49 protein-coding genes, 3 pseudogenes and 2 riboswitches (2 of these 54 running past the window's edge) are annotated in these 57671 nt (G+C 29.2%); of the genes and pseudogenes, 7 read left to right on the top strand and 45 right to left on the bottom strand.

All coding sequences use genetic code 11. The features are described 5' to 3' along the window. Positions 1–351 carry the start of a CapA family protein gene (locus ACTG45_RS01425; protein WP_479917906.1) on the bottom strand. Its footprint begins 717 nt before the window's first position, so 351 of the gene's 1068 nt are visible here — the first part of the coding sequence; its start codon is at positions 349–351; its stop codon lies beyond the left edge, outside the window. Between the two features lie 284 nt (positions 352–635). Here ACTG45_RS01425 and ACTG45_RS01420 point away from each other — a divergent pair, with 284 nt between their 5' ends. Next, on the top strand, positions 636–806 hold the full coding sequence (locus tag ACTG45_RS01420; protein ID WP_009888017.1) for a DUF362 domain-containing protein: 171 nt from the start codon (positions 636–638) through the stop codon (positions 804–806). Between the two features lie 169 nt (positions 807–975). On the opposite strand, the gene ACTG45_RS01415 is transcribed toward ACTG45_RS01420, so the two are convergent. Next, the gene (locus ACTG45_RS01415) at positions 976–1515 is read right to left on the bottom strand and encodes an FmdE family protein (protein WP_479917905.1); all 540 of its coding nucleotides are present in this window, start codon (positions 1513–1515) and stop codon (positions 976–978) included. A gap of 143 nt (positions 1516–1658) precedes the next feature. Next, on the bottom strand, positions 1659–2291 hold the full coding sequence (locus ACTG45_RS01410; protein ID WP_021382595.1) for a redox-sensing transcriptional repressor Rex: 633 nt from the start codon (positions 2289–2291) through the stop codon (positions 1659–1661). Between the two features lie 135 nt (positions 2292–2426). Here ACTG45_RS01410 and ACTG45_RS01405 point away from each other — a divergent pair, with 135 nt between their 5' ends. Together ACTG45_RS01405 and ACTG45_RS01400 are read left to right on the top strand one after the other, a co-directional pair. Continuing rightward, positions 2427–4340 (top strand): ABC-F family ATP-binding cassette domain-containing protein, encoded by a 1914-nt coding sequence (locus ACTG45_RS01405; protein ID WP_479917904.1) that lies wholly within the window; start codon positions 2427–2429, stop codon positions 4338–4340. Between the two features lie 15 nt (positions 4341–4355). Next, the gene (locus tag ACTG45_RS01400; RefSeq protein WP_479917903.1) at positions 4356–5732 is read left to right on the top strand and encodes an MATE family efflux transporter; all 1377 of its coding nucleotides are present in this window, start codon (positions 4356–4358) and stop codon (positions 5730–5732) included. A 136-nt stretch (positions 5733–5868) separates the two neighbouring features. On the opposite strand, the gene ACTG45_RS01395 is transcribed toward ACTG45_RS01400, so the two are convergent. The 3 genes and pseudogenes from ACTG45_RS01395 to ACTG45_RS01385 all read right to left on the bottom strand — a co-directional run. Continuing rightward, a complete protein-coding gene (locus tag ACTG45_RS01395; RefSeq protein ID WP_479917902.1) occupies positions 5869–6558 on the bottom strand; it encodes a Crp/Fnr family transcriptional regulator in 690 nt (229 codons plus the stop codon). A gap of 85 nt (positions 6559–6643) precedes the next feature. Next, entirely contained in the window at positions 6644–7753 is a 1110-nt protein-coding gene (tnpB, locus tag ACTG45_RS01390) for an IS200/IS605 family element RNA-guided endonuclease TnpB (RefSeq protein ID WP_479917901.1), read from the bottom strand. A 22-nt stretch (positions 7754–7775) separates the two neighbouring features. Further along, positions 7776–7841 (bottom strand): annotated as a pseudogene (locus tag ACTG45_RS01385) (transposase); the annotation flags it as partial. A gap of 1039 nt (positions 7842–8880) precedes the next feature. On the opposite strand from ACTG45_RS01385, the gene ACTG45_RS01380 reads away from it, so the two are divergent. The 3 genes from ACTG45_RS01380 to ACTG45_RS01370 all read left to right on the top strand — a co-directional run bounded on the left by ACTG45_RS01380 (position 8881) and on the right by ACTG45_RS01370 (position 13867). Next, positions 8881–10893 carry a sigma-54 interaction domain-containing protein gene (locus ACTG45_RS01380; RefSeq protein WP_479917900.1) on the top strand — a complete coding sequence of 671 codons (2013 nt, stop codon included), beginning with the start codon at positions 8881–8883 and terminating at the stop codon, positions 10891–10893. Positions 10894–11260: 367 nt separating this feature from the next. Beyond that, positions 11261–12481, top strand: coding sequence for a M20 metallopeptidase family protein (locus ACTG45_RS01375; protein WP_479917899.1), 1221 nt, complete (start codon positions 11261–11263; stop codon positions 12479–12481). 36 nt (positions 12482–12517) lie between these two features. After that, a complete protein-coding gene (locus ACTG45_RS01370) occupies positions 12518–13867 on the top strand; it encodes an APC family permease (RefSeq protein ID WP_479917898.1) in 1350 nt (449 codons plus the stop codon). 84 nt (positions 13868–13951) lie between these two features. On the opposite strand, the gene ACTG45_RS01365 is transcribed toward ACTG45_RS01370, so the two are convergent. The 32 genes and pseudogenes from ACTG45_RS01365 to metK all read right to left on the bottom strand — a co-directional run bounded on the left by ACTG45_RS01365 (position 13952) and on the right by metK (position 51393). Further along, positions 13952–14419, bottom strand: coding sequence for a VOC family protein (locus ACTG45_RS01365; protein WP_479917897.1), 468 nt, complete (start codon positions 14417–14419; stop codon positions 13952–13954). Positions 14420–14902: 483 nt separating this feature from the next. Next, positions 14903–15865, bottom strand: a complete 963-nt coding sequence (locus tag ACTG45_RS01360; protein WP_021382583.1) for a CPBP family intramembrane glutamic endopeptidase — start codon at positions 15863–15865, stop codon at positions 14903–14905. A gap of 292 nt (positions 15866–16157) precedes the next feature. Next, positions 16158–17108 (bottom strand): 4-hydroxyphenylacetate decarboxylase activase, encoded by a 951-nt coding sequence (gene hpdA / locus ACTG45_RS01355; RefSeq protein WP_021382581.1) that lies wholly within the window; start codon positions 17106–17108, stop codon positions 16158–16160. Then, positions 17101–17358 (bottom strand): 4-hydroxyphenylacetate decarboxylase small subunit, encoded by a 258-nt coding sequence (gene hpdC, locus ACTG45_RS01350; protein WP_021382584.1) that lies wholly within the window; start codon positions 17356–17358, stop codon positions 17101–17103. Before hpdC ends, hpdA begins: the two co-directional genes overlap by 8 nt. A 3-nt stretch (positions 17359–17361) precedes the next feature. After that, positions 17362–20070, bottom strand: a complete 2709-nt coding sequence (gene hpdB / locus ACTG45_RS01345) for a 4-hydroxyphenylacetate decarboxylase large subunit (protein WP_021382585.1) — start codon at positions 20068–20070, stop codon at positions 17362–17364. 295 nt (positions 20071–20365) lie between these two features. After that, complete coding sequence (tsaD, locus tag ACTG45_RS01340; protein WP_479917896.1) at positions 20366–21382, bottom strand: tRNA (adenosine(37)-N6)-threonylcarbamoyltransferase complex transferase subunit TsaD; 1017 nt, start codon at positions 21380–21382, stop codon at positions 20366–20368. Positions 21383–21387: 5 nt separating this feature from the next. Continuing rightward, positions 21388–21651: pseudogene (gene rimI, locus ACTG45_RS01335) on the bottom strand (ribosomal protein S18-alanine N-acetyltransferase); the annotation flags it as partial. A gap of 120 nt (positions 21652–21771) precedes the next feature. After that, positions 21772–22881 (bottom strand): IS200/IS605 family element RNA-guided endonuclease TnpB, encoded by a 1110-nt coding sequence (gene tnpB, locus ACTG45_RS01330; protein WP_479917895.1) that lies wholly within the window; start codon positions 22879–22881, stop codon positions 21772–21774. 582 nt (positions 22882–23463) lie between these two features. After that, entirely contained in the window at positions 23464–23685 is a 222-nt protein-coding gene (locus ACTG45_RS01325; RefSeq protein WP_021382561.1) for a GNAT family N-acetyltransferase, read from the bottom strand. Beyond that, complete coding sequence (tsaB, locus tag ACTG45_RS01320) at positions 23675–24391, bottom strand: tRNA (adenosine(37)-N6)-threonylcarbamoyltransferase complex dimerization subunit type 1 TsaB (RefSeq protein ID WP_021382564.1); 717 nt, start codon at positions 24389–24391, stop codon at positions 23675–23677. The genes ACTG45_RS01325 and tsaB overlap by 11 nt, the downstream gene beginning before the upstream one ends. Continuing rightward, positions 24391–24843, bottom strand: coding sequence for a tRNA (adenosine(37)-N6)-threonylcarbamoyltransferase complex ATPase subunit type 1 TsaE (gene tsaE / locus ACTG45_RS01315; RefSeq protein ID WP_479917894.1), 453 nt, complete (start codon positions 24841–24843; stop codon positions 24391–24393). The genes tsaB and tsaE overlap by 1 nt, the downstream gene beginning before the upstream one ends. Before the next feature lie 128 nt (positions 24844–24971). After that, on the bottom strand, positions 24972–26012 hold the full coding sequence (locus tag ACTG45_RS01310) for a DUF4116 domain-containing protein (RefSeq protein ID WP_479917893.1): 1041 nt from the start codon (positions 26010–26012) through the stop codon (positions 24972–24974). Positions 26013–26348: 336 nt separating this feature from the next. Further along, positions 26349–26954 carry an ECF transporter S component gene (locus ACTG45_RS01305; RefSeq protein WP_169469729.1) on the bottom strand — a complete coding sequence of 202 codons (606 nt, stop codon included), beginning with the start codon at positions 26952–26954 and terminating at the stop codon, positions 26349–26351. Between the two features lie 123 nt (positions 26955–27077). After that, positions 27078–27195: riboswitch (FMN riboswitch) on the bottom strand. 59 nt (positions 27196–27254) lie between these two features. Next, the gene (locus ACTG45_RS01300) at positions 27255–28421 is read right to left on the bottom strand and encodes an amidohydrolase (protein WP_479917892.1); all 1167 of its coding nucleotides are present in this window, start codon (positions 28419–28421) and stop codon (positions 27255–27257) included. 143 nt (positions 28422–28564) lie between these two features. Next, on the bottom strand, positions 28565–30706 hold the full coding sequence (locus ACTG45_RS01295) for a Tex family protein (RefSeq protein ID WP_479917891.1): 2142 nt from the start codon (positions 30704–30706) through the stop codon (positions 28565–28567). A 143-nt stretch (positions 30707–30849) separates the two neighbouring features. Further along, positions 30850–31957, bottom strand: a protein-coding gene (prfB, locus tag ACTG45_RS01290) for a peptide chain release factor 2 (protein WP_479917890.1) whose coding sequence is annotated in 2 segments (ribosomal slippage) — positions 30850–31881 and positions 31883–31957 — 1107 coding nt in all. Because the reading frame shifts where the segments join, the coding sequence is not laid out codon by codon here. Positions 31958–31971: 14 nt separating this feature from the next. Next, the gene (secA, locus tag ACTG45_RS01285) at positions 31972–34647 is read right to left on the bottom strand and encodes a preprotein translocase subunit SecA (protein WP_021382567.1); all 2676 of its coding nucleotides are present in this window, start codon (positions 34645–34647) and stop codon (positions 31972–31974) included. Positions 34648–34778: 131 nt separating this feature from the next. Next, positions 34779–35330 (bottom strand): ribosome hibernation-promoting factor, HPF/YfiA family, encoded by a 552-nt coding sequence (hpf, locus tag ACTG45_RS01280; protein ID WP_021382565.1) that lies wholly within the window; start codon positions 35328–35330, stop codon positions 34779–34781. A gap of 550 nt (positions 35331–35880) precedes the next feature. After that, positions 35881–36555, bottom strand: coding sequence for a copper homeostasis protein CutC (locus ACTG45_RS01275; protein ID WP_479917889.1), 675 nt, complete (start codon positions 36553–36555; stop codon positions 35881–35883). Positions 36556–36557: 2 nt separating this feature from the next. Beyond that, positions 36558–36794, bottom strand: a pseudogene (locus tag ACTG45_RS01270) (M20/M25/M40 family metallo-hydrolase); the annotation flags it as partial. Positions 36795–36929: 135 nt separating this feature from the next. Continuing rightward, positions 36930–38039 carry an IS200/IS605 family element RNA-guided endonuclease TnpB gene (gene tnpB, locus ACTG45_RS01265; RefSeq protein WP_479917888.1) on the bottom strand — a complete coding sequence of 370 codons (1110 nt, stop codon included), beginning with the start codon at positions 38037–38039 and terminating at the stop codon, positions 36930–36932. Between the two features lie 621 nt (positions 38040–38660). After that, positions 38661–39470, bottom strand: coding sequence for a Sapep family Mn(2+)-dependent dipeptidase (locus tag ACTG45_RS01260; RefSeq protein ID WP_479917887.1), 810 nt, complete (start codon positions 39468–39470; stop codon positions 38661–38663). A gap of 46 nt (positions 39471–39516) precedes the next feature. Further along, positions 39517–40476 (bottom strand): glycosylasparaginase, encoded by a 960-nt coding sequence (locus ACTG45_RS01255; RefSeq protein WP_479917886.1) that lies wholly within the window; start codon positions 40474–40476, stop codon positions 39517–39519. Positions 40477–40568: 92 nt separating this feature from the next. After that, positions 40569–41087 carry a GrdB-related putative oxidoreductase gene (locus tag ACTG45_RS01250; protein ID WP_021382556.1) on the bottom strand — a complete coding sequence of 173 codons (519 nt, stop codon included), beginning with the start codon at positions 41085–41087 and terminating at the stop codon, positions 40569–40571. A gap of 10 nt (positions 41088–41097) precedes the next feature. Beyond that, positions 41098–42432, bottom strand: coding sequence for a PTS cellobiose transporter subunit IIC (gene celB, locus ACTG45_RS01245; RefSeq protein ID WP_021382538.1), 1335 nt, complete (start codon positions 42430–42432; stop codon positions 41098–41100). A 38-nt stretch (positions 42433–42470) separates the two neighbouring features. Then, positions 42471–42797, bottom strand: a complete 327-nt coding sequence (locus tag ACTG45_RS01240; protein WP_479917885.1) for a PTS sugar transporter subunit IIB — start codon at positions 42795–42797, stop codon at positions 42471–42473. Between the two features lie 25 nt (positions 42798–42822). Further along, positions 42823–43131, bottom strand: coding sequence for a PTS lactose/cellobiose transporter subunit IIA (locus ACTG45_RS01235; protein WP_021382549.1), 309 nt, complete (start codon positions 43129–43131; stop codon positions 42823–42825). Positions 43132–43271: 140 nt separating this feature from the next. Beyond that, positions 43272–45185: a BglG family transcription antiterminator gene (locus ACTG45_RS01230; RefSeq protein ID WP_479919659.1), complete on the bottom strand. Its 1914-nt coding sequence runs from the start codon at positions 45183–45185 to the stop codon at positions 43272–43274. Between the two features lie 333 nt (positions 45186–45518). Further along, positions 45519–46301 (bottom strand): ComF family protein, encoded by a 783-nt coding sequence (locus tag ACTG45_RS01225; protein ID WP_044212035.1) that lies wholly within the window; start codon positions 46299–46301, stop codon positions 45519–45521. Positions 46302–46303: 2 nt separating this feature from the next. After that, positions 46304–48523 carry an SF1B family DNA helicase RecD2 gene (gene recD2 / locus ACTG45_RS01220; protein ID WP_021382543.1) on the bottom strand — a complete coding sequence of 740 codons (2220 nt, stop codon included), beginning with the start codon at positions 48521–48523 and terminating at the stop codon, positions 46304–46306. A 260-nt stretch (positions 48524–48783) separates the two neighbouring features. Beyond that, entirely contained in the window at positions 48784–49881 is a 1098-nt protein-coding gene (locus ACTG45_RS01215; RefSeq protein WP_021382531.1) for a YkvI family membrane protein, read from the bottom strand. A 318-nt stretch (positions 49882–50199) separates the two neighbouring features. Next, on the bottom strand, positions 50200–51393 hold the full coding sequence (metK, locus tag ACTG45_RS01210; protein ID WP_021382544.1) for a methionine adenosyltransferase: 1194 nt from the start codon (positions 51391–51393) through the stop codon (positions 50200–50202). A gap of 136 nt (positions 51394–51529) precedes the next feature. After that, positions 51530–51633, bottom strand: a riboswitch (SAM riboswitch). A gap of 188 nt (positions 51634–51821) precedes the next feature. Between metK and yyaC the strand changes: the two genes are divergently transcribed. After that, positions 51822–52331 (top strand): spore protease YyaC, encoded by a 510-nt coding sequence (gene yyaC, locus ACTG45_RS01205; protein ID WP_021382545.1) that lies wholly within the window; start codon positions 51822–51824, stop codon positions 52329–52331. 110 nt (positions 52332–52441) lie between these two features. Here yyaC and fabZ read toward each other — a convergent pair whose 3' ends face one another. From fabZ to ACTG45_RS01170, 7 genes are all read right to left on the bottom strand, one after another. Further along, positions 52442–52870 carry a 3-hydroxyacyl-ACP dehydratase FabZ gene (gene fabZ, locus ACTG45_RS01200; RefSeq protein ID WP_003425446.1) on the bottom strand — a complete coding sequence of 143 codons (429 nt, stop codon included), beginning with the start codon at positions 52868–52870 and terminating at the stop codon, positions 52442–52444. Positions 52871–52885: 15 nt separating this feature from the next. Then, complete coding sequence (gene mreB, locus ACTG45_RS01195; protein ID WP_021382530.1) at positions 52886–53905, bottom strand: rod shape-determining protein MreB; 1020 nt, start codon at positions 53903–53905, stop codon at positions 52886–52888. Positions 53906–54100: 195 nt separating this feature from the next. Beyond that, entirely contained in the window at positions 54101–54361 is a 261-nt protein-coding gene (spoIIID, locus tag ACTG45_RS01190) for a sporulation transcriptional regulator SpoIIID (RefSeq protein WP_044212029.1), read from the bottom strand. Positions 54362–54458: 97 nt separating this feature from the next. After that, a complete protein-coding gene (locus tag ACTG45_RS01185; protein ID WP_021382550.1) occupies positions 54459–55127 on the bottom strand; it encodes a M23 family metallopeptidase in 669 nt (222 codons plus the stop codon). Positions 55128–55192: 65 nt separating this feature from the next. Beyond that, entirely contained in the window at positions 55193–56257 is a 1065-nt protein-coding gene (gene spoIID / locus ACTG45_RS01180; protein ID WP_479917883.1) for a stage II sporulation protein D, read from the bottom strand. Positions 56258–56343: 86 nt separating this feature from the next. Continuing rightward, positions 56344–57597 (bottom strand): UDP-N-acetylglucosamine 1-carboxyvinyltransferase, encoded by a 1254-nt coding sequence (gene murA, locus ACTG45_RS01175; protein ID WP_003420721.1) that lies wholly within the window; start codon positions 57595–57597, stop codon positions 56344–56346. A 20-nt stretch (positions 57598–57617) separates the two neighbouring features. Continuing rightward, on the bottom strand, positions 57618–57671 hold the end of the coding sequence (locus tag ACTG45_RS01170; RefSeq protein WP_021382552.1) for a YwmB family TATA-box binding protein. It continues 681 nt past the right edge of the window; 54 of the gene's 735 nt are visible here — the last part of the coding sequence; its start codon lies beyond the right edge, outside the window; it ends in the stop codon at positions 57618–57620.

The raw sequence follows: 57671 nt of genomic DNA, 5'->3' as shown, positions 1-57671 counted from the left end.
TGCATTTGACGCAGTAGTAAGTGGCCCTTCCAAGTTAACTACTGTTAAATCATCTTTCTCAAATACAGGTTTTACATTTTTAAGAAAGTAATCATAGTCTTCTCCTTGTCTTTTAAATTCATGGTCAAAGCTACCATAATATGATGAACCTTTATAGTTTCCCATAGTTACATCACCAGCGAAACTTATAGTTATGTCTTTTTTTACAGGTTCTCTTTTTTCTTCTTCAACCTTACTTTGGCTATTCTTAGAATCCTTTTTAGTATTGCTTTCCTTATTTGGATTATTAGAACATCCTACTACAAATAACACCATACTCATAATACATATGTAAACTAATTTATTTTTCATATTAAATCTCCTTTGCATTAATAGATTTTAAGATAATATATACTTTTTTAGAGTATAACATTTTTAAATAGAATCGATACCATATTCTTTAACTTTAATTTTATTTTTAAAATAAATCCCTTTAAGATAAATAAAAATATAAGCAGATTAAACTTTATTGTAAAACTTTCAAACAAGAATATCACAATAAAGTTTTTGTTGTAGAATTAATTTAATTGTTATATTCAATAATATTTGTTATAATGTTATTGAATTACAATACATATAAAAGGGAGGATTTCAAAATGGCATATAAAATTACTGACGCTTGTATAAGCTGTGGTGCTTGTGAGGCTGAATGCCCTGTTAGCTGTATATCAGCTGGAGACGACGCATATGTTATAGATGCTGGTTCTTGTATAGACTGTGGTTCTTGTGCAGGAGCTTGTCCTGTAGATGCACCTCAACCAGAATAATAATTCGTTATTCATAAAGAGACTGATTTTATTTTATCAATATTAATCAGTCTCTTTTTAATTATACATAATTCAAGTATCATAATTTATATATTTTGTTATATTCTCTATATGATTCTTCTTAATATACTATTAATATGCATCTAAATACTTTCAATTTAATATAAATTTAATCCTCTTCATAAAACCTTTCATATTTATCAAAACAATCGAGACATACTTTCTTCCCTTCTTGAATTCTTATGTACTGTTCAGGTGCAAATTCACCACATACTTCACATTTAAGAGATTTAAATATTCTCGCTTTCTCAGGAAGCCTTAACTTCGTATCTGTAATATCAAATATTTCTTCAAAATCACTTTCTAATAAGTATTTTTTATATCCTTCTCTATCCATATCAAATGGTTTAGACTTTACATATATTCTTATAGATTTTCCGTTTTCTCTATTAAAAAAATGATATACTGATTTTCCAGTCATCCTAAGTAGTAAATTACCTTTACCCATTGTGCAACTTAACACGACTTGTATACCATCTATTCCACAAGCATCATTTTCAGAAATACATACAATCTCCTCATCTCCTGATTGTTTACATCCTAAGTATTCTCTTGCTGCGAGTGCTGCTTTAAAACCTATAGCCAACCCTGGACATTCATGCCCATGAAATTCAATAACCTTTTTCCATAATTCCTCCACTAAAATCACTCTCCCTAAGATTGTTTATTTGTATACATTATTTAAATTTTTATTTTATCCTAATACTTCAAAAAGCCAGAGGATTTAATATTAAATCTTCTGACTTTCTCAATACTCTTCATAACTACTTATTATTAATATATTTAAGTTGTCTACTTTCCTTCTTTCATTAAATATGATAAGGTAAATAAGCTTTCTGTTAGGTTTACATTTTCAACTATAACACCTTTCGGAACTTCTAAATCTAATGGTGCAAAATTCCACACACCTTTTATTCCAGCTTTTACAACTCTATTAATAACTTCTTGTGCTCCATTCTTAGGTATACATAATACAGCAATATCTATATCATTATTTTTTATAAAGTCTTCTAAAGTATCTGAATCTAATACTTCAAATTCTCTTATCTTTAAACCTATCATTCTAGGATTTGCATCAAATAAAGCTTTTATCTCGAATCCAGCTTTTCTAAATCCTGCATAATTGGCTATGGCTTGTCCTAAGTTACCTGCTCCTACAAGAACTGCGTTGTATGGTCGATCCAATCCAAGAATTTTACCTATCTCAGTATGAAGAGCCTCTACGTTATAACCATATCCTTGTTGTCCAAAGCCGCCAAAGTTGTTTAGGTCTTGTCTTATTTGAGAAGCGGTAAATCCTATTATATCACTCAATTCTTTAGAAGATATTCTTTGTATATCCCTATCTAATAAGTCTCCAAGATATCTATGATATTTTGGGAGCCTTCTTATAACTGCCATTGATATATTTTTATTTCCCAACATCTTCACCTCCTAAAAGTGTCCTCTTTTTTGTTTGATTCACAATAAAATATTTCTTTTTCAAAACTAATACATATAACCTTGATTATATTATATCAAAACATTATAATTTTAGATAGTTCAAGGAGGTAGAAATTTATGATTGTTTTGTCATGTAATAACTTAAATAAAAGTTTTGGTATAGATTCTATATTAGAAAATATTAGTTTTACAGTAAATGAAGGCGATAAAATTGGTATAATTGGGGTTAATGGTACTGGGAAAACTACTTTATTTAAAATAATTTCAGGAATTTATGGTTATGATAGCGGAGATATTTACACTTCTAAAGATTGTGAAATCGGATATTTAGAACAAAATACCAATTTTTATTCGGATAATACGATTCTGGAAGAAGTATTGGAAGTTTTTAAAAATTTGATAGAGATGGAATCTTATTTAAGAGAATTGGAGGTTAAAATATCTGAAGAAAGTACAAAAACAAACTCTTCAATTCTAGAAAAAATAATGGATGAGTATTCACATAAACTGGAATTATTCTCAGATTTAAATGGATATGGATATAAGTCTGAAGCCAAAGGGGTTTTAAAAGGATTAGGATTTAGTGAAAATGATATGGATAAACCAATAAGTATACTTTCTGGTGGTGAAAAGACTAGAGTTCTTTTAGGAAAATTACTTCTTAAAAAACCAACTTTATTGCTACTTGATGAGCCTACTAACCACTTAGATTCTGAGGCTATAGAATGGTTAGAAGTATTTTTAAAGCAATATAAGGGTACTGTTATGTTAATATCTCATGATAGATATTTCCTAGACCAATCTGTAAATAGAATTTTTGAAGTTCACAATAAAAGACTTAAAGTATATAATGGTAACTACTCTAAATTTGTTGAGTTATCTAAAGTAGAAAAAGAACTAGAACTTAAGAAATTTGAAGACCAGCAAAAAGAAATAAAAAAACAGGAAGAATCAATAGAAAGACTTAAAGCTTATGGTAGAGAAAAGCATCTAAAACGTGCAAGAAGTAAAGAAAAAGCATTGGATAAAGTAGATGTTCTAGATAAGCCAGAAGCTTATAGAAAAAAAGCTCGTATACAATTTACTCCATCTGTCCAAAGTGGTAATGATGTTCTTCAAATCAGAGATGTATCCATGGGTTATGGAGAACGGGTACTTTTTAAAGACTTGGATTTAGATATATATAGAGGAGAAAAAGTTGCTCTTATTGGTGCAAATGGCATTGGTAAGTCTACATTATTTAAAATAATAACTAATGAATTACAACCTATTAGTGGTAATATTAAATTTGGTACTAATGTCCATGTTTCTTACTTCCATCAGGAGCAAAAAACTCTTAATTTGGATAACACAATAATAGATGAGATTTGGGAAAATAATAATCATCTTACTCAAACTACTTTGAGAAATATGTTAGGAGCATTTTTATTTGTTGATGAAGAAGTTTTTAAGAAGATTTCTACATTAAGTGGTGGAGAAAGAGCTAGAGTTGCTATACTTAAACTTATACTATCAAATGCAAATTTATTATTATTAGATGAGCCTACTAACCATCTAGACATTGATTCTAAAGAAGTTCTTGAAGAGGCATTAACTAATTATGATGGGACTATATTTACAATATCACATGATAGATATTTTCTAAATACAGTTGTTGATAAGATTTTAGTTTTAGATGAAAATGGAGTTACTGAATATCTAGGAAACTATGACTATTATATCGATAAAAAAAGGCAAATCCAAGAGATGAGTCTTATAGAAGAAAAAGAAGAAAAAACTAGAACTCAGATAAAAGATGAAAAAAGAAAAGAAAGAGAACAAAGAGAAGTAGAAAAGAAAAATAGAATAAAAAGACAAAATATAGAAAAAGAAATTGAAAAGTTAGAACTTAAAATTGAAGAATTAGATATACTTTTATGTCAAGAAGAAGTATACTCTAATCCAGATAAAGCTAAGGAAGTTAGCCAAGAAAAAATTAATTTAGAAAATAACCTTGCCTCTCTGTATGATGAGTGGGAAGAATTTATGTAAAAAGGAGAGGATTATTTGCAAGAACTATTTTCTTTAAAAGACGAAAATAAAAGATTTTATAAAATACTGTTATCTTTATGTATACCTATTATTATACAGAACTTAATTTCTACTTCTGTAAATGTAATAGATACAGTTATGATAAGTAGTTTGGGGGAGGTATCTGTAGCTTCAGTTGGAGTTGCAAACCAATTTTTCTTTCTTTTTAATATGTCCCTATCTGGAATTACAGGAGGAGCTGGAGTTTTTATTTCACAGTTTTATGGAAAGAAAGATGTCAGCAATATAAGAAAAGTTACAGGTCTTACTTGTATATTGGCCATTATCTTAAGTTTTATATTTGTTATTCCTGCTTTACTAACACCAAAGCCAATTATACATATATTTTCTTATGATTCAGAAGTTGTAAAACTTTGTATAGATTACTTTAGTATTGCAGTATTTAGTTATCCATTAATAGCTATAAGTACAGTATTTAGTACAGGTTCAAGAGGTGTTAGAAATCCTAAGTTAGGTATGATTTGTAGTGCCTTTGCTCTTGTAACAAATGTTATTTTAAATTATGGATTTATCTTTGGTAATTTTGGTCTCCCTGCATTAGGTGTAAAAGGAGCAGCCTTAGCAACTGTTATTGCCAGAATATGTGAATTAATTTTAATGATTACTTATGTTTATTTTTATAAAAAGGACTATATATTAAAATTTGGCTTAAAAAATTTAAAAGCTATTGATAAGATTTTTGTAAAATCTTTTTCATCAAAAAGCTTTCCTATATTTGTAAATGACTCTGCATGGGCAGTTGGAACTGTCCTGTACTCTGTCGCATATGCAAGAGCAGGTACATCAGCTATAGCAGCAAGTCAAATAGCAACCAGCACAGGAAACTTCTTTATAATGACGGCTGTATGTATTGCATCTGGTGCATCTATTATGCTTGGAAATGAACTTGGAGCAGACCATATTAAGAGAGCTATTGAGTATGCTAAGAAATTTTCTATATTGGTGTTTTTGGCTGGCTTAATACTTGGAATTATTTTAATTTTGAATATCCCATTATTATTAAAAATGTTTAGTGTTTCTGATAGCTTATCTTCTGATATAACTAAGATATTCTTCATAATGGGTATACTAATGGCTCTTAAATCCTTTAATACATTAGTCATAATTGGTATTTTAAGAAGTGGAGGAGATACTAAATACGCTCTGTTTTTAGAATTAGGATGTATGTGGCTAGCTTCTATTCCTCTAACTTTTATAGCCGCATTTAAAGGCGCACCTATATTTATCCTTGTTCTACTCACTTACAGTGAAGAAGTTGTTAAATTTATATTTGGTGTTCCTAGAGCCTTATCTAAAAAATGGGCTATTAATATAGTAAAGGAAATTGATTAATAATACTATATCTTGTAAGTATATAACATTTATAAATAGTCTCATTGAAAATAACTAAAATATTTTTGTTTTTCAGTGAGACTATTTCTATTTTTATAAATGCCATTATATACTATTTTGATTGAATAATAAGTCTTTATTCATCTTCCAAAAACTCTTTTACTTCAAATGCTAACCTATGTAATTCATCATAATTTAAAATTTCATATGTATTACCTATTTTTTTTATTATCCCTTTCTCAGTTAACTTTAATAGGGAATAATATCTACTTTTTCTACTGATTGAATATATTTCACTAAAATTGCGTATAGCTTTTATATTACAGATATTATTTTCTTGTTTTTTTAAAATACAATATGCAATGACTTCTGTACAAGAAAATAACTCTCTTACCATTCTAGTTTTATACAACTCATATATCCTTCTTGTACATTTGCTGTGAAATAGAGCAATAAAATCTGGTTTAAGATAAAACTCTTCAAATATATGTTTTTCAAATCGAAATAATTTTATGTTAGTCTTGGCAAATATATCACATTTCAAATTATGTTCATATATATAGCTGATTTTACCTATAAATTCATTTTCAGGTACAATGTCAACAAGAAATTTATTTCCTCCTCTAGTAGTACATTCTACTAAAGCAACTCCCTCTATTATAAAAAAAACTTCTTGTAAATCTTTATCTGATGCTACAAACCTTTGACCCTTTTTATATTCAACAATTGACACTTGATTTAAATTATTTTTGATAATCGGGTATATGCTTGTTTTTTCTGCTTTCCTGAACCTCCCATGACTAAAGTCACAGGGTTCCTGCTTCATAGAATTTTGCATACTAAAATATGTCTTACAAACTCTCCACAGGCTATCCCCGTAGTTCCTACGGTTCTTACATAAGTTATTTATTTTAAACTGTTATTAGTCTTAATCCTTCTTTTAATATATTTATACTTGCATTTATATCTCTATCATGAGTTGCATTACAACAAGGACAAACCCATTCTCTTATACTTAAATTCTTAACTTCCTCGTTTTTGTACCCACATTTATTGCATATTTGTGAACTTGCAAAGAATTTACCTACCTTTACAATTTGTCTACCATACCAATTAGCCTTGTATTCTAATTGACGAATAAATTCTGACCATGACACATCAGAAATAGAAAGAGATAATTTACGATTTCTAGTCATATTCTTTACTTGTAAATCCTCTATGCAAATAATATCATTCTCTCGTATTAATTTGGTAGATAGTTTTTGTAGAAAATCCTTCCTTTGATTAGCTATATGTTCTTGAAGTCTTGCAACTTTTAACCTTGCTTTATTTCTATTTAAACTACCAATTGTTTTTCTTGATAATTCTCTTTGTAATTTAGCAAGTTTGTTTAATGACTTCTGAAGATACTTAGGATTTTCTATAAAGTCTCCACAACTTGAGATACAAAATTCTTTAACTCCTAAATCTAAACCTATCTGATTATTAGTATTTTCAAATGCTTCAATATCTATATCAGTACAACATAATGATACATAATATTTTCCACTTGGCTCTTTGGATATAGTAGCATTAAGTATTCTTCCTTGAGGTACTTGTTTATCCCTTACTTTAACCATACCAAGTTTAGGTAATTTTATATATTGACTAAAGTACATAATATTTCCATTTGTAAAGTTAGTTCTATATGAAAATCTATTAGTTTTCTTTGATTTAAATTTAGGAAATCCTGTATTTTCTTTAAAGAATTTTTTATATGCGTTTTCTAAATCTTTTAAGGTGTTTTGTAGTGAAAATTTATCAGGTTCTTTAAGCCACTTTAATTCTCTTTTTAAATTGGTCAAATCAGAACTACACTGTTTATAAGTAAAAGTTTCTTTATTATTTTCATAAACTTCTATTTTTTTAGCAAGATATTTATTATATACAAATCTACAACATCCAAAAGTTTTGTTAATTAGCTCTTGCTGTTTTTTATTTGGATATATTCTAAACTTATATGCTTTTTCCACTACTATCACCTCACTTTACTTGTTTTTTATGATTATGTAATACTGGATGTCTATATTTTACACACCATACTATATGGTATTGTACTAAATATACATATCTGAGCTACTTCAATTTTTACTCACCCATCCTAATATTAACAAGGTAAATTTTTTTAAACAAGTATTTTAAAGGTTTTTATATTTATTTTTAAATAACGTATGTAAGAACCGTAAGTCCTAAGTTTTATCATTTTGAGGTTGTCGTTCACATAAGTTCGCTACTACCTATGCAGTTCTCTTATGAACTTCTTACACTTTCATGCAAGCACAGACTATATCTTATCCTTCGGCATTATCCGTTAAGGTCTACCCACTTCCACTACCAATAGCTTGTAGTGTACTTCCCTCAAGAGGAATAGTCGTTGAAGTTTCTCCTATTCGGAGCTTACCTGCTGATTGCCCATTTTAAAGTACTTAGGGTTTAACCTTATACCATCTAACCAATTTTTTCTACTTTCGTAACTTTCACACTTAGGTTTATTTCATCCTTATGTTTTAGTTTAGTTAGCTTTAGGGGTTTCCAGCAATTCAAGTAGTATTGGATAGGTTCTTTCCTATCTCTACATATAAGTTTCCCTATATGCTGACTACTTTAGCTACTAACTCACGACTAAAGTCACGAGTGTGCGTAGCTATTTTTTAATCAAAGTTCTCCTTTATAGTATATTGTATAAAATATTTTAATTTATATTATTTTTAATAAAAGATGCTATTACTGTTAAATTAGTCTTGACAAATTTATTCTACTCACGCAGAATAAACTTATACATATATATTTTCATATATTATTTATTTTAATACAATTCTATATTTATGAAATTATTTTATCAATAGAATTTATTAAAATAAATTTTTTAGGTGTATATTATAATTTAATCGAATAGAAATGAAAAATATACATACAGTTTGAATTTTAAGCAACAATTAGGGGGATTTGGTGACAAGATTTAATTATAAGAAAGAAAGTGTCTTAAGGCGACTTTTATAAAGTCATGGATAGACACTTTCTTTTTTATTTGATAAATTTAAATTACCAGAATCATATAGCTCTATACAACCTTTTTGTTAGAGACTATTTATTATATAAGGAGAAGTTAATGAAAAAATCAGTGGCATTGGTAAATGATAGTAGAAAAGATTTAATAGATTTTTTAGAAAATAATTTGAAATTAGTTTTTGGAGATTATATAAATATTAACAGATACTTTATAGATGAAATAAATGATAATGATATTATAAATGATGATGTGATACTAGTAATGTCAGTAGAAAGATTAGATAAAATTATAAATAATATATTAGATAAGAAAAAAGTTATTGTTATAAGAAGAACTTTTAAGGAAGATAAAATATATAATTTATTATCTTTACCACAAGGTACAAATGCTCTAATCGTAAACGATTCTGATGAAACTACTCTAGAAACCATAAGTTTGTTTTATAAAATTGGAGTAACTAATATCAGACCAATTCCATATATGAATGACAATAACTATAAGGATATAAAGATAGCTATAACTCCAGGAGTTCCAGAAAAAGTGCCTAGCTTTATCTCAGATATATTTGACTTGGGTCATAGATATATAGATATATCCACTTTTATAGAAATAATAAACTTATTACAAATTGATTCAAAAGAAATACAATCTAATCTAGTTAAATATTCAGAAGAGATAATAAGTTTAGATACTGGTATAAAAGATAAATATAAGGAACTATTCTTAAAAATAGAAGAATTAGATACAATATTAAACTTATCAAAGGATGGTATACTATTTACTTCAAAAGATGGTGAAATAAATACATATAATAGTAAGGTAAAAGATATTTTAGACATAAAAGAAGATATATATGGAAAACACATTGAGGAAATATTTATAGATAGTTTAAAAGTTTTATTGAATGAACAAGAGATACTAGACAAAGTTATTATATTCAATAAAAAATATATAAATGTAAATAAAAAAAATATATACAATAGAGATGAAAAAATGGGTACATACTATAGTTTACAAGAAATAACATACATAAAAAAACTAGAACAAAATCTCACTAAGAAGTTAAGAGAAAAAGGACAAATAGCAAAATACACATTTAAGGATATAAAAACAAATAGCTCCAAGATGATTGAATGCATCGAATTAGCTAAGAAGGTTTCTAAATCTGATTTAAGTATACTTATTAGAGGCGAAAGTGGAACTGGTAAAGAACTAATAGCTCAATCTATACATAATAATTCAAATAGAAAAAATCAGCCCTTTATAGCAGTAAATTGTGCAGCTGTTCCTGAGAATTTACTAGAAAGTCAGTTATTTGGATATGATAAGGGAACTTTTACTGGTGGTCTAAAAGATGGAAAGCAAGGACTATTCGAACTTGCTAATAACGGGACAATTTTCTTAGATGAAATAGGCGATATGCCCTTAGAATTACAAACAAAACTACTTCGAGTTCTTCAAGAAAAACAAATAATGCCAGTTGGTTCTCACAATGTAATTAATATAGATGTTAGAATCATATCTGCTACAAACAAGAACTTAGAACAAATGATTGATAAGAGGCAGTTTAGGGAGGATTTATATTATAGATTAAATACAATACCAATAAATATCCCTCCTCTAAGAGAAAGAAAAGAAGATATATTAATTATTATGGAAGATTTAATTAACAAGAAATTAGTAATTACACCAGAGGCGAAAAAACTTATACAAAACTATAAGTGGAAAGGCAATATAAGGGAACTTCAAAATGTAACATCTTATTTAAATATTATGTGTGATAATATTATATTAGAAAAAGATTTACCCCCAAATTTAAGAACTTTAGATAACAAAAATTCATCATTGAAATTAAAATATAATAAGAATGATATATTAAATATACTCGAGATATTAATTTTAAATAAGGAATCAGATGTTGGAATTGGTAGAGGATTAATTTTAAAGACATTACTAGATAAAAATATCCAAATTACAGAAGGTAAAATTAAAAAAATATTTGAATATCTAAAAAAAGAAGAACTTATAATTTGTGGTTCAGGCAGATATGGAAGTAAAATAACTCAACAAGGAGAAGACTTTTACAATAAATTAAAATATGAAAGTTTATAAATTTATAATATATTAAACAAAGAAATCTATTCAGGTGCAAGACGCTTCCTCAATAGATTTTTTATTTTGCAGATATGTAAATATAGTACATTATTTTGCATGTAATTAATAGGAATTAATAGGAATAGGATAAATTTAATAATTCCTATTATCTTTATATAGATTAATATATAAGATTATTCTTATCTAGAACAATATTTTTTTCCGAAAACTGCAATAAAATAATCATTTTTTATATTTTGCCAACAAACAAATGATTATTTTAATTCAAAATTCTTATAAAAAACAAATTTTATTCGTTAAAAATTATGGCATAATAATTGCTACTATATTAACCAAACAATAAAAAGTAATTGGAGGAATAAAAATGCAACAGGCTTTAAAATTAGAATATCAAAATAAAGAACTGGGAAAAGATTTTGTAATAGAAAGTTGTAATTCTATAAAACCTTGGCTAATAAATGTAAGAAGAGAATTGCACAAAATTCCAGAATTAGCTCTTGAAGAAAACCTTACCAAACAAAAAGCCATTTCTTACTTAAAAGAAATAGGAATTGATTATATGGAATTTACAAAACACAATGGGATTATGGCATATATTTTAAAAGAAAATGCAGATAAAACTATTTGTATAAGAGCGGATATGGATGCCCTTCCTATAGAAGAAGAAAATAATATACCTTATAAATCAATACATTCTGGAAAAATGCATGCTTGTGGTCATGATGCACATACAACTATGCTACTTGGAGCATGTAAAGTTTTACATTCAATAAAAGATAAATTAAATGTAAATGTAAAGTTCTTATTTCAGCCAGCAGAGGAAGGTTTTGGAGGAGCAAAATTCTTAGTTGAAGATGGATGTTTAGAAAATCCTAAAGCTGATTATATATTTGGGCTTCATGTTATGCCACATATTGAAACAGGATTTATTGAAACAAAATATGATACATTAAATGCTAGTGTTGACACTATAAAAATAAATGTCAAGGGTAAAAGAGCTCATGGTGCATATCCTGAAAATGGTATTGACGCAATAGTTACAGCTTCACAAATTGTTACATCATTACAAACTATAATAAGTAGAAACTTAGAACCAAATAATGCTGCTGTTTTAACTATAGGTAAAATATATGGTGGAGATGCACACAATGTAATATGTGAAGATGTAAAACTAGAAGGTACTTTAAGAACTTTAAATAGCAAAACGAGAAACTTTATGATTGATAAGATATCTAAAATTGTTGAAGATACGGCTTCTGCATTTGGCTGTATTGGGACATTGCATGTAAGTGATGAAAATTATCCCGCTGTTATAAATGAAAAAGAATTAGTAGACACTGTTATCTCAAGTACTAAAAAATTACTTGGAGAGGAAAAATTTATATTGAGACCAAACCCTTCTTTAGGTGGGGAAGATTTTTCTTTTTACACAGAACATTGCAAAGGAGCATTCTTTCACTTAGGATGTAAAAGTGAGAAAAAGGGGTTAACTTCACCTCTGCATACCTCTAGCTTCAATATAGATGAGGATTGTCTACCAATAGGTGTTATGATGCATGTAATGAATACTTTATATTTTAATTAGTGCGATAATTAATAAAAGAATAGGAGATAAATTAATATGGAAAAAGCTAAAAAATTAGGGTTATTTAGTATGATATTATTAGGAATTAATAGTATAATAGGTTCAGGTATATTCTTACTACCAGGTAAAGTTTATAATCTAGCAAGTCAAAACAGTATATTTATATATATTTTTGCTACAATTCTAGTTCTATCAATACTTTTATGTTTTGCAGAAGTTGGAAGTATGTTTGATAAAAATGGAGGTGCATATCTATATTCCAAAAAAGCTTTTGGAGATTTTATAGGTTTTGAAGTTGGTACCATGTCTTGGGTTATAAGAATTATATCATGGTCTACTCTAGCAGTAGGATTTGCAACAGCTTTAGGTTCATTTTGGCCAGAAGCTGCAACTGAATACAAGGGCTATATAGCAGCATTGCTAGTAACACTACTTTCTATAAATAGCTTATTTGGAATTAAAAGCACAAAGATAATGAATAACGTAATAACTATAGCTAAATTAGTACCATTAATAGTTTTTGTAATAGTCGGAATATTCTTTATAAAATTTGGAAATATTGTCCCTTCTGGTAATGTAGTTAACTCTAGTGTAGGACCAGCTATCATATTGGTATTTTACGCATTTACTGGATTTGAATCATTTATTGTAGCAAGTGGAGAGATGGAAAATCCCAAAAAGAATCTTCCAATTGCCTTAATAACTACTATATTTATATGTGCAATAATTTATATTTTAATTCAAGTTGTCTGTATGGGTATACTTGGAGATAAACTATTTGAAAATAGTATTCCAATTGCAGATGCTTCAAGTGTATTTTTAGGTAACTATGGTAAGGTCTTTATATCTGTAGCAACATTAATCTCTATATTTGGAATAAATATAGGTTCTTCAATAGTAACTCCTAAATGTGGTTCTTCTCTAGCAGAAGAAGGTTCTCTTCCAGCATTTATAGGAAAAACAAATAAATATGATGCTCCATATGTAGCAATAATAATATCTTTAATTTGTTGTATACCACTTGTACTGACTGGAAGTTTTGAACAGCTTGCAGTAATGAGTGTAATTGCAAGATTTGCTCAGTATATACCAACTTGTTTATCAGTAATAGTTTTAAGAAAAAGAACAGACATTCAAGCTTCTTTTAAGATTCCATTTGGACCTGTTATACCAACAGTAGCTATTTTAGGTAGCTTATGGTTGCTACAGCAAGCTTGGGCAGAAGATATGGCAAAACCTATAACTCAAAATAGAGTTTTAATAGGATTAGGAGCAATGTTATTAATAGCACCTCTATACATAATTATGAAAAAAAATAAGGGTATTGAGTATGAAGATAAATCAGAAGATTCAAAATTATATATTTCTGGAGAAAAAATTCAATAACATTTTATAAACTCATTATGAAAAGTAATAAATAAAGGCGAAAGCATAGATTAGCTGACGCCTTTATTTTAATATAATCTATGCCTAGTTTAAAACTGATTCAATATATTCAACAGTTACATCCATTCTTTTGGCTACCTCATCCATTGAAAGTCCACTATCTAAAAAACGTCTACACACAGATGACATAGTTTCCCCAACCTCAATAATATGCTTATCTAAATCATAAAATCTAATTGCTCTTTGACCCCAACTATGTTCTACAGCCAGATGAACATAATCTATATCTTTCATTGTACTCAATCTTTCAACAAAAGTATCAAAATATTCTTCCTCAAAATATAACTCAGCATCATTTCCTTTGAATTTAACTTCATTGTCACTCTTATTAATAAACTCTAACCAAAGTTTTTTTTCTTGTAATGATATATCACCTTCTAATACAACATTTTCTCCAAAATCACAGATTACCTTTAATCCTAAAACATCATAATAAAACTTTTTTGATTTCTCAATATCTTCAACCACTATTAAAGCATTTAAAAATTTCATATTACCTCCTTGATATATGTATATTTTATTTATATTGTATAAGTAAAATTAAACTATGTAGATTTCAATAAAATATGGTATAAATAAAAAAATATAAGTCTTATTGAAATAATTGAGTCGATTATATCATATAATATACATTTAATCTTGTAAAAAACAGACATCTATAAATAAACTATATACTTTTGTACCTTTTATTTATAATTTCTATAAAATTAGTCACTTAAAGATATGTAAAAAAAGTTTATATTAAGCTAATAGACAAATAAAAAGAATAACAACTATTTATGTCTTATTAGTTGCTATTCTTTATTTTACTTGAATATAAGGTATTATTTTATATAAATATTTTCAAATTGACTGTGTTATAAAGAAATACTACTAATGTGTAAATCCATACACACCTTTATTAGTATCATCTCTACCAAATAACATAATTTACCTGTAATAGTATTGATTTATTTTAAAATTTATACTAATTAACTAATTCTTGATATTGTGCATATTTACTTTATTACTAATAAAATCATACTTAGAATCTCTATAGTAATACCATACAAATATAAAACTAAGTATGTTAATAAAAGTAGTCAAAATCCCACCTTCAATACCAAACATACCACCATTTAATAGATTACTATTAGTAATTTGTGTAGTTATAATCCCTGGGACTTGAAGTCCACTAACAGGCATACCATATATAATTCCTTGGAATACATTCCATGTAAAATGATAGCCTATACACATCCATATATTTGAGGATTTTATAAACATATATGAGAAAAGGATTCCAACAATTATAATATTAACTATAGATAAAAATGTAACATCAGGATTTGATATATGAATCAATCCAAAAACAACAGATGGAACAATCATTATAAAATAAATATTGTTACATCTCCGTAAAACTGCCATTAAAAAACCACGATTTAAAATTTCTTCTGCAAAAGCAACTACAATAAAGACAGCTATCCAGGAAACTGTTAAAAGTGAAAGTTTTGGTACCCATGAAACAACATGCCCTCCACCAATTGTTATTGTTATAATAAAAACTATTGTACAATTGACTATTCCTAACAACATTCCCACATATCCTTCTTTTTTCTTAACCCTATAAGAATGTAATCCCATTTCACTAATAGGATGTTTCATAATAAATCTCCATACAATTATTGGAATAATAATCATAAGAGCATCTGTTAGAATTTGAAATACAATTGGTAAACAAACATCATTTAGCCAATTAGCATATTCCGAAAAATAGTTTGTTTTTGGATTAATATCACCTGTAGCAATCAAAATTTTTCGTAATATTTGTATAAGTATAGAACTTGAATAATACTGAAGTATGTAAAAGGTAGCCATAACGGCTATAATAATCCACCCTGAACGTACTTTTTTGTCTTTGTTCTTAATAAAAAAGTTGTTCCATAATTTGTTCATATAGATATCTTCCTCCTAATTATTATTTTTGGTTGTTTCTAATACAGATTATATTAAATTTTTTCATAGTAATATTTTACCATAAGGCTTCTACTACTATAAAGTAAACATAATAGGTGTTCTAGTCATAATTTAAGCTATACAAAATAGATATTTAGGTATAAATTTGAAGCAATCTTTATGGATATTAAGTAATATATAAAACTTTACTTGATTATTTTTACACAAAAAAGGATGTCACTCTAACTTTTAGTGTGACATCCTTTTTAATTAAAATTTATGGCATTTACTTTTAAAAAGCTGTCTCATGACCAACATAACAAGCTATACCATTATCCAAAAATATATCTTGTAATTCTTCAAGATGCTCTTCATCAACATCTCCCTTATCAGAATACTCATACTCCTTGCCTAATTGAATCCACTTTGATTCTCCTAGCCTATGAAATGGTAACAAGTTAATCTCTACCAAATTATTTTTGTGCATAAAAGATATAATATCACTTATATTTTCAGTACCATCATTAAATCCTCCTATGACTGGCACTCTAAGTACCAATCTTCCTTTCCAGTCAGAGTTAGCAAGATTTGATACGTTTTCCAATATTAAATCATTATACACACCAGTTTGCTCTTTGTGTTTTTCTCTATCCATATGCTTTATATCAATAAATGCAAAATCAATATCTTTAAATATTTTATTAAAAACTTCATTGGAAACACATGCACTTGTCTCAATAGCAGTGTGCACATTTATCTCATGACATTTCAATAATACTTCATGTAAAAATTCATGTTGAAGTAGTGGCTCTCCCCCACTAAATGTTACTCCTCCATTACTTCTCCAGTTGTTAGAATCACGTTTAATTACTCTTATAAGCTCATCTACAGTATAAGGTTTTGCACATAGCTTAAACGCATTATAATAACATGAGTTGACACATTCAAAACTTTCACAGTCTTTACATATGTTCCAATCTATGGTTGGCTTATTATCAAGATTAAAACTCAATGCACCTTTTTTACATTTGCCATGGCATACAGTACACCCATCTTCATATTTACAAGATAACTCACTAAACATCATATGTGGTCTTACAGTCCAACTTTCAGGATTTGCACACCATTTACAACTAAGTGGACATCCATTTAAAAATACTGTTGTTCTGCAACCTGGTCCATCATGGACTGAAAAGCTTTGTACATCAAAAATCATGCCTTCTAGTTGATTTTGACTACTCATTAAACGTATGTCCTTCACAAGTAATTGCATTTAATGTTGAATATACCCAGTCTTCCCTTTCAAGACCAACACATTTGCCTATACCTTCATCATTAACATCAATAAAATTTTTACAATTTTTACATTTTGGCATTGTTTTTATTTCTTCACAAGCTTCATCATCTAAGTTAAGCATTTGTTTTGATAATCTACAAATTCCTTTAGTAGCATCTACTGCACAAAAATTCATACAATCACTATGTTTTTTCATATTTTACACCCCTTCATACTCTGTTCTAGCAATTACTTCGTCCTGTATTGGTTTTCCTAATTCACACCAGTATTGAGTGAATCCAGCAACACGCACCATTAATTGACGATAATTATCAGGATTTTTCTGTGCCTCTTTTAATGTTTTTGAATCCACAACATTGTATTGTATATGGAAGCCACCTTTTCTTAAGTAACTTCTTGTTAAGTCTAATAATTTTTTAGTACCTTGTTGTCCTTTAATAGTTGTTGGGTGAAGTTTTAAATTCATTTGAGAATTTTGAACTACCGCTTGGTCCCAAATAGTTGCAGACTCAAATAATGCATAAACACCATTTTTATCAGTTCCTGCATATGCAGAAACTGAACCATCTGAATATGTTGTCCCACTTAATCTACCATCTGGAGTAGCTAAAGTAGCAGCTCCTTGTGGACCGTGTGTAGAAACAGATATTTGACAAGGGTACATCTTTTTAGCATATAAAGATTGTGCTTCTTCACATACTTTTGCTAACCATATTTCATAGTTTTTAAGAATGCTATCTGCATATAAATCATTATTTCCATATTTAGGTGCATCAAGACAGGCCTTGTAAATAGCATCATATTTACCAGTTTCATCTACTTTTACTTGGTCTGCCATAGAATAATTTCCAACTTCTAAAGCATCTTTAAATCCAAAGTTATTCAAAATAGCCTCTTTCATTTCTTCAAGTGTAAAAGATTTGTCATCATATACAAGTTTTTTAAGTGCTGCAAATGAATTAACCATAGTAACAGTACCGCAAGTCTCTACATTTAATGTTGCATTATAACGATATCCCATATTTCCTATATGTTGACCTTTGTCTAAACAATCTGGCTTTAATAGTGAATTTATTACAGAGGTATCAAACTTTCTCCATATATCTAGCTCAATATTATTTGCTCTTTCAAGAACATTTATTGCTTGTTTATAATAATCTTTAAATACTTCTACAACCTCTTCATATGTATCTAGAGGTTTATTATGAGGTTCAAATACTTGTACATTCATACGATGGTCTTTACCATTCATAAGAACAAGTTCTAATATTTTAGGATTAGCTAAAAAATGTACTCCAGAACCAGCTGTTTGCCCTGCTCCACCTGCTATAGAATATGTTTTTCCATTTAAAGTTAACTGTTTCCAACATCCTGGAGATGTTTCTAGACATCCACCTAATGCAAAAGCTCTAGCTTCTTCAACAGTCATACCTTCATCAGCAAATTGTCTCATCATAAAAGTTGTTCCATTTGAGTTGTTTACCCATGCTGGATAACCAGAACCAAGCTTTGTACATTCAACAGCTTTCATTAGGAAATCTTCTGGAAGTTTTTCATCGTACAACATAGTTAAACTAGGTTGAGGAGTTCTACATCTCATACTTGCTTCTAATAGTAATTCTTCTAATTCATTTGCTCCTGTAGAACCATCTTCTCTTAATCCACCTATAGATAATGTATTAAATGTATTTCCTGATAATACTCCTCCATTTACACCTGCTGAAGCAAAACAGTCAATACAAGTAATCTTTATTCTATAAAGTTCTAATAATTCAATTACTTCTTCTTTTGTAATTATTCCTTTTTCTATATCTTGCTCATACCAAGGATATAAGATTTGACCAAAACGACCTATAGACATACCAGATATAGCATCTTCGTTTACTGATGCTATATGAATTGTATAAGTCAATTGAAGCGCTTCCCTAAATGTACGAGGTTGTTTGTGTGCAATATGTTCTAATATTTCCACTAAATCTGAATATTCTTTTTTAGCTTCCAAATCTTTTTCTATACTCTCTAAATATTTTGCATGTTTTGCATAATTTAAAATCCAAGTTTGTAATCCTTCAATAACTTGAACAACTGCTTCATAGAAATATAGACGGTCCATTCCAATAAGTCCATCTCCAGATGCGTTTCCTGCAACTGCTTTCTTACATTCTTTTGCCATTTCTATGATTCCATCTAATCCATAATTCAAAGGATAAAAATAATTTATAACTTCTCTACCTTGAGGAAGTGTATATCCTGAATCAAACATACAAATAAGCGTACTCATTAATTTTTCTTTTAAATCATAATCTGGCATCATTTTCTCATAATGAAAACCTACATCTTCAACTGATCTTCCAACCCATTCTTTAGCCATTTTTACAAGTACAGGTACTTCTTCTTTTCTCATTCCAAACTTACCAGCTATTGAAACAACATTTCCAAAACTTTCAGTTACATTTCCCCCACCAGAACCAAATTTTGTAAGTTCATCTGCTGTATTACTAGCCAACTTATTTGCTTCTTCCTTCATTTGTTCACCTTGAGCTACGAAGAAACTTTCACTTACCCAAGGCATTGGGAATGACCCTCTATAGTGGCGTGTTTTTTGCATTACTATTTTCTCGCCTGGTATTATATTTGGTGTCATATGAGAAAAAGCAGATTTAAGAGCCTTAGCTCTTCTAACTACAGGTATATCACCATCTGATTTTCTATATTCTCTATTATACCAATATGGAAATTCCATATCAGCTGTAGATAATGTATTATAATATACATTTAATAAATCATCAGCTCTTTTACTTGCCTTTTTTTCACTAAATTCATCTAAATTTTCTTTATCTTGAAAATTTGCCTTAATATTTTTTGCTTCTAAAATACTTCTTATCTTGTCTTCTTTACTTTGACTCATTTCTTCCCCTCCTTAATCTTTCTATAATTAGTATAAGACTTTTTAATAGGAGAAAAAAAGGGTACATTACCCACTTTTTAAAATAATCTTTCTACAAAAAAATAAACTTGAAGCAAATTCAGACTAAAGATGACCTTTATATTCTAAACACGTTGCAATTCATTAGAATATAAATGTTATACATAGTTTTACTTCAAGTTTTAATATATACTATATTTATTTTTATTATATTCAATTTTACTTCTAGTTACTTTTTTGAAACAAATCCTTAATATACTTATAAATTTAGTTTATATTACTGATTTATCTTTAAATTTGGAACTGCATTCAAACTCATATCATGTGTTTTACCATTTATAAAATTATAATATCCTGCACACCCTATCATAGCTGCATTATCTGTGCATAAAATTAGAGGAGGATATTTAACAATTATCCCACTATTTTTTGCAAGCTCTGTTATTTTAGCTCTTAGACCCGAATTGGAAGCAACTCCACCAGAAAGGGTTATAATATCATAGCCTTTATCTTTTGCTGCTTTTAGTGCTTTAGTCGATAAAACTTCTACTACAGCTTCTTGAAAAGATGCTGCTACATCTTCAACTATTATTTCTTCATTCTTCATTCTTTTTCCATTTAGATAATTTAATACAGAAGATTTTAATCCACTAAAACTAAAGTCGTAGCTATCTTCTTCTAAATAAGCTCTTGGAAATTCTATAGCATGTTTATTTCCTTTTTTAGCGAGATTATCAATAATTGGACCTCCTGGATAACCTAAATTCATTGCTCTTGAAATCTTATCAAATGCCTCTCCAGATGCATCATCTCTAGTTTTTCCTAAAATTTCATACTTACCATAGTCTTTGACTTCAACCAAGTGAGTATGACCTCCAGATACTATTAATGTTATAAAAGGAGGTTTCAAATCCTTGTGCTCTATATAATTTGCACTTAGATGACCTTCTATATGATTTACTCCTACAAGTGGTATATTCAAAGTATATGCAAGTGCTTTAGCATAAGATAAGCCTACTAGCAAGGCTCCTACTAGACCAGGTCCATATGTAACTGCAATATGGTCTATGTCATTAAATCCTACATTTGCTTTATCTAAAGCTTCCTGAACAACTATATCAATATTTTCCACATGTTTTCTTGAAGCTACCTCTGGAACTACACCACCAAATTTTTTATGTGTCTCTATTTGAGTAGAGATTATGTTTGAAAGTACGTCTCTACCATTTTTTAAAACTGATGCAGCTGTTTCATCACAACTACTTTCTATAGCTAATGTTATTATATCACTCATAAACTCTACACCTCTTTTAATTGGTTCCACATTATAATTGCATCTTCTTTATTATCACTGTAGTATTCTTTTCTTATTCCACCCATTTTAAATCCATATTTTCTATATAAATTTTGTGCTATTTTATTTGATGCTCTAACTTCTAGTGTCATAGATGCAATATTATTATCTTTGCATAAATCAACTATACCTTTTATTAACTTATCTCCTATTTTTTTGCCTCTATAGTCACTATGAACAGCCACATTATTTATATGCCCCTCCTGAACCTCCCATGACTAAAGTCACAGGGTTCCTGCTTCATAGAATTTTGCATACTAAAATATGTCTTACCAATTCTCCACAAGCTATCCCCGTAGTTCCTACGGTTCTTACATAAGTTATTTATTTTAAACTGTCATTAGTCTTAGTCCTTCTTTTAGTATATTTATACTTGCATTTATATCTCTATTGTGAGTTACATTACAACAAGGACAAATCCATTCTCTTATATTTAAATTCTTCATTTCCTCGTTTTTGTACCCACATTTATTACATATTTGTGAACTTGCAAAGAATTTACCTACTTTTACAATTTGTCTACCATACCAATTAGCCTTGTATTCTAATTGACGGACAAATTCTGACCATGACACATCAGAAATAGAGCGAGATAGTTTATGATTTTTAGTCATATTCTTTACTTGTAAATCCTCTATGCAAATAATATCATTCTCTCGTATTAATTTAGTAGATAGTTTTTGTAGAAAATCCTCTCGACAATTAGCTATATGTTCTTGAAGTCTTGCAACTTTTAACCTTGCTTTATTTCTATTTAAACTACCAATTGTTTTTCTTGATAATTCTCTTTGTAATTTTGCAAGTTTGTTTAATGACTTCTGAAGATACTTAGGATTTTCTATAAATTCTCCACAACTTGAGATACAAAATTCTTTAATTCCTAAATCTAAACCTATCTGACTATTAGTATTTTCAAATGCTTTAATATCTATATCAGTACAACATAATGATACATAATATTTACCACTTGGTTCTTTGGATACTGTAGCATTAAGTATTCTCCCTTGAGGTACTTGTTTATCCCTTACTTTGATCATACCAAGTTTAGGTAATTTTATATATTGACCAAGGTGCATAATATTTTCATTTGTAAAGTTAGTTCTATATGAAAACCTATTAGTTTTCTTTGATTTAAATTTAGGAAATCCTGCATTTTCTTTAAAGAATTTTTTATATGCGTTTTCTAAATCTTTTAAGGTGTTTTGTAGTGAAAATTTGTCAGGTTCTTTAAGCCACTCTAATTCCTTTTTTAAATTGGTCAAATCAGAACTACACTGTTTATAAGTAAAAATGTCTTTATCGTTTTCATAAACTTCTATTTTTTTAGCAAGATATTTATTATATACAAATCTACAACATCCAAAAGTTTTATTAATTAACTCTTGCTGTTTTTTATTTGGATACATTCTAAACTTATATGACTTTTCCACTACTATCACCTCACTTTACTTGTTTTTTCTGATTATTCATCACCCATCATAATATTAACATTTAAAACAAGTATTTTGAAGGTTTTCATATTTATTTTTTAAATAACATATATAAGAACTGTAAGCCCTTAACTTTTATCATTTTTGAGGTTGTCGTTCACATAAGTTCGCTACTACCTATGCAGTTCTCTTATGAACTTCTTACATTTTCATGCAAGCACAGACTATATCTTATCCTTCGGCATTATCCGTTAAGGTCTACCCACTTCCACTACCAATAGCTTGTAGTGTACTTCCCTCAAGAGGAATAGTCGTTGAAGTTTCTCCTATTCGGAGCTTACCTGCTGATTGCCCATTTTAAAGTACTTAGGGTTTAACCTTATACCATCTAACCAATTTTTTCTACTTTCGTAACTTTCACACTTAGGTTTATTTCATCCTTATGTTTTAGTTTAGTTAGCTTTAGGGGTTTCCAGCAATTCAAGTAGTATTGGATAGGTTCTTTCCTATCTCTACATATAAGTTTCCCTATATGCTGACTACTTTAGCTACTAACTCACGACTAAAGTCACGAGTGTGCGTAGCTATTTTTTAATCAAGTATAAGCCAAATTCCCACGTATCCAACAACTTTTCCATCTAGTTTAGCTACTATATACCTTGCTACTTCATTAGATAACTCTTTTCTAAAAGATTCTTTTGACCAATAATCTTCAAAACAATTTTTTTCTACTTCAAAAACTTCATCTATATCTTTAATAGTCATTTCTTCTATTTTTATATCATCTACTATTAGTTTTGTATTATCTTTCATCATTTAGCCTCTTCATTTTTTCATCGTATTGTACCTCAGCTTGAGATTTTCTGATATACATAGGATTTATTGTATAACAAGTATGTACATCTATATTTTTATTATATTTACTTAATGCCAAAGAGCATAAGCTTCCTGCATTAGATACATTATTAGCTGGTGATGGTATTTTTACATTTTTTATATTTTCTAACTTATCTTTATACTTATATACCGCTTCTCCAACTACTATAAATTCTTCATCACTTGATACTATTTCCTCTAATAAAGTATCAAATTCCACAACATTAACACCCTCTAATTCTATTAGCTCTCCATTTTCAAGTTTATATTTAGCTGAATAGACTTGATTCTTCTGCGCATCTAATATACAACATATCTTCCTATCACATAGATTCATGTTATTTGCTAGAGATTCTAAAGAATTCACTGCTATTATTGGTATATTATTTACATGAGCCATAGCTTTTACTGTGGCCATACCTATTCTAAGACCTGTAAATGACCCAGGCCCTATACATACAGCTAATAAATCCATATCTTTTATACTTAAATCACTCATGTTCAACATACTTTCTATCATTGGCATAAGTTTTTGCGAATGAGTTTTCTTGTTGTTCACTGTAAACTCACATATTAAGTTATCATCTTCTACAACTGATACACTTGCTGCCATAGAAGATGTATCCATACCTAGTATTTTCATTATTTAGTCAACTCCTCAACTATTTCTTTGTAAAAATCTCCTTTTGGAGTTAATATCATTTCTCTTCCATCATCTTTATACTTTAATTCTATATTTAAATATTCCTCTGGAAGTATATCTTCTATTAGATTAGCCCATTCGATTATGCAAATTCCCTTTGAATTTATATATTCATCATATCCAATATCATACATTTCATCACTGCTACCTATTCTGTAAACATCAAAATGATACAAAGATATTTTGCCTTCATATTCATTTATTATAGTAAAAGTTGGACTTGTTATATAATCTTTTATACCTAATGAATCTGCTAAGCTTTGTGTCATTGTAGTTTTCCCAGCCCCTAAATCTCCTACTAAACAGATAACACTACCTTCTTTCAAAAGTTTACCTAATTTATATCCTATTTCTCTAGTTTTATTTTCATTTTCTAAATATATTTTTGCCATCAATTCATCTCCATTTTGATATAATCGTCATGTGAATTTATATCACTGCTTAATTAATTATAGTATAAGCCTAGACTATTATAAAGTACTTCTATTTATCTTTTTTTATTGATGGCCATATCTAGACATTATATACAGTCTTCAATAATAATTTTTATATACTCTTTTGCCTTACAACTTTGCTTTAAAGCTTCTTTGCATATTTTCTCAGATTGCTCTTTTACATACTTAAGAGACTTATAATTCTCTTTCACTGCTTCAATACACATTTTTTCTGTCTGATTTTTTATATACATTAACATCTTACCATTTTGTCTTACAATCTCTATACATATATCTTCTGTATAATTATCTATGTAACTTAACACATCTTTAATATTATATTTTTTATCTAAATATCTTATAGCCTTTATACATATTTCCTCTGTTTTATTATTAACAAATTGCAGACTTCTTCCATCTTGTTTGACAGCTTCCATACATATTTCATCTTTTTGTTTGTTTACATATTGCAGTGCCATACCATTTTGATTTACAGCTTCCATACACATCTTATCTGTTTGATTTTTTACATATTGTAATGCTTTATAGTTTTGCTTAATCGCTTCTATACATAGTTCTTCACTCTGTTCTCTAACATATGCAAGACACCTACCATCTTTTTTAATTGCTTCTAAACATATACTTCTTGTTTGAACCTCTAAAGCTTTTAGTATACTTACAACATCTATATTTGAAGAATATCTTATTGCTTTTATAATAAGCTTCTCTGTCTGGTTTCTTACATACTTAAGTGCATTACAATCCTTTTTTATAGCTTCAAGACATATATACTCTGTTTGTTCTTTTACATATTTTAGTGCTTTATAGTTATACCTTATTGCCTCTAAACATAATTCTTCTGTTTGCTTTTTTACATACTCTAGGGCTTTATAGTTTTGCCTTATCGCTAGAATACACATCCCATCAGTTTGATTTTTTATATTTTTTAATTCACGATAATCATACTTTACACTTTCCATATTTTCAATGTATTCATTTGTAATATACTTTAAAGGCATTTTCAACTCTTCGTTATCAACACTTATATGAATATTTTCCCAATTACTATTAAAATAATACCCTTTATCATCTAAAAATAATTTTTTCAATTTTTTAGATATACTCATCTATCTACACCCCTATCATTATTAAATTAGATATTATTAAAAAATTAAGCATAAATCTTTATTTATTTTTTATAATATCTTTATTTTTTATTTATTATGAATTCGCTCTGTGTATTATAGATACCTTTTTAGTATTTTAATAGTTAATCGTTTTAATTCTTCCTTTATTTTAAAAATTAAATTTGCCTAAATATTTCTTATTTTATATACAATTTTTGATAAATTAATAAAGCCATAATCTATTTAATATATCAATCACAATATAGGACCGAAGTTATAAATAAATTATGGCTATTCAATACATTTAATTTTAAAATTTTATATTTTCTTGTCTAATTATTTTTTTATTACATTTCCCATTTTTTTATAAAGTGGTAATGTTACTAAAGATATTATAACAGCCTTTAATACATTAAATGGAGCTATCATCCAAATTACAAAAGTAAATAAATCATGAACTTGAGGATTTATAGCTGAGCCTAGGCCTATTATAGCATCTAGTCCCATTAATTGCCCATAAAGTGGCAGCATTACAAAATAATTTACCAATGAACCAATTATAGTCATAGCTATTGTCCCTAATACAAATCCAATTACTACACCCTTTAAATCTTTACTTCTCTTATATGAATAACAAAGTATAAGTACATAAGAACCACCAATTAATATATTTGCAAATTCTCCTACTCCTCCAGTTGTTGTTGCTGTTATCATTTGTAGTATATTTTTTACTACAACTACACCAAATCCAACCAATGGTCCTAAAGACATACCACCAAATATTGCTGGGATATCTGATAAGTCAATTTTTAAGAAATCTGGAAAAATACCTGGTATTGGTGCTTGAATAAACATCAATAAATAAGATATTGCAGATAAAATTGACATAACCACCAAAGTTCTTGTTGAAATCATATTACCTCTTTTTACTGTATTTTGCATAACTACTTTCCTCCTAATCAATAGTTTATATTTTTTAGGAAAAACAAAAAACTCGAAGATCCTATCTTCGAGTTTTTATGGATATAGTTTAAACAAACTAAAATAAACTTATTTATATTCCATAAATATCTTCTCTCATCCAGACTTTACTGTCGGCTTTGGAATCTCACCAAATCAACCACCTAAGTAGTTCGCGGGCTATACCGCCGGTAGGGAATTTCGCCCTGCCCCGAAGATCTTCTTTGATTTTTTAATTTTCCTTACACTCTTATATTAGTTAATTTTTTAATAATTGTCAAGTTATTTTTTCTCATATACTACTTTGCCATTTATTATAGTGTAAAGTACATTACTTTGAATCTCTAGTGGAGAATTGTCCCAAATTACTATATCTGCATCTTTGCCAACCTCTATGGAGCCTACTTTGTCTCCTATTCCTAAAGCTGTAGCTGGATTTATTGTAATTGATTCTATTGCTTTTTCTTCTTTCATACCATGTTTAACTGCTATGCCTGCACATATTGGAAGATATTGAACTGGTATTACTGGATGGTCTGTCATTATACATACATCAAGACCTGCATTTGAAAGTATTCCAGCTGTACTAAATGTCAGATTTCTAAGTTCAAATTTAGACCTTTCTGACAAAGATGGACCTACTATCACAGGAAATCCTTCTTCTACTAATTCATCTACAATAAGATGGCCCTCTGTACAATGGTCTAATGTAAGTTTTAAGTTAAATTCTTTTGCAATTCTTATTGCTGTAAACATATCATCAGCTCTATGAGCATGTGCCTTGAAAGGAATTTCTCTTCTCAGCACAGGTATTAAACTTTCCATTTTTATGTCATATTCAGGCTTTTCACAGTCTTCATCATCATGACTTTCATATAAATCAATCTCTTCTAGATATTCTTCCGCCTTTTTTAAATTTTCTCTAAGCAAGGCTGCTATAGCCATCCTAGTTTGAGGAGATTTATCATCTTGACCATAGCAACTTTTTGGATTTTCTCCAAATGCTATTTTAGATGCAACTGGATTTTTTATTACCATTTTATCAATTCTTTTTCCATGTGTTTTTATAGCTATACATTGACCTCCCATAACATTTGCACTTCCAGGTGTTGTACAAACAGAAGTTATACCACCCTCAAAAGCTTCTTTAAATGTTCTATCCATTGGATTGATTCCATCTATAGGATTTAATTGTGGTGTTATTGGGTCAGTTTCTTCATTTCCATCTGCCCCTTCAAAACCTATCCCATCTTCCCATAGACCCAAATGAGTATGAGCATCTATAAATCCAGGGAACACAAGTTTATTACTTGCATCTATTATATCTGCATCTAATGGTGCTATTAAGTCTTCTCCTATTTCTATTATTTTTCCTTCATCTATAAGGATATCGCCTTTAATTATTCCATTTGTTATGGTGTTTATTTTACCATTTTTTATAAAAATCATTCATTTTCCTCCTGATTTTCAAGACTATCTTACTTCTTTTTAACATTGTTTTTTACAATATACTTTTTTAATTTTTGATACTCATACCTACTATAAGTTGTATTTACAAATATAGAATTCAAAATAACAATACATAAATTTGTTTATTTTTTCATTGATAAAGCTACTCTTTTTTTGTTTAAGTCAATTCCAATAACTTTTACATCAACTATATCTCCTACTGTAACAATACTCATAGGGTCTTTTACAAAGCTATTACTCATTTCTGATTTATGAACTAACCCATCATTTTTTATTCCAATATCTACAAATGCACCAAAATCTACAACATTTCTAATTGTACCTTTTAAAGACATGCCTTCTTGTATATCTTCAATTTTTAAGACATCAGTTCTAAGAATAGGTTTTATTCCTTCTTCTCTTGGGTCTCTTCCTGGCTTTTTAATTTCAGCTATAATATCTCTTAAAGTAACTTGACCTACTTCTAGCTTTTCACTTAATTCTTTTAGACCAATCTCTTTTATTTTCTCATCTATTTCTTCTATATTTTTATTTTTTATATCATCTAGAGAATACCCTATTATCTCAATCATTTTTTTACATATATCGTAACTTTCAGGATGCACACCTGTATTATCTAGTGGGTTTTTACCATCTAAGATTCTCATAAATCCAGCACATTGAGTGAATGCTTGAGGTCCAAGTCGTTTTACTTTTTTCAGTTGTACTCTCGATGTAAAATCTCCATTTTCTTCTCTATATGCTATTATGTTTTTTGCAATAGCTTTACTTATTCCTGCAATATGTTCTAATAGAGAGTATGATGCTGTATTTAAATCTACTCCAACACTATTTACAGAATCTTCAACAACACCATCTAATACTTCTTCTAGTCTTTTTTTATTTAAATCATGCTGATATTGACCTACACCAATACTTTTAGGGTCTATTTTTACAAGCTCTGCTAATGGGTCTTGTAATCTTCTAGCTATAGATATAGCTCCTCTTATTGATACATTTATATCTGGATGTTCTTCATTTGCAAGTTCAGATGCTGAATAGACAGAGGCTCCAGCCTCACTAACTATAACATATTGTACTTCCCTATCTATCTCTTTTATCATTTCTGATACAAAAGTTTCTGATTCTCTAGATGCAGTACCATTACCTATTGAAATTATATCTATATCGTATTTTTCAATCAATCCTTTTAAAACTTTCTTTGCCCCTTCCACATCATTTTGAGGGTCTGTTGGGTATACTGTTGTATAATCTAATAGTTTACCATTTTTATCTACTATAGCTATTTTACATCCTGTTCTAAATGCAGGGTCAAATCCCATAACTACTTTGTCTTTAACTGGTGGTTGAAGCAATAAACTTTTAACATTTTTTCCAAATACACTTATAGCTCTTTCTTGAGCTATTTCTGTTAAATGATTTCTTATTTCTCTTTCTATTGATGGAAAAATTAATCTTTTATAAGAATCTTCTATTGAGCTTACGATTTCTTCCTTATTTTTGAAATTTTTATCATTTACATATTCATTTATTATGTAATTTAAAACTTTATCATTATTTATTTCTAACTTAACTTTTAAGAAGTTCTCTTTTTCTCCTCGATTTATTGCCAAGACTCTATGTGGAGCCATGCTCTTTACTGCTTCATTATAATCATAATACATATCATAAACTGATTTCTCATCAGTAGAGCTTTTGCTAACTATCATGCCTTCTCTTAATGCTAATTCTCTTATATATTTTCTAATCTTAGCATCATCTGAAACTAATTCTGCAATTATATCTCTAGCTCCTTTTAATGCATCTTCAACAGAAAGAACTTCTTTCTCCTCATCTATATAATTCTTTGCTTCTACTTCTATACTATCTAGATTATTCTCTAGTATTGACAATGCTAAATTTTCTAATCCCTTTTCTTTAGCTATTGTTGCTCTAGTTCTTTTCTTTTGTTTATATGGAGCATAGATATCTTCTACTTCTTGTAATGTCTTTGCTTTTTCTATATTTTTTGTTATTTCATCTGTTAACTTGCCTTGCTCATCTATTAGTCTAACTACATCATCTTTTCTACTTTGAAGGTTTCTTAAGTACATCAATTTTTCATGAAATTCTCTTAGTGTAACATCACTCATCTCACCAGTCATTTCTTTTCTGTACCTAGCTATAAATGGTATTGTATTACCCTCATCAATAAGTTTTAATGTATTATTTATTTGCTCATCTCTAAGATTAAATTCTTTTTTTAAGATTTGATTTATATCCAATTTTTTCACTCCTAATGTTAGTTTTTTCATAAGTATAATAAACAGAACGAAGGCTGAGGGTTGTCGTCCTCAGCCTAAGTGCTGTAAGTGCATAGTAAGCACTAACCTTCTTATACATATATCTTAATTACAGTGCATATTTATTAAACTGTTTTATTCATTTTTAAGTATTCATTAATAAATAGGTCTATATTTCCATTCATTACACTGTCTACATTTCCAAACTCAGCATTTGTTCTATGGTCTTTAACCAATTTATATGGCTGAAAAACATACGACCTAATTTGACTACCCCATGTTATTTGTGAATATTTTCCTTGTATATCTTCTATTTTTTCCTTTTGTTCCAATTCTTTTAGTTCTATCAGTTTTGCCATCAAAAATCTCATAGCTCTATCTTTATTTAGATGCTGAGACCTCTCATTTTGACACTGAACTACTACACCTGTAGGAACATGTGTTATTCTAACTGCTGAATCAGTTGTATTTACATGCTGCCCCCCAGCTCCAGACGCTCTATATGTGTCTATCTTTAAATCTGATGGATTAATTTCTACTTCTATATTCTCATCTAACTCTGGTGTTACATCTATAGATGCAAATGAAGTATGTCTTTTTCCTGATGGGTCAAATGGAGATATTCTCACCAACCTATGAACCCCTTTTTCACTCTTTAAGTATCCATAAGCGTTTGTTCCTTCTACAAGGATTGTAGCTGTCTTTATCCCAGCTTCAGGGTCTGATATTATATCTAAAAGCTTAACTTTATAACCCTTTCCTTCTGACCATCTTATATACATTCTCAAAAGCATCTGAGCCCAATCTTGAGCATCCAAACCGCCAGTACCAGCGTTTATAGATAATATAGCATTATTTTTATCATACTCTCCACTTAGAAGAGTTTTTATTTTAATTTCAGATAATTTTTCCTCTATTGATTCTATGGACTTTTCTATATCCTTTTCTACAGAGTCATCCTCTTCCTCTAGACCTATTTCAATCAATACTTCTATATCTTCTAATAAATTTTTTAAACTTTCATATTCTTCTAGTGTCTCTTTTAAAGATTTATTTTCTTGAAGTACTCTTTGAGCGAATTCATTATCGTTCCAAAAGTCTTGTTTGTTCATCTTTTCTTCATTAATTTGTATTTTTTCCATCAATGAAGCTATGTCAAAGAGAAACCCTCAATTCTTCTAAATTTGAAGCTATCTGCTCCACACTATGTCTATACTCTTGTATCTTTAACATTTAATCCTCCAAGATTATCTACCACAACAGTTTTTATATTTTTTACCACTTCCACAAGGACATAAGTCATTTCTTCCAACTTTTTCATCTTTTTTAACCGTTTTGCTTGTTGGAAGCGTTCCATCTGATGGCGAAGATAGATTCTCAACATCTACAACTGCTTTTCTTTCAACTGGAGTTTCTATTGTTATATTAAATAAATATCTTACAGTATCTTCTTTGATATGTTTATTCATTTCATCAAACATGTCAAAACCTTCCATTTTATAAGCAATAACCGGGTCTTGCTGACCTACAGCACGAAGCCCGATACCTTGACGTAATTGGTCCATAGCATCTATATGGTCTATCCAATGGTTATCAACAGCTTGAAGTAAGATTACTCTCTCAACCTCTCTCATTCTTTCATAGCCTACTTGTTCTTCTTTTGAAGTGTATATCTTCATAGCTATTTCATAAACTTTCTCTGTTATTTCAACTGGATTAAGCTTTTCTATTTCTGGTATTTCTATGCTACCTTTTGGTAAGAACAGATTATACATATGCTCTTTAAATCCGTCTTCATCAAACCCTTTATCTTGTGTATAAAGAGTCACTGCCTCTTCGATTATAGAATGAGTCATTGATTGTATTTGTTCTTGTAAATCTTCACCCTCTAATACACGTTTTCTTTCTGCATATATTATTTCTCTTTGTTTATTCATAACATCATCATATTGAAGTACATGTTTTCTTATTCCAAAGTTTTTACCTTCGACTTTCTTTTGTGCTCCTTCAATAGATTTAGATAATATTCTATGTTCTATCGGCATATCTTCTTCAAGGCCTATTTTATCTACAATTCCAGATATCCTATCACTTCCAAACAATCTCATAAGGTCATCATCAAGACCTATATAAAATCTTGAACTACCTGGGTCACCTTGACGACCAGCACGACCTCTCAACTGGTTATCTATTCTTCGAGATTCATGTCTCTCTGTACCAATTATAGCAAGTCCACCTGCTTCTACAACTTGTTTTTGTTCTTCTTGTGTTTGTTGTTTAAACTTTTCAAATAGTTTTTCATACTCTGCTCTAGCTTCAAATAGAGTTTCATTCCCTTTTACAGGTATCCCTTCTATTGGAGTATCTACTCTGTTTACTATTTCCTCTTTAAATCCATTTCTTCTCATTTCTCTCTTAGTTAAGAAATCCGGGTTTCCACCTAGAACTATATCTGTACCACGACCAGCCATATTAGTAGCTATTGTAACAGCTCCAAGTCTACCAGCTTGTGCTATTATCTCTGCTTCTTTATCATGATGTTTAGCATTTAATACTTCATGTTTAATGCCTTTTTTCTTTAGTATTTGTGATAATAATTCTGACTTTTCTATTGATACTGTCCCTACAAGTATTGGCTGATTAACTTTATGTCTTTCAATTATCTCTTGTGCTACAGCATTGAATTTACCTATTTCACTTTTGTATACAGAATCTGGTAAATCTTCTCTTATCATAAGTTTATTGGTAGGTACTTGGAAAACATCCATTTTATAGATTGCTTTAAACTCTTCTTCTTCTGTTTTTGCTGTACCAGTCATACCAGAAAGTTTTTTATACATTCTAAAGTAGTTTTGGAATGTTACAGTAGCTAGTGTTTTAGATTCTCTTTGTATTTTAAGACCTTCTTTAGCTTCTATTGCTTGATGTAAACCTTCTGAATATCTTCTACCAAACATAAGTCTACCAGTAAACTCATCAACTATTACTATTTCTCCATCTTTAGCAACATAATCAACATCTTTCTTCATTATTACATGTGCTCTTAAAGCTTGATTTATATGATGATATAACTCTGTATGAGATATATCTGTTATGTTGTCAACGTTAAAATATACTTCTGCCTTTTGTATACCTGATGCTGTTAGAGATACCGCCTTATCTTTTTCTTCTAATTCGTAATCATCTGGTTTTAGAGTTAACACAAATGTATTTGCATCTGAATATAAGTGAGTTGATTTGTCGCCAGGTCCAGATATGATAAGTGGTGTTCTAGCTTCATCTATTAGTATAGAGTCAACCTCATCCACTATAGCATAATTTAATCCTCTTTGAACTCTTTGCTCTTTGTGTATTACCATATTGTCCTTTAAGTAGTCAAATCCGTACTCATTATTTGTACCATAAGTTATATCGCAATCATATTGCTCTTTTCTAACTTTTGGATTTTGACCATGCACAATAACGCCTACACTCATTCCTAAAAATTCATATATTTTTGCCATTTGGTCTCTATCACGTTTTGCAAGGTAATCATTTACTGTTACAACATGTACACCTTTTCCTGTAAGGGCATTCAAATAAACAGGAGCAGTTGCAACCAAAGTTTTACCTTCACCTGTTTTCATCTCGGCTATTCTTCCTTGATGTAACACTATACCTCCAACCATTTGGACTCTATAGTGTCTAAGTCCTAACACTCTCTTAGAAACTTCTCTAACTACTGCAAAAGCTTCTGGAAGTATATCATCTATACTTTCATTATTTGCTAATCTTTCTTTAAATATATTTGTCATATTTTTAAGTTCCGAGTCTGCCATAGATTCAAATTTAGGTTCTAATGAATCTATTATATCAACAGTTTTATTGAACTTTTTTAATTCTTTTTTATCTGCCATGTTGAATAAATTATCCATAAAGCTCATATTTTACATCTCTCCTCGTTCTTTATTGTACTATTATTCATTTTACCATAAAAACTATACTTTTAATATTAATTTAAAAAGCTATCGATAATTTATTTATCGATAGCTAATATGATTAAATCTAAATTGCTTTATTCATGTTCTATTATACCATATCCACCATTATGACGCTTATAAACTACTGCTATTTCATCTGAATCTATATTCTTGAACATGTAAAAATCATGTCCTATTAACTCCATCTGTAATACAGCTTCTTCTTCGCTCATTGGCTTAACACTAAATTTCTTACGTCTTTGAATTACTAATTCTTGATTTTCATCTTCATAGTCCACTTGATCATCAGCTAGATTTATTTCTGCATCTTGGAATCTTATACTCTTGTTGTCTTTATGTTTATCTTGTAATCTCTTTTTATATTTTTTTAATTGTTTACTTAATTTATCATATACAACATCTATAGCTGTGTATAAATTTTCCTGCATATCTTCTGCTCTAATTATAGGTCCATTTACAGTAGCTATTGTTACCTCTATTTTTTGTCTTGCTTTTTTAGCACTTACTGTAACTTTTACATCAGTGTCTGGATGAATGTAATTATCTAACTTACTTAGTTTGCTTTCGATTTTACTTTTTATTGCATCAGTTAATTCGATTTGTTTTCCAGATATAATTATGTTCATAAGTACATCTCCCTTCAATTATGCCAGTATAAGAAAATTTATACTTTAGTAATATATTCTACACGAACTCTCATAATCCTCTTTTTATTATTAACTTTTATGATTTTTTCTATTCAATTGATAGAATTATTTCTCATTTTTAGTTATCTTAATACTCATGTGGATTAATATTATCACAACTACCTGTGGATAATGTGGATAAAACTGTTAATAACTCTTGTTTTTGTTTATTTAAAGCTATTTTTACTACTATTTCTATCCACAAATATCTCCATTAATTGTTTATTAATATGTGAATTCATGTCATAAGTTGGTAATTTTAGGAAATTATATGTATTATATGCCGTTTATCTTTTATAAATTTTTTATAAATATAAACCCTCTAAAACCTCCATATCCTATTTTTTCTTTCATTATTAGTATTCAAGACTATATAAAAGTAATAAACCACTTACAACAATAATTTCATGCTTAATACCTATTATCATGCATATACCCAAATTATAATTAACTCACACTCTTTATTTAGGTTTAGTATTTTATGTTTATACTATCTTGAAATCATATTTACGAGCTTTTTAAGTTTTTGTCTATCTATATCTTCAAAAGGATTGTTATTTATTCTAATAGCTGTACCAAAATGAAAATTGCTTGCTTTAGTTGATTCTTTTATCTTCTCTATATTATTGAAATTAAGTCCCCCACCTAAAAGAATTTTTATATGATTAGAACCAAACATCATATTCTTTATTATTTGTATGTTATCAACTATACTTCCCCTTCCACCTGATGTTAATATATTTGTAATTTTATCATAATCCTTCAAAATTTTGATACTATCCATTATATTTGATTCATCTATAGCTCTATGAAATGTAACATCAAGATTATCGCAACATTCCAATAAAACATTTAAATTTTTTTCATCTATGTTATTATCTTTATCTAACATACCAAATACAACTCCATTAGCACCAATCTCTTTAATTATACTTATATCTTTTTGCATTATGCCTATATCTTCCTCACTATAAATAAAACTTTTTGCATGATGTCTTATCATTACGTTCACAGGTATCTTTACACTATTAACAACCCTTTCTATAAGACCAAAGCTTGGTGTCAATCCACCTTCAGTTAAAGCACTAACTAACTCTATTCTATCTGCGCCACAATCTTCTATGATTTTAGCGTCTTCTACTGTCATTCCTATTATCTCTAACATAATTACTCCTTTGCCAATTCATATATTGCGTTTGCAAATATCTTTGCATTTAAAATTATATCTTCTATGTCCATATATTCATCAGGATTATGAGCTATTCCTTTTTGTCCTGGAAATGAAGGTCCAAATGGGACTATATTTGGCATTACTTTTGCATATGTACCTCCATTAGTTGTTACTGGAGTCCCATCTAATAATGTTACTCTTTCATAAGCTAGCTGAAGCTTTTTAATAAGCTTACTCTCTTTCTGAACCTCCCATGACTAAAGTCACAGGATTCCTGCTTCATAGAATTTTGCATACTAAAATATGTCTTACAAACTCTCCACAGGCTATCCCCGTAGTTCCTATGGTTCTTACATAAGTTATTTATTTTAAATTGTTATTAGTCTTAATCCTTCTTTTAATATATTTATACTTGCATTTATATCTCTATCATGAGTTTCATTACAACAAGGACAAATCCATTCTCTTATATTTAAATTCTTCATTTCCTCGTTTTTGTACCCACATTTATTACATATTTGTGAACTTGCAAAGAATTTACCTACCTTTACAATTTGTCTACCATACCAATTAGCCTTGTATTCTAATTGACGAATAAATTCTGACCATGACACATCAGAAATTAAGCGAGATAATTTACGATTTCTAGTCATATTCTTTACTTGTAAATCTTCTATGCAAATAATATCATTCTCTCGTATTAATTTAGTAGATAGTTTTTGTAGAAAATCCTTCCTTTGATTAGCTATATGTTCTTGAAGTCTTGCAACTTTTAATCTTGCTTTATTTCTATTTAAACTACCAATTGTTTTTCTCGATAATTCTCTTTGTAATTTAGCAAGTTTGTTTAATGACTTTTGAAGATACTTAGGATTTTCTATAAATTCTCCACAACTTGAGATACAAAATTCTTTAATTCCTAAATCTAAACCTATCTGATTATTAGTGTTTTCAAATGCTTCAATATCTATATCAGTACAACATAATGATACATAATATTTACCACTTGGTTCTTTGGATACTGTAGCATTAAATATTCTCCCTTGAGGTACTTGTTTATCCCTTACTTTAACCATACCAAGTTTAGGTAATTTTATATATTGACTAAAGTACATAATATTTCCATTTGTAAAGTTAGTTCTATATGAAAATCTATTAGTTTTCTTTGATTTAAATTTAGGAAATCCTGCATTTTCTTTAAAGAATTTTTTATATGCGTTTTCTAAATCTTTTAAGGTATTTTGTAGTGAAAATTTGTCAGGTTCTTTAAGCCACTCTAATTCTCTTTTTAAATTGGTCAAATCAGAACTGCACTGTTTATAAGTAAAAGTTTCTTTATTATTTTCATAAACTTCTATTTTTTTAGCAAGATACTTATTATATACAAATCTACAACATCCAAAAGTTTTGTTAATTAACTCTTGCTGTTTTTTATTTGGATACATTCTAAACTTATAAGCTTTTTCCACTACTATCACCTCACTTTAATTGTTTTTTATGATTATTAATATACATATCCGAGTAACTTCTATTTTTCATCACCCATTATAATATTAACAAACGTAATTATTTAAAACAATTATTTGGAAGGTTTTTATATTTATTTTTAAATAACATATTTAAGAACCGTAAGTCCTAATTTTTATCATTTTTGAGGTTGTCGTTCACATAAGTTCGCTACTACCTATGCAGTTCTCTTATGAACTTCTTACACTTTCATGCAAGCACAGACTATATCTTATCCTTCGGCATTATCCGTTAAGGTCTACCCACTTCCACTACCAATAGCTTGTAGTGTACTTCCCTCAAGAGGAATAGTCGTTGAAGTTTCTCCTACTTAGGAGCTTACCTGCTGATTGCCCATTTTAAAGTACTTAGGGTTTAACCTTATACCATCTAACCAATTTTTTCTACTTTCGTAACTTTCACACTTAGGTTTATTTCATCCTTATGTTTTAGTTTGGTTAGCTTTAGGGGTTTCCAGCAATTCAAGTAGTATTGGATAGGTTCTATCCTATCTCTACATATAAGTTTCCCTATATGCTGACTATTTTAGCTACTAATTCACGACTAAAGTCACAAGTGTGCGTAGCTATTTTTCAATCAAAATATACTGGATTAAAATTAGAAATTACTTCTATCTCAATGCTACTTGGAAAACTGCATCTTATTTCATCTAACACATTTCTTAGTTTATAGCTAAAATCATATTTTATCTTTATATCTAATATAATATCACCATCTTTTTTACTTAACTCTTTATATGTAACAATCACATTTTCAGATAGGTTTTCTATAAAACCTAAGAATGTGTCTTCTTCATAGATGTTTTTACTTTTGATTCTAATCCTTGCCATTCCTTTTTCACCATATACAACAGGATACTTACAGTCTGGTGTAAATCCCATAAGAGGGGCTTTTTCTTTTTCTAAATAATATGGTATATCTTCAAATCCACTTTCTTCATTTGTACCAAATATTATCCTAACTTTTTTATCTAGTTTTAAATCCAATTCTTTAATAGCATACAATCCATATAAAGCAGATATTATGGGTCCTTTATTATCTAATACCCCTCTACCATAAATTCTCCCATTGGCTTTTTCCCCTTCATAAGGCTGATACTCCCAACCTTCGCCTTCATGTACAACATCTACATGACCAATTACACAAACATAATCTTCACTCTCTCCATATTCTGCATACCCAATATAATTATCTAAATTTCTAACCTTAAATCCCAATTTTTCTGAAATTTCTAATGCTTTATTAAGTGCTTTACCTACTTTTTCACCAAAAGGGAAGCCATTTTCTGACTCCCCTTTTACACTAGGTATTTTTACAATATCTATAATATCACTTAATAAATCTTCTTTTAATTCATCTACTTTATTATTTATGATATTCATAAAAATCTCCTTATTATAAAAAACTCTACTTTATTATATGACTGATTTATTCTTTCACTTCTATTGGAGCTTTTATTCTAGCTTCATATGCTTCCATCCATTCATTTGATATAACCTTATGTGTAGTCTTACCATCTACTCTATTTGAAATATAGACTGTAGGAGCCTCTTCCTCAGTTACTACTGAAAAAGTAAAGTCTGCTATGTTTGTAGCTACTCCCCATTCTCCCTTATTATTCATGGCAACTAATGATAAATCACCAGCTTTTCCTCTTCTTTTAATAAGTTGTTCATCCAATTCATTTACTGCTATATCACAAGCTTCTTGTGGATGCTTACCTTCTTTCATAAGTCTAACTATCTCATAAGATATACATCCCTTCATTAGGTCTTCTCCTAGACCAGTAGCTGTAGCTCCTCCTATACTACTATCAACAAAAAATCCCGAACCAGATAGTGCAGAATCTCCTATTCTGCCTCTTTTTTTCATAAATAATCCACTCGTTGAAGTAGCTGCACACATCTTACCATTTTTGTCTAAAGATATCATGCCAACAGTATCATGACCAGCATATGGGCTTAACCCCTTGTCTAGAGTTTCTTTTTTTCTCTTTTTATAATGCAACTTTGCTCTATCAGTCAACATATTTTTTCTTTCAAATCCATTTTTATGAGCATATTCTTCAGCACCTATTCCAACCAAGAAATTATTTACCTTCTCATAACTTAACTTTCTAGCTATACTTACAGGATTAGAATAATCCCTTATACCAGCAACTGCCCCAATATCTAATGTATTACCATCCATAAATGCAGCATCAAGCTCTACCTCACAGTTTTCATTTGGAAGTCCTCCATAGCCAACTGATTTATAGAATGGATAATCTTCAACTCTTCTTACAGCAAGTTCTACGGCATCTCCTGCTTCCATACCTTTTTCTAAACGCTCTGATGCCTCAGTTATACCTTCTAGAGCCATTCTCCATGTCGCTATCATTCCCCACATGTCAAAATTCCCCTCCTTATTATATAGATTTTACTAATCTATTTTTATTATAAATAGTGTATTATTTAAGTTTGTTAACATTAGAACACTAATTAATAACAAAACTCTTCTTTCATCAAAGTTATATCCTCTTTATTTGCCATTGATTTTGCTAATTTACATATGTTGTTTAGTGAATCATTAAGTCCAATTCCACCTTTTTTTGGCGTCTTAACTATGCATATATCATTTTTATATTCGTTTATTATATCTATATTTTCTTCTGACATAGCTGCAAATGCTGATATATTAGTCTTATCATTTATATTTTTACATAATATAGCTGACATCTTAGAAAAATTTTCATAATTAAAACTTGGTCCACAAATTACTACATCAGGGTTTAATTTTTTTACCATTGCTATCATTTTGTTTGTTACATCCTCTTCGTTATTTATAAAAAATTCGTCTCCACAAAATAATGTAGCTATTACTTTAGACTCATCTAAAAATGGTTCCATCATTATACCTGGACCTAATGGGCTTGATTTTCCAGCAGGAGGTATATTGTTTTTTTCTTTTCCTCCAGCACCAGCTTGTATTTGGTCCAATATCATAACTATTTTTTTCATAATCTTCCTCCTATAATACTAAATCATCAAAAGATATATCATCATCTTCCTCTTCAACATTTGTCTTTTCTTCTTTCAAATATTGTCTATCTAGCATTTTTATAAATGGCATATACATAAATATTCCTAGTACAAGAAGTGCTAATTGTAAAACAGCCCCTTGCCATCCTGTTGTTAGAAAGCCAGAGAATATAATTGGAGTTGTCCATGGTAATTGAACTCCATTTGTAAGTGGCACTAAACCTGCTGACATACAGAAATAAGCTATTATTATATTTATTGTTGGAACTATTGCAAATGGTATCAATAATATTGGGTTAAGCATTATTGGTAGACCAAATATCAATGGTTCATTTATACCAAATATTCCTGGTAAAATTGACAATTTCCCCATTGATTTTATACGTTTACTTTTACATATTAATAACATAGCTATAACTAATGATAATGTACTACCTGCTCCTCCAAATGTTGCAAACATATCTTGGAATTGACCAGTTATTATGTTTGGTATTTTTGAACCAGCTTGGAAGGCAGCTAAATTTTCAGCTGATAAAATTTTTAATATAGGATTATACACAGCTCCAACAACACTGCTTCCATTTATTCCAAAGAACCAGAATAAGTGTAAGAATATGTAGGCGATTGCCATTGCACCTAAGCTATTTCCTAGTTTTAATAATGGCATCTGTAAAAATTTAAATATAAATTCATGTATACTTCCATATGGTGTAGCTTCAAAGGCTATCTTAACTAAAAAGAAGACTATCATAACTATTGCACTTGGTATTAACGCAGCAAATGATTTTGATACAGTTGGAGGAACTCCATCTGGCATTTTTAATGTCCATCCTTTTTTGACAACTGCTGCAAACAATTTTACAGAAGTTATTGCTGTTATCATACCTACAAACATTCCTTTAGAACCCATCCACCCTAGTGGTATACCTGTTACCATATAGACTGATGTTGTTCCATCTGGTGTATATGGTATCACAAATGGTGTTACTATAAAAAAAGCAACTATTGCAACTGCCGCTGATGCTATTGGGTCTACATCTATTTGTTTTGCATAAGAATATCCAATTCCTAAAACTGCAAGTAGAGTCATTACTTCAAATGTTGCTACAGTTGGTTGTTGTAATTTGACAGCCCAATCTGAACCAAAAATTTGACCTACAAATTCATCCCATCCTTTTATCGGAAAATTTGCTACTAATAAAAATAATGAACCTATTATTAATAATGGTGATGATACTAAAAAACCATCTCTAATTGCAATTAATAATTTATTTTTACCTATTTTCTCAGCCAATGGCATAAGTATTCTTTCCAATTTATTCATCTATCCACCCTCATTTCCAATTATTTTCTATTATGATTCTATGCTTGTTTAGATTTTATTAACTTTATAGCAAGTTTTAATACTTTTTCCCCATTCATAGTTCCATAATCAGCTTCATTTATTATATCTATAGGTTTACCTTGAGTTTCAAACTTTGGTTTTAATTCCTTTAACATGTACTTAACTTGTGGTCCTAATAATATACAATCTGGATTCTTTTCTTCAACTATTTTATCAATTTCTGCGATTGGGAATGCTTCTACTTCTATTGGTAAATTATGCTCATCTGCTACCTTCTGCATCTTACCTGCAAGCAAACTTGTTGACATTCCAAAACTACAAAATAAATATACTTTTCTTTTCATTCTTTTAAATCCCCCTTAATTCTTTTTATTTTAATTTTTGAATTTCTTTTCTTAATATAATCATTTCTTTTATAAGATTTCTCTCACTCATACAAGTCATCAAATGGTCTTGAGAGTGAATTAATAAGATAGATATATCTGACTTATTTCCTCCAGCTTCCTTTTGTATAAGTTCAGTTTGTACTTTATGTGCTTTTAAGATTTCTTCGTTTGCACTTTCAACTAATTCATCTGCCTTTTTAAAATCGTTTTCCTTTGAACAGTTAAGAGCTTCATAAAGCATGGATTTTGCATTACCAGCATGAATTATAATCTTTAAAACTATTTCTTCCATTTTTTCCTCCTAAATTGCTTCTCTACTTTTAGCTAGTTTATATCTTACAAACATATAATATCGTATAAAATCAAAAAAACATGCACAACTTTTTCCATCACCTGGAAAATTTTGTGCTTATCCATAAATCACTATGAATTTTATATAAGAATATCTTTTACTTTTGCTATATCACATTTACTTAGAGTATCCAACATACCTTCATCTTCTGTTAGATTAGATATTTCTTTAAATAATTCTCTAAATATTTTTCTGTCATCATCCTTTTTATAAGCTAATAAAAGTATAATATTTATATCTTTTCCATTTCTAATTTTTATTGGTGTTTTTAATCTTGCAAAACATAATACAGATTGCTTTATATATTTCATGTCTCCATGAGGGAATAGTATTCCCTTTCCAACATTGGTTGGATATGATTTTTCTCTTGTTATAATAGATTCTAAATACTCCTTTTCTGCATAATGCTTTTCAATCAATAAATTAGTTAAATATGTTATGGCTTCATAAATATCATCATGATCTAACTCCCTTATTAAATAATCAGACATCATTAATCTGTTCATAAATTTATATGAAGTATCTTTTTCTTTTATTTTATTTGTAAATTCTTTGAGCTTATTCTCATCTTCATCAGTAAATAATGGAGTTGTTATGAAAATTGGCTTTTGAATATTTTCATATTCTTGAAATGCAATTATAAAGTCTATTGTTTTGTCAAAGTTATCTCTTTTTAAATCTTCCTCTCTTAGTGTTTCAACAATTTCTATAGTATCAAATCTCTTTTCTATTTTTACTTTTAATAGCATACTCACTCCAAAACTAAATGGACATACAATGCTTGCTCTCTTATTTGATTCTCTTTTATTATATTTCCTTTCTAGAGATGTTTGAAAGTGAAGTGTAAGATAACCTATTTCATCTTCAGTTATTTGTTTTCCTTTTAATTCAATTTCTATTGAATTTGATATTACTGTATATAAAAAACAAAACTTAGTTTTTATATTATCTAATAGTGGGTTTTCCAAATAAACATTACTTTTCATTTGGTGCATTGTAACATTTAAATGGCATATTAATTGCTCATAAAGCAATATATCATTATTGAAATTTATTCCTGATTCCTCTGACACTAAATTTATAATTTTTCTTGTATACTCTGCTAATTCTTCATTTAAATATAGTGCTTTTTTAGTGTTACTACTGTTTATCTGCTTATTCATACCAAATATTAAAGATTCTATAAATAATTTTTCTTCATGATTTAATACTATAGATAAATTGGATTTTAATTCATCTTCTATATGTAAAATAAGCATTTTTAACTTGAGCTCTTTCTTAGTATTTAATACTTTCAAAGAATTGCCTAGCCTTATTCGTATTGTATTTATAAGTAAAAATAGCATCAGTTGTCTGAATGATATATCTGTAAGTCTTATATCCATATTATCTTCTATAGTAGACATTATATTTTTGACAATTATTATATCTACTATATGAAAATATTCTATCTCATCTATGTTTAGCCTGTATTTATCTATGTATTTAAATAAGAATGATACTAACATTATCCTTATATCTTTCTCATCCCCTTCAACGCATATACCACTACCTTTTTTGGTTGAGACATTTAAGTTATAATTATTTAATGCCACTGATAATTTACTTATTTCTTCTCTGACAATATTTTTATTTATGTACAATTTATTAGATAAATCATTTAAAGTGACTTTTTTATTGTTACAAAGTAGTAGATTTAATATCTCAACTTGCTTATGAAGCTCACTATTTACTCTTTTAACTTCACCTCGTAACTTCTGATTTACTAGTATTTTATCTGTATCATCTCCACTAAATTTGACTCCTATATTAGGTTTTCTTTTTATATAAGCATTACAAAAAGTAGATAACCATTCATCAATATATTTGCAATCATTTCTTATTGTCCTTTCTGAGCATTCAAAATCATTGGCAATCTCATTGACATTTATAAACTCTTCTTTTAATAGCAATGTTGTTAATAAGTTTTCTTGTCTTTTGTTCAAATATATCACCTCTTTATGACTTAGCCTTAATTTATTATATACAAAAAAGAGCTACACATAAAAGTATTATGCTAGCTCTCTTTAATATGATATTTAGCTGACCTGGTTTTTGACCCCACACTCGCCTACTGGAGGGTTCGCTTGGGTTCGCCGCACTACTACTCTCTCTCGATTTTATTATCGGTAGGTCTTACTTCTAAGCCGCACCATGATCATTAACCCAATTTTTAGTGTTAACTTACGTGGATCCTTTTGCCTGCGACTGGCTTGGACTTTCAACCACAGACCTAAATATCACTTATTCATTTTAATATTTTAAATTAAAATTGTCAACATATAAGATTATTCCATAACATAATTATCACTTGCTCTTGTCAGTAGAGTCAATACAAATACCTTATTAGCACCAGATAACTTTAGAAGTTTAGAAATTTCATTTGTTGTCAAACCTGTAGTAAATATATCATCTATTAAAAGTAAATTTTTATCATTTATTAATTTTATATTTTCTTTAACTTCAAATACATTTTTTAGTTCTTCTTTTCTTTCTTTTTTGTTTAATTTATAGAGCATTCTTGTATATTTTTTTCTACTTATACAATCTAATAATGGAATATTAAGTATCTTACTTAAATTAGACGCTATTTTTTGTGCTTGATTAAATCCCCTTTTGTTCAACCTTTTTTTATGAAGTGGAACAAATAGTATATAATCAAATTTTAAGTTTTCCAAATACAATTTTTCTTTCATTATCTGAGCTATATACCTAGCCATAAATGTTTTTTGATTATATTTTAGTCCTAATACTATCTTTTTGCTTACATCATTATATTCAATGCAAGATATAGATTTATCAAAATAAAAATCTTTATTAAAACAATAGCTACAGTCTTCAAAAAACTCCTTTTCAATTGAATGACGTGTTATTGGTTTTCCACATTTCATACAACCATCTTGTATAAAATTCATTTCATTAAAACAGCTTTTACATATTGAATAAGTATTTGTTTTCTTTATGGATTTATCACAAATTATGCAACTTATATTCTCAGGATATATAAAATCCAGACATTTATTAATCATGTTTTGTAAACGCTTAATAAAATTATCATTGCATATTTTCATATTTATTCTATCAACAACCCTTCTCGCTTAAATTTATTCAACTTATATCCTAAATTTGAATACCTTTGGTTCACTCTATTATTTTTTATCATATATTCAAGATACTTTACATCTCCAACCAATACAACTAATTTTTTTGCTCTTGTTACAGCTGTATATAATAAATTACGGCTAAGTAACATGGGAGGAGCCCAAGTTATTGGTAATACTACAACTGGAAATTCACTTCCTTGACTTTTATGTATTGTTGTACAGAAACTATGGTCAATTTCATCTAATTCATCATATAAATAAGATACAATTTTAGTTTGGTCAAATAATACATATATAGTTTTCTTATCTTTATCTATATGATAAACATATCCTATATCTCCATTATAGATGCCTTCTCCACTTTCTTTTTGGTCTTCTGTTTCCCATTTTTTTGTATAGTTATTTTTTACTTGCATTACTTTATCGCCTACTCTAAAGAGTCTTTTAGAAAAACTCTCTTCAACTTTAAATTTTTCTTTTTTGTTAAGATACTTTTGTAACTCTATATTGAGATTAGTAACTCCTAACTCTCCTTTTCTCATTGAAGATAAAACTTGTATGTCTTTTAATTTATCAACTTTATAAAATTTAGGTAATCTTTCATTAACTAATCCTATTATTTCATTTAATATTTCTTCATTGGTAGATTTTCTTATAAAAAAGAAATCTTTCTCTTTTGTATTTAAATAAAGCGGCTCTCCATTATTTATTTTATGAGCATTTACAATTATCATACTCTCTTGTGCTTGTCTAAATATTTCATTTAATTTAACCACATTTATAATATTAGAATCAATCATATCCTTAAGTACATTTCCAGCTCCTACAGAAGGTAGTTGGTCACTATCTCCAACCAAAATTACTCTTGTTCCTATCTTTATAGCTCTAAGTAGATTGTACATTAAAATTATATCTACCATTGATACCTCATCAACAATGATTACATCTGAATTTATTGGGTCTTCTTCATCTTTAAAAAAAGTTAAATCATCATCTGTTGAAAAACCCATTTCTAATAATCTATGTATAGTTTTTGCTTCTTTATCAGAAGTTTCACTCATTCTCTTTGCTGCTCTTCCCGTCGGAGCTGCTAAGGTCACACTTTTACCATTATTCTCAAATATCTCTATGATAGAGTTAATAGTGGTTGTCTTACCAGTCCCTGGGCCACCAGTTATAATTAATACTCCACTATTAATAGATTCTTTGACTGCTAAAATTTGTTTTTCTGCTAACTTGATTTTTTTATCTTCTTCTAAAATATTAATTTCACTATCTATATCTATTTTCAAGTCTTCAAATTCATACTGTGATAATTTTACGATTTGACTACATACTCCATTTTCAGCTAAATAATATGGCATAAGATATATAAGATTTTCATTGTTTACTTTCTCTATATGTATTTTTTGGTTATAAACTAACATCATTATACACTCTTTTATTATTTCTCCATTTAGCTCCAATAATTTTTCCGAATCTTGTATTAGAACATGCTCTGGTAAATATGTATGTCCATTGCTTAGAGATTTATTTAAAGTGTATAAAATTCCCTGACAAACTCTATCTTTAGAATTTTTATCTATGCCAATTTTATTGGCTATACTATCAGCCACCTTAAATCCTATTCCTCTTATATCTTCAGCAAGTTGGTATGGATTTTTATTTATGACTTCTATTGCACTGCTTTTATATTTCTTATATATTTTTAGACAGTAATTTGGCGTTATTCCAAAAGGAGATAGTTCTATTATGATGTTTCTAAGCTCTCTGTCTTCTTCATAACTTTTTACTATTTGTTTTACCTTTTTACTCCCTATACCTTCTACTTCTTGTAGTCTTTCTGGTGAATTTTGTATCACATTTAGTGTATCTACACCAAACTTATCAATTATTCTCTTAGCCATTTTTTCACCAATACCATGTATCATTCCAGAAGATAAATAAACATAAATTCCTTCTAAGGATGATGGTGTCACTGGCATAAAACTATTCACTTCAAACTGAGTACCATAAATTTTATGGTTTACCCATTTACCTTCAACTTCGATACTCTCTCCAATTGCCAAAGTAGGCATACATCCTACAATTACAATTTCATCCTTTTCATTTACCAGATGAGCTATTGTATATCCATTGTCCTCATTTTTAAAGACTATTTCACTTATCATTCCTTCTAATTTTTCCATTTTTATCTCCTAAAAATACTAATACTCGCTCCATTTAAGTTAGTATATTTTATATGTTAGACTATGATAGTTCTAGAAAAGTTTTTATACTTTTATACTTAACCTAATTTCCAACTATTATACATTTTATCAGAAACAAAAAAAATGTGCATCCAAAAAATATGGCACCTTAGAAAACAGGTACCATATTTTAATAACTATTTTATTTTAATTACTTCATGTGTAAAGTACAAACTAAATTTCATAAATTTATTCTAATATTAACTTATCTCAGATTTATTTTCCTTATACCCACTGGTTTTAGTAATTCTTCTATAAAGCATACATAGTAAAATCAAAATTCCCATGTAACCTGTATACGGATATAGTGTTCCTACTAGCTTATCAAATGGCAATAGACCTCCTATACATGCTAGTATACTTACTACTATTGTTATCATTCTAAATTTAGGATGGTCATCCTCTACAAATCTATTAGTTACTGACCATAATAGTGGTACAGCTGTAGTGTATATTCCTAATAAAAGAACTACTGAGAATAAAATACCTATTATTGGAGATATCTTATCAGCTAAATAAAGTGCTGGTATCTCTTTTGTATATATATTTCCTATGTCTGAAAGTAATGCTAAATTCATCATTATAGCTGCTGCCATAAGAGCTACTCCACCTATTATACCACCCCACACAGCATCTTTCTTATTTACTGCAGAAGAACCCATTCCTGTCAAGAATGTTATTACTATTATTACATTATAACAAGTATAAAGCACACCTGAGAAATACCCACTTGATGTAGCAGTTTTAATGTTTAGACTATCAACCATAGCTCCAGCATTTGGTAAAGCATCAATATTACTACACAAACTAATAGCTCCTACTAAAAGTGTAAATATTATTATTATAGGACCTATATTACCTAGTATTTTAGAAAGCCTTGTCAAACCTAAAGAAACAGTTATTAGGGAAACGATTGCCATACCAATCCTACCTACATATGGATTTAATCCATAGTACTCTGATAATGTAGCTCCTGCTCCTGCAATCATTATTACTAATGTTCCAAATAAAAATAGTGGTCCAAACCATTCAAAGAATGTGCCAAGATATTTTCCACAGTATACTTGATAAATCTTTATTGGCTCCTTAAGCTTCAATTCTCTTCCTTTATCTATAACTTCTGCTCCAAACCATGAAAATAATACCATAGATATTATTCCACCTATAATACCAGCATATCCATAAAACGTAAAAAATTGCAGTATTTCTTGACCAGTTGCAAATCCAGAGCCTATTACAGTAGCCACATAAGCTCCAGCAAAACTTATAACAGTTTTAACATTTATCTTGCCTGACATACATTACTCCCCCCTAATTAAAATAATTTTTTAAGTGTAAGTTTATTAAGATTATATTAGACGTATTATTGTGATATTTCAATATATTTTTAATAATTTAACAGTAGTTAACACATTCTTAACCAGTTTTTAACATATATCCTATAATATGTATCAATTTGCCATAATATTATAAAACAAAATACACTAATCTAATTAAATACTGTTTGTTTATTATATGATGAGAAATTTACATTTATTAAAAATATTTAATCTACAATAAAAAAACTGTTAGAAAGTAATCTTAAAATTACATTCTAACAGTCTCTTAGTTAAAAATTATTCACCTAGAGCATCTTTTCTTAATTGCTCAACTTTGTCAATTTTTTCCCAAGGTAAATCTATATCAGTTCTACCAAAGTGACCATAAGCAGCAACTTTTTTGTAAAGTGGCTTTCTTAAATCTAAGTCTCTTATTATAGCTCCTGGTCTTAAATCAAAGTGTTTATTTACTAATTCAACAAGTTTTTCTTCTGAAACTTTACCTGTCCCAAAAGTATCTATAAATATAGACAGTGGTCTAGCTATACCTATAGCATATGCAAGTTCTATCTCACATTTATCTGCAAGGCCAGCTGCAACAATATTTTTCGCAACATATCTAGCTGCATAAGCAGCAGATCTATCAACTTTTGTAGGGTCTTTTCCTGAGAAAGCTCCTCCACCATGTCTAGAATATCCACCATAAGTATCTATTATTATTTTTCTTCCTGTAAGACCTGTATCTCCTTGAGGTCCTCCTATAACAAATCTTCCTGTTGGATTTATATAAATTTTAGTTTCTTCATCAAGTAATTCAGCTGGTATAACCTCTTTAATAACATGATTAATTATATCTTCTCTTATTTTATCATTTGATACTGTTTCACAATGTTGAGCTGATATAAGAACTGTATGTACTCTTACAGCTTTATTTCCTTCATATTCAACAGTAACTTGAGTTTTTCCATCTGGTCTTAAATAATCAACTAAACCTGTCTTTCTAACTTCTGTAAGTCTTCTTGATAATTTATGAGCCAAAGATATTGGAAGTGGCATTAATTCTGGAGTCTCATTGCATGCAAATCCAAACATTATACCTTGGTCTCCAGCTCCAACTTTTTCTATTTCTTCTTCTATCTCTTCTCCAGTCTTGCTTTCTAGACCTTCATCAACTCCCATAGCTATATCTCCAGATTGCTCATCTATAGAAGTTATAACTGCACAAGTATCACAGTCAAATCCATATTTTGCTCTTGTATATCCAATCTCTCTTACTGTTTCTCTTACCAGTTTAGGAATATCTACATAAGCAGATGTACTTATTTCTCCTGCTACTAAAACTAATCCAGTTGTAACTGTAGTTTCACAAGCTACTCTAGATTGTGGGTCTTTTTCTAATAATGCATCTAATATTGAATCTGATATTTGGTCACATATCTTATCAGGATGTCCTTCTGTAACTGATTCTGACGTAAATAAATGTCTTGCCATTTTTATTCCCCCTTATACATTCTTAATTTTTATTATAGGTTTTACCTTATTTTTAATTTTAGAAATTTTACTCAAAATAAAAAACCTCTCCTTTATAAGAAGAGGTTAATAATCGTAATTGTATACTAATTAACTGACCTCATCTTTCAAGACTTTTGTCTTGTAGGAATTAGCACCTTTTCCCATTTGGGTGGTTGCTGGGCTTCACAGGGCCTATCCCTCAGCCGCTCTTGATAAGGTAATCAAGATTTAAGTTTTGTTTTACTTTACTAGCTTACTATTTTTTTAAAATTTTGTCAAGATTTTTAGTCATATTTTTCCCATACCTTTTTTTGTAAGACAAATAAAATATTATCTCTATCTGAAATTTAAAGTTAGGTCTTTTTACTGTTTTTTATTCATATATTTTTTTGAAGGGGGTGTTCCTATTGTATTTAGCTAAAGTAAATTACAGCGATGATGATGTTATACAGATGCTAAGTTCAGTTCTAAAAACTATAATTAATGAAAATACGATTGTTGTTTGCATAGGAACAGACAGGGCTATAGGTGATACTTTAGGCCCTTTAGTTGGAACAATACTTAAGAACAGTAAATTTAAATACCCCGTTTACGGTACACTAGATAACCCTATTCACGCCTTAAACATATATGAGTCTTTAGATACTATAAAAAATACACATATGCAAGGTAACTTCTTGGCTATAGATGCTTGCTTGGGGTCGCAGAGTAACATAGGTAATATACAAATTAGAGAAGGACCTATCCTGCCCGGAAAAGGTGTTGGCAAAAAACTACCTCAAATAGGAAATTATTCTATAGTGGGAATTGTAGATAAAATTGATGAAAACAATAGACTTTCATTTAATAATATACGTCTTAGCTTTATATTGGACTTAGCTGAAACAATAGCTTTAGCTTTATTAGTATCCACCTAAGTCCAATGTGAAGTAACCGATAAAATTCTTTATATAAAAAGGTAGATATTTTAGAGTATCTGATTAAATACTCCAAATTATCTACCTTTTTACTCTTATGTTGTTAGTTTTTACTTTTCAACCAAAGCAAACATTAATTCACCTTTACAGACAAGCTCTTCACCAACATATGCTTTAGCATCTGCCTTAGCTATATTTCTTCTAAGAGTTGTCATTTCAACTTCCATAGTTAATGTATCTCCTGGTCTTACTTCTCTCTTAATTCTAACTTTATCTATACCTGCAAATACACCTAATTTTCCTTTATTTTCCTCTACAGACATCATTGCAACTCCACACACTTGTGCCAAAGCCTCTACTATCAAAACTCCTGGCATTAATGGATATTCTGGAAAGTGACCTTGAAAAAATGGCTCGTTAACTGTTACATTTTTTATACCAACAGCTCTTTTTCCAACTTCTAGTTCTGTAATCTTGTCCACCAATAAAAATGGATATCTATGTGGTATTAATTTTTTTATTTCATCTATATTTAGCATTATAAACTCTCCTAATTATTTTCTTCTAAAAGACCCACCTGTTTCAAGTAAGTCTATTGAACCCAAAGCTATTCCTGTACCTTTTGCAACACAAGACAATGGCTCCTCTGCTATTGTAACAGTTATCCCTGTTCTCTGTTCTATTATTTTATCTAATCCATATAATAATGAACCTCCGCCAGTCATTATTATACCAACATCTCCTATGTCTGCTGCTAACTCAGGAGGTGTTTTTTCTAAAACAGCATGAGTGGCAACTACTATTTGCTCAACACATTCTCTAAGAGCTTCTAGCATTTCTGTTGAATTTATAGTTATAGAACTAGGAAGTCCTGTAATTAAGTTTCTTCCTGTTATCTTCATATATTTTTCTTCTTCTCTCTTAAATGCAGAACCAATTTCAAATTTGATTTTCTCTGCTGTTCTTTCTCCTATAAGAAGGTTGTGTTGTTTTTTCATATACTTAACTATAGAATCATCAAATCTATCCCCACCAACTTTTATAGATTCACTTACAACAGCTCCTCCTAGAGATATTACGGCTATGTCTACAGTCCCACCACCAATATCTATAATCATATTCCCATTAGGCTGTGATATGTCTACTCCAGCCCCTATGGCTGCTGCTATTGGTTCTTCTATGATATATACTTCTCTAGCTCCGGCTTGTCTAGTAGCATCCTCTACTGCTCTTTTTTCTACTTCTGTGACACCCGTTGGTACACATACCATAATCCTTGGCATGAAGAATCTTCCAAATCCTTTTTTATCAACTATCTTATCTATAAAAGATTTTAACATCTTTTCAGTTACATCATAATCAGAAATTACACCATCTCTTAAAGGTCTTATAGCAACTATATTACTTGGTGTTCTTCCTATCATTTTTTTAGCTTCTTCTCCCACAGCTAAAACAGAATCTGTCCTATTATCTATTGCTACAACAGATGGTTCTTCTAAAACGATTCCCTTACCACTAACATAAACAAGTACATTTGCAGTACCTAAATCTATGCCTATATCAGCTCCAGCCATTTTTTCAACTCCTTCATTTATATATTAGATTATATTATAAGTCTATTTTAATACTCCTATAATAAAGCATATACAAAAATCTCGCTTTAATCAAGAGAAAATAAATGTTTTAAGAGTATTATTATTCTGCTATTTATAATTATTTAATATATTTATTACAATAATCTAATTCAATAAAAAAAGTAGGTTTTTAACCTACATTTTTTTATGTTCCTTCTCATACTTTAATTTAGTTGCTAATCCCCCTCTAATATGTCTCTCTGATTTATTCTTGTCTAGCACACTTTTAACTTCTTTGGCAAGGGATGGATTTATTTCCTTCAATCTTTCTGTAACATCCTTGTGAATTGTACTTTTACTTACTCCAAATGTCTTGGCGGTTTGTCTTACTGTAGTGTTTTTTTCAAGTATATATTTTGCTACCACTATGGCCCTTTCCTCTATATGAGATCTCAAAGATTACCCCCCTCACATAATAGCTTTAATGATATATATGTAAAAACACCAAAAAATATAACAAGCTTAACCAAATATGATTAAACTTGTTATACTTTTACTTAATTAGACTCATTGGGTCTATAGATTTCTCTCCGTTATATGCCTCTAAGTGTACATGTATGCCCTCTTCACTCTCTACTTGAGAAGTGCTTCCTACAGTACCTAGAGATTGTCCTTCTGTTACCTTCTGTTCTTTTTTAACACTAACATTTTCATCTAAGTTTGAATATACAACTACAATATTATTGTCACTTTTTATTTTTACTGATTTTCCATATTCTTCATCATCAAATACATCTACTACCATTCCGTTTAATAGAGATTTTATTTCTTTACCCTTAGTACAACTAACATCTACACCTTTATGAGTTTCCCAGACATCTAGTGTTTTAGAGTAACTAGGTTCTTTTTCTGAATATCCTCTTATTATCTTATCTCCAATGTAGTTTAATTTTGTTGTACTTGACTTATTTTCTTCTTTTGACTTAGCTTTTTCTAAGTTTTGTTTTGAATCTGTTGCAGTAGGAATAGCATCTTTCTTGTCTTTTTCAATTAAATGTATTTCCTCTTCACTATCTTTATTAGCATTTTCCATCATGCCTTTATTAGAAGCTAATTTATCTACATTATTATTTGTAAACCAAACTCCACCTACTGCTAATAAACAAACACATACAAATAAAGATAAATAAAAACCATCTTTTTCTAACAGCTTTTTCTTCATTTTGCACCTCCAAATATATTTCTACATTTGGATTATTGACGTGTTTTTGGTATTTTATACAATTATTAGTATATATCTTTTATTTTTGTATCTGTGTAGTAATGTGATAATATGTCATAATATTTATAGCCTTCTTCTGCCATTCCTTCTGCTCCCCACTGGCTCATACCAACACCATGCCCATATCCTTTTACTACAAAATCTATGTATCCTTCTCCAAATTTTATGTCAAAGTTGGCAGAGTTTAACTTAAAAACAGTTCTAATGTCTTTTCCAGTCAACTCTTTATTTCCTAATTTTATTTTTTCTACAGTTCCTGCATCACTTCTTTGAGTTATTGAGACTTGTTTGCTTAAATTATTTGTATCTATTACAATAGTGCTATATGCTCTTCTAAGACTCTTAACAAAGTCTGTATTACTTATTTTAAGTGTAGATGCAAACTTAGGAGAATACTTATCATAAGGACTTTCTACAGATTTTAGATAAGGATATTTTGCAGAAAATACTTCTTCACTGTTTTCTGTTTTTCCTGAAGATGTAGAAAAGTAAAGAGGAAGTATTGCTTTATCACTATAAGTTATTATCTGTCCTTTAGTTCCTCTGACAGCTTCTTGGATTTTAGAGTATTTATTCTTAATCCATTCTTCACCATTCAACTTTTTAAGAGTATCATAACTCTTGTATTCTTGACAGTGTTTGTAGTCAGTACATACTACCGCATTTTTATGTTTACTTGGTTTCTCATGTTCCTGCTTATATACTACATATGTTCTAGCTGCCACAGCTTGAGCTTTTAGCGCTTCTATGTCAAACTCTGAAGACATCTCACCAGCTATTACTCCACATAAGTAATTCTCCATGTCCATTTTTTCAACTTTTCCTGTTATATGATTGTACACATTGATGATTGGTGTTTTTTTATTTACAGTTTCATAGTTCACTATCTTTTTTTCTTCTTTATTACCTTCGTCTTTGATATCACTTTTTTTAATAGTTTTGTTTATAGATACTGATTTCTCTGGTTTTTGAGTTAGTTCTACATTTTTATAAGAAACTAAAGTTATAAGTGATGGAACTAATACAGAACAAGTCACGAATCCTAACAAAACAACCAATGGGTTCTTCATATACTCTCCTCCTTAGCTTTTAAAACCTTGTATTTAAGTATATGAACAACCCTATTAATTTATAACTTTCTTCTCTAAACCAATTATTAATCTTCTACTATTTCGATTTGACCACCTAATGCTGTTATCTTTTTATCTATATCAACATAACCTCTTTGAATATGGTATATTTCTCCTATTTGAGTTTCTCCTTCTGCTATAAGACCGCATAAAATAAGGGCGGCACCTGCTCTTAAATCAGTAGCATTTACTGCTGCACCATGCAATTCATCTACACCATTAACAACTGCACTTCTTCCATCTATTTTTATATTAGCGCCCATTCTATTAAACTCAGCAACATGCATAAATCTATTTTCAAAAACAGTTTCTATAACTACACCAGTTCCATTTGCTACAGTAAGCATAGCCATAAATTGTGCTTGAACATCTGTAGGAAACCCTGGATGTGGCAAAGTCTTTATATCTATTGGTTTTAACACTTTTGGACCTACTACTCTAACAGAATTGTCCATCTCTGTGATTTCGCAACCAGCTTCTCTTAATTTAGCCACAACTGGCTTTAAATGCTCCATTAAAACATTTTCAACAGTTATATCACCTTTTGTCATAGCCGCTGCAACCATATAAGTTGCTGCTTCTATTCTGTCTGGTATTACATTATGTTCTGCTCCTTTTAACTCTTTGACACCTTTTATCTTTATAGTGTTAGTACCTGCACCTTTAACATCTGCTCCCATTTCGTTCAAAAAGTTTGCTAAATCTACTATTTCTGGCTCTTCTGCTGCATTTTCTATTATTGTAGTACCTTCTGCTAAAGAAGCTGCCATCATTATATTTTCAGTTGCTCCAACAGATGGAAAATCTAGATACAATTTATTTCCTACTAATTTTTCTGTCGCTGCTTCAACAAAACCATGGTCCATTTCTATCTTTGCACCTAAAGCTTTAAATCCTTTTAAATGTAAATCTATAGGTCTTGTTCCTATAGCACAACCTCCTGGCATAGAAATTTTTGTACTATTAAATCTAGCAAGTAATGGTCCCATAACCAAAAAAGAAGCTCTCATCTTTCTTACAAGCTCATATGGAGCTTCACAAGTTTTTATATTACTTGCATCAACAGTAAGTGTATTTTCTTTATATTCAACCTCTGCTCCTACATGTCTTAATAAATCTGATATTACATGAACGTCTCTTAAATTTGGTACTCCATTCAATGTTGATTTTCCGTTCGCTAATAAAGTTGCTGCTATTATTGGTAAAACTGCATTTTTTGCACCATCTATTTTAACACTACCTTTAAGTGGATTACTCTTTTTTACTATTATCTTAGCCATATTTTTTGATCTCCTCATAATTAATAATCTAATTTTATAATTGGTGTGGCAATATATATGAGTGTTTTTCCATT

This window comes from Clostridioides sp. LIBA-7602 (genome assembly GCF_056688945.1).
Note: the sequence above shows the minus strand (reverse complement) of the source record. Positions and strands in the feature narration are given on the sequence as shown.

Coding starts and splice junctions, on each gene's coding strand:
- ACTG45_RS01420 (WP_009888017.1), top strand. CDS start 636: ATGGCATATAAAATTACTGACGCTTGTATAAGCTGTGGTGCTTGTGAG.
- ACTG45_RS01410 (WP_021382595.1), bottom strand. CDS start 2,291: ATGTTGGGAAATAAAAATATATCAATGGCAGTTATAAGAAGGCTCCCA.
- ACTG45_RS01405 (WP_479917904.1), top strand. CDS start 2,427: ATGATTGTTTTGTCATGTAATAACTTAAATAAAAGTTTTGGTATAGAT.
- ACTG45_RS01395 (WP_479917902.1), bottom strand. CDS start 6,558: ATGAAGCAGGAACCCTGTGACTTTAGTCATGGGAGGTTCAGGAAAGCA.
- ACTG45_RS01380 (WP_479917900.1), top strand. CDS start 8,881: ATGAAAAAATCAGTGGCATTGGTAAATGATAGTAGAAAAGATTTAATA.
- ACTG45_RS01375 (WP_479917899.1), top strand. CDS start 11,261: ATGCAACAGGCTTTAAAATTAGAATATCAAAATAAAGAACTGGGAAAA.
- ACTG45_RS01370 (WP_479917898.1), top strand. CDS start 12,518: ATGGAAAAAGCTAAAAAATTAGGGTTATTTAGTATGATATTATTAGGA.
- ACTG45_RS01365 (WP_479917897.1), bottom strand. CDS start 14,419: ATGAAATTTTTAAATGCTTTAATAGTGGTTGAAGATATTGAGAAATCA.
- ACTG45_RS01360 (WP_021382583.1), bottom strand. CDS start 15,865: ATGAACAAATTATGGAACAACTTTTTTATTAAGAACAAAGACAAAAAA.
- hpdA (WP_021382581.1), bottom strand. CDS start 17,108: ATGAGTAGTCAAAATCAACTAGAAGGCATGATTTTTGATGTACAAAGC.
- hpdC (WP_021382584.1), bottom strand. CDS start 17,358: ATGAAAAAACATAGTGATTGTATGAATTTTTGTGCAGTAGATGCTACT.
- hpdB (WP_021382585.1), bottom strand. CDS start 20,070: ATGAGTCAAAGTAAAGAAGACAAGATAAGAAGTATTTTAGAAGCAAAA.
- tsaD (WP_479917896.1), bottom strand. CDS start 21,382: ATGAGTGATATAATAACATTAGCTATAGAAAGTAGTTGTGATGAAACA.
- ACTG45_RS01325 (WP_021382561.1), bottom strand. CDS start 23,685: ATGAAAGATAATACAAAACTAATAGTAGATGATATAAAAATAGAAGAA.
- tsaB (WP_021382564.1), bottom strand. CDS start 24,391: ATGAAAATACTAGGTATGGATACATCTTCTATGGCAGCAAGTGTATCA.
- tsaE (WP_479917894.1), bottom strand. CDS start 24,843: ATGGCAAAAATATATTTAGAAAATGAAAATAAAACTAGAGAAATAGGA.
- ACTG45_RS01310 (WP_479917893.1), bottom strand. CDS start 26,012: ATGAGTATATCTAAAAAATTGAAAAAATTATTTTTAGATGATAAAGGG.
- ACTG45_RS01305 (WP_169469729.1), bottom strand. CDS start 26,954: ATGCAAAATACAGTAAAAAGAGGTAATATGATTTCAACAAGAACTTTG.
- ACTG45_RS01300 (WP_479917892.1), bottom strand. CDS start 28,421: ATGATTTTTATAAAAAATGGTAAAATAAACACCATAACAAATGGAATA.
- secA (WP_021382567.1), bottom strand. CDS start 34,647: ATGAGCTTTATGGATAATTTATTCAACATGGCAGATAAAAAAGAATTA.
- hpf (WP_021382565.1), bottom strand. CDS start 35,330: ATGAACATAATTATATCTGGAAAACAAATCGAATTAACTGATGCAATA.
- ACTG45_RS01275 (WP_479917889.1), bottom strand. CDS start 36,555: ATGTTAGAGATAATAGGAATGACAGTAGAAGACGCTAAAATCATAGAA.
- ACTG45_RS01260 (WP_479917887.1), bottom strand. CDS start 39,470: ATGAATATCATAAATAATAAAGTAGATGAATTAAAAGAAGATTTATTA.
- ACTG45_RS01255 (WP_479917886.1), bottom strand. CDS start 40,476: ATGTGGGGAATGATAGCGACATGGAGAATGGCTCTAGAAGGTATAACT.
- ACTG45_RS01250 (WP_021382556.1), bottom strand. CDS start 41,087: ATGAAAAAAATAGTTATGATATTGGACCAAATACAAGCTGGTGCTGGA.
- celB (WP_021382538.1), bottom strand. CDS start 42,432: ATGAATAAATTGGAAAGAATACTTATGCCATTGGCTGAGAAAATAGGT.
- ACTG45_RS01240 (WP_479917885.1), bottom strand. CDS start 42,797: ATGAAAAGAAAAGTATATTTATTTTGTAGTTTTGGAATGTCAACAAGT.
- ACTG45_RS01235 (WP_021382549.1), bottom strand. CDS start 43,131: ATGGAAGAAATAGTTTTAAAGATTATAATTCATGCTGGTAATGCAAAA.
- ACTG45_RS01225 (WP_044212035.1), bottom strand. CDS start 46,301: ATGAAAATATGCAATGATAATTTTATTAAGCGTTTACAAAACATGATT.
- recD2 (WP_021382543.1), bottom strand. CDS start 48,523: ATGGAAAAATTAGAAGGAATGATAAGTGAAATAGTCTTTAAAAATGAG.
- ACTG45_RS01215 (WP_021382531.1), bottom strand. CDS start 49,881: ATGTCAGGCAAGATAAATGTTAAAACTGTTATAAGTTTTGCTGGAGCT.
- metK (WP_021382544.1), bottom strand. CDS start 51,393: ATGGCAAGACATTTATTTACGTCAGAATCAGTTACAGAAGGACATCCT.
- fabZ (WP_003425446.1), bottom strand. CDS start 52,870: ATGCTAAATATAGATGAAATAAAAAAATTAATACCACATAGATATCCA.
- mreB (WP_021382530.1), bottom strand. CDS start 53,905: ATGGCTGGAGCTGATATAGGCATAGATTTAGGTACTGCAAATGTACTT.
- ACTG45_RS01185 (WP_021382550.1), bottom strand. CDS start 55,127: ATGAAGAAAAAGCTGTTAGAAAAAGATGGTTTTTATTTATCTTTATTT.
- spoIID (WP_479917883.1), bottom strand. CDS start 56,257: ATGAAGAACCCATTGGTTGTTTTGTTAGGATTCGTGACTTGTTCTGTA.
- murA (WP_003420721.1), bottom strand. CDS start 57,597: ATGGCTAAGATAATAGTAAAAAAGAGTAATCCACTTAAAGGTAGTGTT.